The following is a 57,671-nucleotide window of genomic DNA, read 5'->3' as shown; positions in this document are numbered from 1 at the left end:
GGTGTTAGCATTTTTTTTGTTTTAAGTGGGTTTTTAATTGGTGGTATTTTGATTGAATTATTTAATAATAATGCTCTAACCTTTAAATTGATATATTCTTTTTGGATGAGAAGATGGTTTAGAACGATGCCAAACTATTTTTTTATTTTAACAATACTAATAGTGTTGAATTTATTGTTTAAAAAGAATTTTAAAATTATAGATGTTTTACAATATTATATTTTTTCTCAAAATTTATTTTACAAACATCCTGAATTTTTTCCTGAAGCTTGGAGTTTGAGTGTTGAAGAATGGTTTTATCTTTTGACTCCAATTATAATTTTTGGGTTTATTAAAGTTTTTAAGATTACAATAAAAAAATCTGTTTTTATTACATCAATATTACTAATTACAATTTCAACTTTAATAAGATATTATTTGTTTAAAAGTATTGGCAAAATACAGTTAGATGAAGAATATTGGGGTTGGAAATTTAGGGGTTTAGTTGTGACCCGATTAGATAGTTTGATGTATGGGATAATTGGAGCGTATATATCTTATTATTTTAATGATAAATGGATAAAGTATAAAATCCATTTTTTGATTATTGGTATTTTGTTTTTTATGATTATAAAGTTCAATTTATTTAACTTTTTACAATTTAATTTTTTTGATAGTGTATTTTCATTTACTTTCACTTCATTAGGGACACTTTTTTTATTACCATATTTGAGTACTTTTAAAGAAGGAAGTGGAAGGGTCTATCAAGTTATAACAATTGTAAGTCTGATTTCGTACTCTATGTATCTTGTTAATTTAAGTATTGTTCAATATTGGTTGTTGGATTGTATCAATTGGAATGTTGTTTTTTATTTTAATAGTTATTTCGCTCTTGTTTTTAAATATTTTTTGTACTGGTTTTTGACAGTCATGATTTCAATATTTATTTATAAATATTTTGAATTACCAATGATGAAATTGAGAGACAAGAAATATTTTAGCTAAATAACTCTACAGCTATGAATTAATTTAGTTGAATATGTTTCAATATAATTACTCGAATTACTAATTCTTTGATCCTAGAAATGAATCATTGTGAACATAAATTAAAATGAAAAATGAAAAAAACAGCCATTATCCCCTTACGAAAAGACTCCAAAGGAATTCCTGCCAAGAATAAGAAAAAAATGCTGGGTCGTCCATTGTTTTCCTGGGTCTTGGCAGAAGCTATTTTTTCAAATCTGGATAACATCTACGTTTTTACGGATGATTCCGAAATCATTGATTATATTGATAAAGAATACCATTGGACTCCAAAAGTAAAAGCATTATTGCGCTCGGATGAAAATGCTACCGATACCGCTTCCACCGAAAGTGCTATGATTGAGTTTGCCGAAAGCATTCAGTACGATTTTGATATCCTATGCCTGCTGCAAGCCACTTCGCCCATGACTACGGCTACTGATATCAATGCAGTTTTAGACAAAATAGAAACCGAAAAGTACGATTCGGCACTTACCGTAGTCAATACCCACCGTTTTACCTGGAATCCCGATGGAACTCCACAAAACTATGATGTGTTTCATCGTCCAAGACGTCAGGATTTTGAGGGTTTGTTGATTGAAAATGGAGCGGTGTATGCTACAACTAAATCCACTTTTATAACTTCAAAAAATCGCCTTAGTGGCAACATAGGATTAGTCCAAATGCCCGAAAACAGCCTAGTCGAAATAGATTCGGCAACCGACTGGAAAATTGTAGAAGAACTTCTGGCAAGCCGTTTGAAAAAAACCAAAAAACACCAACGCATCGATTATCTGGTTCTGGATGTAGATGGTGTTTTTACCAATGGGCAAGTCTTCTATTCTGCCGAAGGCGAATTGGCCAAAGCTTTTGATATGCGCGATGGCATGGGATTAGAAATCCTTCGTCAGCATCAGGTAGAAGTAGTAGTAATGACCTCAGAAAACTCTCCCTTGGTGGCCCAACGCATGAAAAAACTCCAAATAGAAAATACCTTTTTAGGAGTAAAAGACAAATATGCTTTTTTACAGCAGTTTGTAAAAGAAAGGAATACAAGTTTTAGTGCTTTAGCCTACATAGGCGATGATGTTAATGATTTGACAAATATCTGTAGTGTGGGTTGGTCTTTTGCACCAGCAAATGCAACCGAAATAGTAAAACAAAACGCCGATTATTTACTAACAAAACCATCCGCCGAAGGTGCCATCAGAGAAGCATGTGAGTGGATTATGAAATATAATGAGAGGTATTAAACTTTAATTAGTGATGAAGTTGTCATTTAGCCCCAAACGTATTTCCCTCTTCAGAGGGGTTAGGGGTGTGTAAGTTTAGTTTGTTTTTAGTGAAAATTTACATCCTGAACGATAAATTAATAATTTACACCAAACGAATTCCCCTCTTGAAATCGAAGATTCAACGACTCCATTAAGAAATATTAAAGAGAGTTAGAGGGGCTAGGGGTGTGTAAAAAAAACGTAAATTCTAATACCAATAATTCTCAAATAGCACTAAACGAGTTCCCCTCTGGAGAGGGGCTAGGGGTGTGTAAAATTAAAGAAAAGCATATATGAACAACTATAAAAAACCCTATGTCATTGCCGAAATAGGTTGCAATCACAAAGGAGAAATGGAAATCGCTAAAGAACTCATCAAAATTGCTAAAATCTTTTGCAATGCCGATGCCGTTAAATTCCAAAAAAGAAACAACAAAGAGCTATTAACCGAAGCACAATACAATGCACCCCATCCCAATAGTTCGAATGCCTATGGAGCCACCTATGGTGAACATCGCGAATATTTAGAATTCAACGTGAACCAGCACGCCGAATTAAAATCCTATTGCGAATCAATAGGAATTACTTATTCTACCTCGGTTTGGGATACTACTTCAGCAAAAGAAATTACTTCTTTGAATCCTGAGTTTATCAAAATTCCTTCGGCTTGTAATAATAATTATGCGATGCTGTCTTGGTTGTGTGACAATTATGAGGGCGAAATCCACATTTCAACAGGAATGACTACCAAAGACGAAACCGAAGATTTAGTGAATTTCTTTATTGAAAAAGGAAGAAACCAAGATTTGGTGTTGTACAACTGTACTTCGGGGTATCCTGTTCCTTTTGAAGATGTATGCTTATTAGATATTAATTTGCTGAAAGCCAAATACGGAGACAAAGTAAAACACATTGGTTTCTCAGGGCATCATTTGGGTATTGCAGTAGATGTAGCCGCTTACACCTTGGGAGCTAATATTATCGAAAGGCATTATACCTTAGACAGAACCTGGAAAGGCACAGATCATGCTGCATCCTTAGAACCCATGGGTTTGCGTAAATTGAGCCGTGATTTGAATGCGGTTTATTCCGCTTTAACATTCAAATCAACTGATATTTTACCCATCGAGCAAGTGCAAAGAGAGAAGCTGAAGAATAAGAAAGGATAATAAATGATTATAATGTGTCATTCCGACGAAGGAGGAATCACATAACGTGAGTAATTAGTGCGATTCCTCATTCTTCGGAATGACAAAACACTAGGTGTTTTTCCTTAACTTAATGCCATTGCTCGAGTGTTAGCGAACAGGCAAAGCAATCACATAAAGGGAGTACGAAAAGAATAAAAAACGATATATGTGATGTGATTCCGACGAAGGAGACTCGAGCGAAAGCGAACAGGCTAAGCAAATCACATAAAAGAGAGTCTACAAAGAATGTAATTTTATGTAATAATTAATGAGAAGAAAATTATGTATGAACTAAACGAGGGATATCATACTTATTATGTTTATATAATTACAAATAGTTATAGAAGTACTTTTTACATTGGAATGACTAATAATTTGAAGCAACGATTACAACAACATCATCAGAATATAGTGGACGGAAATAAAACCTTTGCAACCAAATACAATTTGGAGTTCTTAGTTTATTATGAAAAATTCACATGGGTACAGCAGGCTATTGTTCGAGAAAAAGAATTAAAAAACTGGAGAAGGGAGAAAAAATTAAATTTGATACGATCTTTTAATTCAGATTTTGAGTTTCTGAATTACAGATTTAATAAAGATAATGAGATTCCTTCTGCGTCGGAGTGACAGACTAGGTGGGTTTTGTCATCTCGACGAAGGAGAGATCACATTAAGAAATTCCATAAAGAGAGAGAATTATTTACAATTACGTTGTATTTGATATAATCATAGAAATGAAATACAGGATGTGATTCCTCTTTCGTCGGAATGACAAAAAAATAACATCAAGTGTGTCATTCCGACGAAGGAGACTCGAGCGAAAGCGAACAGGTTAAGCAAATCACATATAGATAGTAAATTAAGGAGTTTCATTTTTCTCAAAAATAATCTCTAATATAAACCACAATACCCTTATTTTTGCCTCAGTTTTTAAAAAATACTTTCACAGTAAATGACAAACAAAAAAATCCTTATTTTTTTTCCTGACGGTGTAGGATTACGCAATTTTGCCTTTACCCAATTTAAGGAAATCGGCGAACAAAGAGGCAATAAAATTATTTATTGGAACAATACGGCCTTTCCATTACAAGAAGAATTAGGATATGATGAGGTTAAAATTAAAACCCAAAAGATTCACCCATTAACCCCATTTTATTGCCGCATTAGAAAACACATCGAGCTGAATGTAGCAACCAAAAAGTTTGCCGATTCCGTTTACCAAACCTATAAGTTTCCGTTTAATTATAGCGGAATAAAAAACACTTTGATGACACTTTTTATCAGATTATTAATCGCTTTGAATTCTTCCGAAAAAGGAATTCTTCGCATCCGAAAACGAATCAATAGTCTGGAACGTTCAACCGAAAAATACAACTATTGCAAAGCCCAATTACAGGAAATCAAACCCGATTTGGTTTTTTGTACCACCCAACGCGCTAGCCAATCCATTGGCCCCTTACTGGCAGCACAGGATTTGGGGATTCCAACACTGACATTCGTGTATTCCTGGGATAATGTTCCTAAAGCCATGCAGCTGGTAGCAACCGATTATTATTGTGTGTGGAGCGATTTGATGAAAAAAGAAATGCAACAGTACTATTCTTTTGTTAAGGAAAACCAATTAATAGTCACAGGAACTCCTCAATTTGAGCCACATTACGATAAAAGTTTGTTGCAAACCAGAGCAGCATTTTTCGCCCAATACAATTTGGACACTGCAAAAAAATACATTTGTTTCTCTGGGGATGACGAAACCACTTCGCCCTTAGATCAATATTATTTGGAAGATTTAGCCCATGCCGTTCGGGCTTTGAATATTAAGGGATACCATCTTGGAATCATTTATAGAAAATGTCCTGTAGATACGACTAATAGATATGATGCTGTGATCGAAGCTAATAAAGATGTTATTGCAGTAATTGATCCTTTGTGGAAAGCAATAGGAAAGAATTGGAACGAAGTTTTCCCTACCAAAGCCGACTTACAATTACTGCACAATGTCTGTGCCCATTCCGAATTGGTAACCAATGTATGCTCTTCAACCGTATTTGATTTTGTAGCGCATGATAAACCTTGTGTCTATTATAATTATGAACAGCCTCAGTTAAAGAAAGGAATTCGGGATATTGGGCAAAATTACAAATACGTTCATTTTAGATCGATGCCAAGTCCGGAAGCTGCCATTTTTTGTACCGATAAAAACCAATTAGAAAGTCAAATTGAAGCCATACTAAAAGGCAATTTGTCCAACATTCCCGAAGGAAAAAAATGGTATGAAATTGTTGCAGGTAAGTCCCCAACCCAGGCTTCAGAGAAAATTTGGGATGCCATCGATACGATTGTTAATGAAATTAAAAATTAGAAATAGTGTCAGATGTATGTCTTGAAATATCTCTTGAATCTAGCCAGCCCTGAGCTATTATCCCGAGTTCAGCCTGCCCTGAGCCTGTCGAAGGGTCGAGGGATAACTGAACTCCTAACTCCTAACTTCCAGTTTCAAACATGTTCTTCAACTCTTTCTCCTTTGCAATTTTCCTCCCCATAGTATTTGTACTGTACTGGTTTGTGTTTAATAAAAACAAAACCACACAAAATACCCTATTGATAATTGCCAGTTATTATTTCTATTCCTGTTGGGATTGGCGTTTCTTGTTCTTGTTGGTTTTCTCTACATTTCTGGATTATTATACAGGTATCCGAATTGAAAAAAGTAAGAAAGAAAGCGGTAGAAAATTTTGGTTTTGGCTGAGTATCGGAATCAATTTGGGATTTCTGGGAATGTTTAAATATTATAACTTTTTTGCCAGTTCCTTTGCCGAATTGATGAATGGAATGGGTTTAAAAACATCACCGTTTTTGCTGGATGTAGTGCTGCCGGTGGGGATTTCGTTCTATACTTTCCACGGTCTGTCTTATGTTATTGATATTTATTACAAAAGAATCAAAGCCGAATACAATTTTGTCGATTATTCGCTGTTTGTGAGTTATTTTCCGCTTCTGGTGGCGGGGCCTATCGAAAGAGCCACCCATTTATTACCTCAAGTCAAGGTAAAACGCAGTTTTGATTTTGAAAAAGCCAAAGAAGGAATCTATCAAATGCTGTGGGGATTGTTCAAAAAAGTAGTGATTGCCGATACCTGCGCCACTTATGCCAATGCGATTTTTGATAATTACAGCACGATGAATTCCTTGTCGTTGATTTTAGGTGCAGTTTATTTTGCGTTCCAAATCTATGGCGATTTTTCAGGCTATTCAGATATGGCATTGGGAATGTCAAAACTCTTCGGAATCGATTTGCTAAAGAATTTCAATTACCCTTATTTTTCAAGAGATATCGCCGAATTTTGGCGTCGTTGGCATATTTCGTTATCTTCCTGGTTTCGCGATTATTTGTACATTCCGTTGGGAGGCAGCAAGGGCGGCTTATGGATGAAAATCAGGAATACCTTTATCATCTTCTTAGTTAGTGGTTTTTGGCATGGAGCCAATTGGACCTATGTGGCTTGGGGAGGTATCAATGCGCTTTATTTTTTACCCCTGCTTTTAAGAAAATCAAACAGAAACAATTTGGATACCGTTGCTTTAGATAGAAGTTGGGAATCGCTAAGAGTGATTGCAAGCATCTTGCTGACCTTCGCTTTGAGTTGTTTGGCATGGGTGTTTTTCAGAGCCAAAACTATTACCGATGCCATTTTGTACATCAAGAATATGTTCACAAACGGTCATTTTACATCTCAATATTTAATTAATGAGAGGTACAATTACGAGTTAATCATTATGGTACTATTATTTGTTGCGGTCGAGTGGAACAATCGCACCAAAGAAGAACCCATTTCAGGAAAATACCAAACCATAAAACTAGCTTTGTGTTTAGCCGCAATTATGGCATTAGGTACATATTCAGATTATAAGGAATTTATTTATTTTCAGTTTTAGATGTATTTGTCCATAAACCGAAGGCTGTTTTGAGCAATTGCCGAAATGGTACGATTAGTTGTTATTGAGTAGTTTGTCACCTCGAGCGGAGTCGAGAGGCGGGCGGAGTCGAGAGGCGAGCGGAGTCGAGAACCTTCATTGAATCTCGACTGCGCTCGATTTGACAAAAAAAATAGACTTCTCTATATTTTTAAATGGTATTATTTAAATAAATGATTTATGAAATTCTATTATGTTTATATTTTAAAGTGTAATGATAATTCACTGTATGTAGGAGTGACATCAGATGTTGAAAGAAGATTAATGGAACACAATGCAGGGAAATATCCAGAAGCTTATACACATAGTCGAAGACCAGTTGAGATTGTTTTTTATCAGGAATTTACAGAACCTAATCAAGCTATTGACTTTGAGAAAAAGATAAAAAAATGTAGTAGACAAAAGAAACAGTCATTGATAGATGGAAATTTTGATAATTTGCAAAATCTATCAGAATGTAGAAATGCAACACATCATAAGTATAATTTGGATAATGAAGAAGAGTTGGGATGATAAATACTAATCATTGGGTCTCGACTCCAGCCTGTCTTGAGCGACAGACTAAAGGCTCGACCTGACAGTAGGATTAGTGTTTGTACATTGTCACCTCGAGCGCAGTCGAGAGGGAGCTTAGTTGAGGTTGAGAAGCTATTAGGGTCAATCGGCGAATTAGCTTATCTAAAAGTTAGAAATTAATTATCAAAACTCAAATTAAAAAAATGAAACAATTTTTAATCTTCACTATAAAAACAATAACGATACTATTAATGGCAGCAGTAATACTAGATTATTGCTACACTTCTATATACCTAAAATCCAATAACCGTAATAAAATAGAATACGTTTACAATTCTAAAGCCAAAAATTACGATGTAGTACTTCTGGGCTCTTCAAGGGCAAATAATCATTTTGTGACCGAAATGTTCGAACAAAAAGGACTAAAAACCTTCAATTATGGCATGAGTGGGGGACATTTATTTGAAGCTTCTTTGTTATTGAAATTGATGTTAGAACGCAATTACAAAATAAAAACTCTAATTCTTGAAGCCGATTTGAATTTGTCCAATGATAAACCTTCTGAAACGGTGGGAGCTAAATTTTTACCTTATATTCACAATTCAACAATCATTAAAAATCATTTTTTGAATGAAGCTTATTTTAATGAATACTATTATATTCCTTTTTATCGTTATGTTAAATTTGATGCTCTGATTGGTTTTCGGGAATTTTATAAAAGCATATCAAAGCAGTCCACCAATACTTTAGACAAAGGAGGATATCATGCGTTGGGAAACAAAAAAGGGAATATGAAAAACGACATTAGAGCCTTGAAACCTCTAAAAAATAAATATTACGAAGAAATCAAGAGTATTTGTGTAGCCAATAATATTAAGTTTATAGCTGTAATGACACCCATGTGTGAAAACACCAAAGGAATTGACTATTTTGATAAAGTAAAGAAAAGTTATCCGGAGATTTACAATTATGAAAATGTAGTGGTGGAAGATAAATTTTTCTCCTCATGCGGTCACATGAATGATGCAGGAGCCAGAAAGTTTACGGCCAGAATTTTAAAAGATTTTTTTAAAAAATAAATGATGAAAAAACATCAAGCTTTAACTCCCTTCTCCTTTGGAGAAGGGTTGGGGGTGAGGAAAATAGCCTTTCTAACCCCCGAATACCCTCATGCTAAAATAGCTCATGCAGCCGGAATTGGCACGAGTATTAGGAACTTAGTGACAGCTTTAGTCAATGAGGGAGTTGAAGTGACAGTATTCGTTTATGGTCAGCAAACACAGGAAGTTATAATCGGGAAAGGGATTGAAATTCATTTAATTCAAAATAAAAAATGCAAATACTTTGGTTGGTTTTTTCATCGAAAATACATTCAGAATTATTGTAATGCAGTGATTAAAAAAGAAAATATAGATGTACTGGAAGTTCCTGATTGGACTGGGATTTCGGCATTTATGCGTTTTCATATTCCTGTCGTAATGCGTTTTCATGGTAGCGATACTTATTTTTGTCATTTAGAAAAAAGAAAACAAAAGTGGAAGAATTTCTTTTTTGAAAAGTTAGCTGTTTTGAATGCTGATGCTTTTATAGCCCCCACTACTTTTGCAGGAGAATTGTCAAAAAAACTATTTAAAATAAAAAACAAAACAATTCAAACCATACATCACGGATTAGATTTAACCCAATTTGAAAATAATAAACCAGAGCAATTTGAATCTGCCCTAATACTCTATGTAGGAACACTTATCAGGAAAAAAGGAGTTATGGAATTGCCAGCTATTTTTCATAAAGTTCGAAATCAATTTCCTGAAGCCCGATTACTTTTAATAGGTGCTGATGCTCCTGATGTTACGACCAATTCTAATTCGACCTGGCAATTAATGCAAAAGCAATTTAATCCATCTGATTTAAAAAATGTTGAATATTTGGGAAAAATGCCTTACGAGGAAGTACAACAATATATTAAAAAAGCAAATGTCTGTGTCTTTCCCACCTATGCCGAAACCTTGGGAATGGTAACTATAGAGGCAATGGCCATGCAAAAAGCTGTAGTGAATTCTAATATTGGCTGGGCGCAAGAACTGATTGTAGATGGTGCAAGCGGTTATTTGGTATATCCGACTGATCATGAATTGTATGCCAATAAAATTATAGAATTATTGCAAGATAAAAGTTTGTGTATTCAAATAGGCTCACAAGCAAGGGCAAGAGTAGAAGCAAAATTTGATATAAAAAATACGGTAAAAGAAAATATTGCATTTTATCAGGAGCTAATCAATGAGTGATGAATAGAAATAAGTAGTTTGTTAATTATAAACTTTTGCTCCGTCTGTCATTCCGACGAAGGAGGAATCTCATTAGTTGATTACGTTATGTGTTTTGCTTCGCCTGTTCGCTTTCGCTCGAGTCTCCTTCGTCGAAATGACACAAAATATGTTTAACCCAAATTCAGCATTAGAAAATGCTGAATCGATAAAGTAAATGTTTCAATGTTTTTTAAAACATTGAAACATTTACTTTATCGGGGTTTACCCTCATGGAATCATTAGTTCGCTTTTTTAAAGCTTCTAATGATTAATTCTGGTTTAACTTAATGATATTGCCTTTTAGGAACGGGGAAAAAGAAATTTTATTTTTTTTATATATTTAAACAGGCTCTTATATGCCCTTTAGCAAAAACATAAAAAGCCCAAGTGAAATAAAGTTACAACTTATATGACTCCTGCCTGTCGGCAGACAGGTATATCGTTTTTTAAAGCGACAACATTGTTTTAATAGAAAAATTAGCGAAAATTAGTGTAATTTGCGGTTAAAAAAATAAAGGATAAGCCCACTATGATTATAGTTTACCACAAAGCTAATAAAGTTCTAAAAGTCAGCAGAAACCAGGGAGACTTATCTTTTTTATCGGATACTATCGCAGCTGTTTTAGTAGATTTAGCTCAATCATATCCTAATGATTGGTTGATTTGGTGTACCATAGAATTAGAATCTTTTTTGAACCTAAACCAATTCAAAAACATTTTTCACCATCATAAAATCATGGCTTCTTTTACATCCACTACTCAAAATTATATTCCCAATGCAATTGGCTATGTCGAAGAATCCCCTTTTATAAAAATCAATAAAAAAGTCAAATACCCCAGCTGGTTAATGAGTAGTGAAGTAGGGGGGATTCACGCTTCGGTTCTAAATATTATGGGGAGCAAAATAAAACCGGAAGCTAATTTTGATTATTTTTTAAATTCAGTGGCCAAATTAGGAATGCTGGCCGGTCTTTTTTGTTATTCAGAACCAGAACTAGTGTCAAATAATACTCAGGAATTAAAAAAGAATTACCAGGCTAATAACTACTTTTTGTTCCGATTTGTAAAGCAACATTACAAAAAACGTTGGTTGCTGTTACTATTCTTCAATTTACTTCTTTTTGAAAAACGATTTCCGTTGTTGCCTTTGTGCTATTCCCTGTTTTTTAAAAGCAGAAAAAAAACACATTTCAATTTAGATACTATAAGCGTACAATCATCTTTAAAAACAATAGACAAAAAAACAATTGATGTCATTATTCCAACCATTGGTCGCAAAGAATATTTGTATGATGTTTTGCAAGATTTAGCAGGACAAACGCATTTGCCTGAAAAAGTAATCATTGTAGAACAAAATCCTATTGAAGATAGTGTTTCCGAATTAGATTATTTGCAAAATGAGAAATGGCCATTTTTCATTAAACATATTTTTACCCATCAGGCCGGAGCTTGTCATGCTCGTAATTTAGCAATGGAGCAAGTAGAAAATGAGTGGGTTTTTCTAAATGATGATGATAACAGATTTGATAGGAATTTAATAGAAAAGGTGTTTGCTAAAATAACTCGATATGGAGCAGAAGCAATTACAACATCATATCTCAAACCTGATGAAATACAACAGTATAAAACAATCCATCAATCCGGAATTTTTGGTTCGGGCAATAGTTTTGTAAAGTCAGAATGTCTAAAATCGGTTTCCTTTGATAAGGCTTTGGAGTTTGGTTACGGAGAAGATACTGATTTTGGGTTGCAATTACGTAATCAAGGTTTCGATATAGTTTATTTTCCGGATTTGAAAATTACCCATCTCAAAGCGCCTATGGGAGGATTTAGGATTCCAGTCAAAAAACAATGGGAAGCAGAGGTTGTTCAACCTAAACCATCGCCAACTATTTTGTATGTATTGCGAAAGCATTATACAATGCAACAATTAAAAAGTTATAAATTAGTACTGTTTTTAAAATTATTAAAACACGAATCATTTAAGGATTATTTAAAATTTTATAAAAGTTTTAGGCAAAAATGGGATAGAAGTGTTTATTGGGCAAATCAACTAGGATAATGAAACAAACTATACAAATAAGTTTTTTAATTACTCATTTCAATCGTCCTTTGGATTTAGCTTTGTGTATTGACGGAATTAAAAAAGTTCCAATTTCGAACTACGAAATTGTTGTGAGTGATGATGGCAGTTCCATTGAAAATATTGAAAAAATTCAATCTTATGGAGTTGATCAATTGGTTTTAGCACCAGTCAATCAAGGGTTGGCTGCTAATATCAATAAAGGACTGAAGATGTGTAAAGGCGAATATATTATATATTGTCAAGAAGATTTTATTATTAATCCTGAAATTGTAAATGTGCTGTCTGAATGTTTTGATTTATTGCAAAGTAAAAAGTTAGATATGATTCGTTTTACGTCTAATTTTTATTTCAAAAAGACAATTCCGGTAAATCCTGTTGTTAGTAGAATTCCAAAGTTTTCTATGTGTAATTTTTTATACAATTATTATCAGTATAGTGATCATCCGTTTATAACGAAGAAAAGTTTTTATGAACGATTTGGTTATTATCAAGAGCATACTTCAGGCAGGTATGGTGAAACGGAATATGCAATTCGGATTTTAAAATCGAATGCTAAAATTGGAATTACTAATAAATTTATGGCTTTCCCAATAGCGGGTAGTCAATCAGTATTAGCTAATGAATCAAATAAAAGGAAGAACGGTAAATCAATTAATAAATCGGTACTCAAAATAGCCAGAGCTTTTAGATTATATTTGGAATGTCTGTTATATGATAAATCTAAAAGAGGACTTAAAACCTATAGGAATTTTAGAAAAAAATAAATTCATGCTAAAACTATACACAGACCAAAACTATCTTACTCCTGAAAACAGAAAATATGTTTTTCCGTTATTGTTTGATTTATGGTATGTGTCGAATGCCAATTTGTTAGATAAGTACCAAATTGTTTCAGAAATCACTAATTGTGATATTGTGGTGGTTCCCATTGATATTGCCCGTTTTGATAGCAGTAAAAGTCAGCAAAAATTGAATGATTTTATAAATAAGGCATTAGATTTAGATAAAAAAGTATGGTTGTATTCAGCGGGAGATTATGGTAAAAGCCTAACAAATCGGGTTTATACTTTTAGATTAGGTGGTATTGCGTCACAATTGAATACACAAACGTTTATTATGCCTTCCTTTATCAATGACCCCTATATTTCTTTGTTAAAAGAATTTAGAACTTTAGATAAATTAGAACTGCCTCAAATAGGTTTTGTAGGTCATGCAACCAACTCTTTTGGGAAGAAAATAAAAGAGTATCTGCTTTTTTATAAATATAATTTCAAACGTTGGATTGGGAAAATTCAAACCGATTATCAGCCTTTTTATCCTTCAGCTACTAAGCGATACCGTTATTTAAAATTACTTGAAAAAAGTGATGGGATTGAAGCCAACTTTGTTTTTAGAAATAAATACAGAGCAGGTGTCAGAACAGTCGAAGAAAAGAAAAAAACAACCTTGGAGTTTCTGGAAAATATAGAATTGAATCCTTATACTTTTTGTATGAGGGGAGCTGGAAATTTCTCCGTTCGTTTTTATGAAACATTAGCTATGGGGCGTATTCCTTTGCTAGTGGATACCGATTTTAGATTGCCTCTAAGCGATAGTATTAATTGGGAAAAACATTGTATTATTGCCCAAGAACAACATATAGAAAAAACACTGATAGATTTTCACCAAAAAATAAGCCCGGGAGAATTTGAACAGATGCAGGCAAACAATCGAAAATTATGGCAAACCCATTTAGAGCGGGAAGCCTATTTTTTAAAAGTGTATTCTCTTTTTAAGACAGATAAAGAATGAAATTTACGTTAATTGTATGTACCTATATGCGTCCGGAGCCCTTGTTGCGTTTGTTGCAATCGGTTCAGGAACAAACAGTCTATCCCAATGAAATTCTAATTATTGATGGTTCTTTAAATCAGGAAACGGAAGTTATTTTAAAAAAGAATCCATTTCAAAATTTACACTATTTTTTGGTTGCTACTGAAAATCGAGGACTGACCAGACAACGCAATTTTGGAATTTCAAAAGTTGCCGAATCTTCAGAAGTAGTTTGTTTTTTGGATGATGATACGGTTTTGGAAACGGATTATTTTGAAAAGTTACTTGGAACTTATCAAATTTATCCTGAAGCCTTGGGAGTTGGCGGTTATATAAACAATGAAACCCAATGGCAATGGGAAGGAGAAGAATATATTCCTATAGCGAACGAATTTTTTTATGATGGATGGAAACGTAAAGACGGAAGCCGTTTTGTATTGCGTAAAAAATTAGGCTTAGACAGTGATTGTCCTCCAGGCTATTCTTCCCTATATTCTCATGGAAGAAGTGTGGGGTTTTTACCTCCAACTGGCAAAACCTATGAAGTTGAAATGTTCATGGGAGGTGTTTCTTCTTTTCGGAAAAAGATATTTGACAGCATACAATTTTCTAATTATTTTGAAGGTTATGGTTTGTATGAAGATGCTGATTTTACGTTAAGACTCTCCAAAAAAGGAAAGTTGTATCTGAATACTGCAGCACAATTGAATCATTATCACGAAGCTTCAGGAAGACCCAACCAATACCAATACGGAAAAATGATAGTGCGCAATGGTTGGTATGTTTGGCGGGTAAAAAATCCCAATCCTATATTGAATGACAAATTCAAATGGCATGCCATTACATTATTATTAGCCGCGATTCGGTTTTCAAATAGCTTTACAACAGCGAATAAAAAAGCCGCTTTAACTGAATCTATAGGGCGTTTTGTAGGCTGGTGGAGTTTAATTTTTAATAAGCCAAAATAAATTTTATGAATTTGTTTCAATTATTGTATTCTGATTATAAAAAATATAAAAAGTATGGTGGGAATTTTGTTTCGATACTTTTTTTTACTCAAGGGTTTTGGGCTATATTTCAATATCGAATAGCAAATTTTGTTTATCAATTAAAAATTCCGGTTTTAAAACAATTATTTCAAGTTGTATGTCTAGTATGGCAAAAAATAATAGAAATACTAACAGGGATTTCTATTCCTTCTTCTGCTAAAATTGGACATTCTTTTTATATTGGTCATTTTGGAGGTATCATTATTAATGCAAAAGCGGTTATTGGTAATAATTGTAATGTTTCACAAGGAGTTACAATTGGAGTTTCAGGATTAAATGAAAATAGAGGAGTGCCTAAAATAGGAAATAATGTTTATTTGGGAGCTAATAGTGTTGTTGCAGGAAATATTTGTATTGGTGATGATGTTTTAGTAAGTGCTTGCTCATTAGTGATAAAAGATGTTGAATCTAGTAGTATAGTATCAGGAGTTCCTGCAGTTAAGATTTCTTCAAAAGGATCTAAAGAATATATTTAACTTATGAGATTAATAGTGTTTTCATCAGCGCCAATTGTTCAGCTAAAAGGAAAATTATTCATGTATACTCCTTATGAAAAAGAAATGCAAATATGGGCTAAGCATACTGATGAAATTCAATTTTGCTGTCCAGTATGGGAAGAACATAAGAACTTATTAGTTTCTCAGATTAATTTTTCTACTTTAACAACTATAACTCTTGAAGAATTTAGTGTCAAAACAATAAGATCGGCTTTTTCTTCTATTAGGAAAGTATTGAAAAATAGATCCACTATTTTTAAAGCTATGCAACAGGCTGATCATATCCATCTTCGTTGTCCCGGGAATATAGGATTATTGGCTTGTATAGTGCAAATATTTTTTCCATCTAAAACAAAAACAGCCAAATATGCCGGAAATTGGGATCCTAAAAGCAAACAACCATGGAGTTATCGGTTACAGAAATGGATTTTGAATAATCCTTTTTTGACTCGGAATATGCAAGTCTTAGTCTATGGCAATTGGGAAAACCAGTCTAAAAACCTGAAACCTTTTTTTACAGCGACTTATTCAGAGCAAGAAGAAGCAGCGATTTCCAAAACAATAAATCAGCAAGAAAAAATAAGACTACTATTTGTAGGGACTTTGGTGGAAGGAAAAAATCCAATATATGCGATTCGATTAGTAGAACAAATACTTCAAACGAATCAAAATGTAGTTTTAGATATTTATGGAGAAGGGATACTTAAAACAGTTTTAGAGAAATATATTGAAGTTAATAATTTGAAAGAATATGTGTTTTTACACGGCAATCAAAATCAGCAAGTACTAAAAAAAGCCTATCAGGAAAGTCATTTTGTGATTTTGCCTTCTAAAAGTGAAGGTTGGCCAAAAGCAATTGCCGAAGGGATGTTTTGGGCTTGTGTACCAATAGCAACTGCGGTTTCCTGTGTTCCCTATATGCTAGACGAAGGTAATAGAGGGATTTTGTTACAAATGGATTTAGCCAAAGATGTAGCAAAAATTATAGCATTGATAAATCATCCGAAGGATTTTCAAGACAAAAGCAAAGTTGCACTCAATTGGTCCAGGAATTATACTTTAGAACGTTTTGAAAATGAAATTCAAAAATTAATACAAGGATGAGAATCTTACAACTCATAGATTCCCTGGAAGCCGGTGGTGCAGAACGCATGGCGGTGAATTATGCCAATGCACTTGCGGCTGAAATTGAATTTTCAGCTTTAGTAGCGACTCGTAAGGAAGGAAGTCTGAAAAAACAATTGCTTGAAAAAGCAGCTTATTTATTTTTAAATAAAAAAAGCACACTCGATTGTAAGGCAGTTTTTCAACTTAGAAATTACATTATTCAACATCAAATACAAATTATTCAGGCACATAGTTCGTCCTTTTTTTTAGCGGTATTAGTCAAATTGACTCTGCCAAAAATTAAAATTATTTGGCACGATCATTATGGAAACAGTGCTTTTTTAGAAAAGAGACCTCACTTTTTTTTACAAATAGGCAGATGGTTTTTTAGCGGAATAATAGCCGTAAATGAGAACCTTCAAAGCTGGTCAAAGACCCAATTGCATTTTAAGAATGTGATTTATTTGCCTAATTTCGCAATGGTCGAAAGTGTGGTTGAAAGGCAAACTTTTTTAAAAGGAGAATCAGGAAAACGTATTGTCTGTTTAGCTAATTTGCGGCAGCAAAAAAATCATTTTTTGTTATTGGATGTTGCTTCCAGCTTAAGAGAGTCACATCCCGATTGGAGTTTTCATTTATTGGGTAAAGATTTTAAGGACGACTATTCGAAAGCATTGAAAGAAGAACTGAAAAGAAAACAATTAGAAAATCACGTTTTTGTATATGATTCCGGTTCGGATGTTGCTGCAATTTTAGCACAAGTTCAAATAGGAGTTTTAACCTCTAATTCGGAAGGATTGCCGGTAGCACTTTTAGAATACGGATTGCATCAAAAAGCAGTTGTTGTCACTCAGGTAGGGCAGGTGGCAGCTGTTATTGCAGATACTAAAAATGGGTTTTTAGTACCACCAAATGATAGGGTGCTGTTTTATAATCGATTAGTTGAATTAATTGATGATAGAATACTTCGGGAGCGTTTTTCAGAAAACCTGCATCAGACTGTAGTGGAGCATTTTTCGGAAGCTTCAAGTATAAAAAAATACATCCATTGGATAAGAACAACCATAAATGAATAAATCGGAAATCAATTATATCAATCTGGCGCTGCTTCATGTTGGAATAGCGGTCATTATTTTTTTCATTCCTTTTTTGTCTAAAATCTACGCATTAGCAATTGCGGTTTTTGGCTTTTATTATGTTATTAAAAACAATAATAAAAACAACGAAGTCTTGTATGTTGCTGCTTATATAGTAGGTGCTGAGGTTTTTTTGCGAATGACAGGAGGGAATTTGAATAATGAATATGTCAAAGTGGTGGTTTCTTTTTTGATGTTGTTGGGTTTTGTTTTAAGTGGTTTTTCTAAAAGTAGTTTTGCATATTGGTTCTATTTTTTGTTTTTAATTCCTGCTGTTTTAATAACCATGAGCAATCAGGAGATTAATTTAGAAATAAGAAAAGCCATTACCTTTAATATTTCCGGACCAATATGTTTGGGATTGTGCGCCTTGTATTGTTATCAAAGGCGGTTGCTTTATGTTCAGTTACAAAATGTGGTAGTACTTTTTGGTTTACCTATCATAGCTACTTTAGTTTATTTGTTGTTGTACAATCCAAGTGTTCGCGATGTGGTAACGGGAACTCAGTCTAATTTTGCCACTTCCGGAGGTTTTGGTCCTAATCAGGTATCTACTATTCTGGGCTTAGGGATGTTTGTTTTTTTCTGCCAATTGGTTTTTATGTCTAAATCTGTAATTATTATGGGTTTAAATGCTTTTCTCTTTGTGTTTACGAGTTATCGGGCTATTGTTACTTTTTCAAGAGGGGGAGTAATTACAGGTTTTGCAATGATTGTTTTGGTACTTTTGGCGTCTTATTTATTCAGTAATTCATCCGGAAAAAGAAAGTTAAAGTGGATTATTGTACTCAGCGGAATTATGGCTTTGGGAATCTGGAGTTATAGTGTTGTTCAAACCAGTGGATTGATTAGTAAACGATATTCTAATCAGGATGCAGCAGGACGAGTAAAAGAAGACCGTTTGGGAGGTCGGGAACAGGTAATGAATACCGAATTGGAGCTTTTTAAAGAAAACCCAATTTTGGGAGTTGGTATAGGTTTAGGAAAATCGTATCGGGAACAAATGCTGGGACAAGAGGTGGCTTCCCATAATGAAATAACCCGATTGTTATCAGAACACGGTATGTTTGGGGTGTTTATCTTAATCATCCTTTTGATTACTCCCCTAATTCTTTTTTTAATTAATTATCAAAATGTTTATTTTTTCTCATTCTATATATTTTGGCTTCTAACCATTAATCATGCCGCCATGCGAACAGCGGCACCTGCTTTTCTTTACGCATTGGCTTTGTTGCATGTGCAGTTTAGCCCCATTCAAAAAGCAAAGGAATAATACCATTTAGAAATATAAATGTTCTTAATTGTCAGTTCGAGCGCAGTCGAGAACTACTATTGAATCTCGACTGCGCTCGATTTGACAAAAAACAATTAGACCGCTCTATATTTCTAAATGGTATAATTAGATTCATGGTTTTTAACTGAAATTATGGCTTTTTAAAGAGTATTATTTTTAAAGTTAAAAGAGTTTATGATCTTAGCTTTAATTAAGGGAATACGAATGAGTTTTATTTTTGCCACGAATTACACTAATTTGCTCAAATTTTATCTGCTCTGGGTAGATTCGAGGAATATTATAATATTCGAATTTGTGTAACCTGCTTGTCGGCAGACAGGTTTGTGGTTGGTTTTTTATTCCTGAAACTGATGTGTTCGTCCTGTGATTTAATTCCTTTATATTGCTTTTTTTAACGGAACAGAGTATCTTGCCAACATAAGTAAAAAGTATATGTCAAAAGACAGAATCCATTTTGAAATATCCGAAAGAAAAATGCTTTTGCATCTTGTAGATGTGTTTAGCGTGGTTGTGGCTTTATACACAGTAGGCCTTTTTTTTGAGTTAGAGTACTTAAAATCATCGGTTTTGAATTGGGTTAATCTGGTTGTTTTAATTACTTATCTTAAAATTATAGGTACCATTTTTGAACTCTATAATCTTCAGGTGGCAAGTAATGAGTTTTCAATTATAAAAAGTACGATTCTTACGGTTACTACAACGGTTTTGGCTTATTTTTTAACGCCGGTATATTCACCCGTTTTGCCTTCAAACCGACTTCAGATAGTCACTTTTCTCTTTGTTGTTTTCTTTTCTCTGATTTTGTGGAGAGTGTTTTATGTGCGTTTTTTAGCATCCAAACGTTTTCATCAAACAGCCTTATTAGTTTGTGATAAGGAGCAATTAAATGATCTTATTTCAGGTTTGGAAGATATTGATCCACATTATAAAATAATTGCTTATGTAAGCCATTGCGAGTCTAATGAATCAGCAGAAGATAAATTGTTGCCTGTAAAATGTATTAATCCCGGAGATTTAATTGACTTTGTAAAAGAAAATTACATTACCGAAATTGTAATTGGAACTCAAAAACCGGATAGTATTACTACTGAATTGTACCAGCAGTTGTTGAAATTGTTAGAGTCGGGAAAAGTAATCAGAGAATATTCGCAGGTGTATGAAGAAAAAACACAACGCATTCCGGTGCAGTATGTAGAGCGTGATTTTTATCGTTTTTTCCCTTTTAGCCGAAGTAATCAAAACCGTTTGTACTTGTTGATTGTTAGAATACTGGAGGTTTTAGTTTCCCTTGTAGGTTTGTTTGTTGCCGTGTTGTTGATTCCTTTTATCTTTTTAATGAATACAATAGCCAATAAGGGAAGTTTGTTTTACACTCAGGAGCGTGTAGGCAAAGATGGTGTTGTTTTTAATATTCTGAAATTTCGTACCATGATTGAAAATTCCGAATCAGCTAAGGCTGTTTTTGCTACAGTTAATGATACTAGAGTAACCGCTTTTGGAAGATTTATGCGAAAAACCAGAATGGACGAATTTCCTCAATTTTTAAATATTCTAAAAGGCGAAATGGCAGTGATAGGCCCACGCCCGGAAAGACCATTTTTTGTAAAAGAAATTGCTTCCATAATGCCTTTTTATGAAACCCGCCACATCATAAAACCGGGACTTACCGGTTGGGCGCAGGTAAATTATTCGTATGGAGAAACTATCGAAGACAGTTTGATAAAATTGCAGTACGACTTGTATTATATCAAACACAGGAGCTTTTATCTCGATTTTAATATTGCATTAAAAACAATTACAACAGTATTGTTTTATAGAGGACAATAATTTTTTATATGACTATCTGTTTCTCATACCAATTATTGAGAATGGCACACAGGTGAAACTGATTTTAACGGATTTTCGCAAATTGTAATTTATAAAAAGCTTAAAAAATCCGTTTTTATCTCTTCAATCCGTCCCGATAGCTATCGGGATTGTGGCCTATTTTTCATTTGGTCTGCTTAGCGGACAGTCATAATTTTTTAAACCCAGAATCCGCATTAGGATTTTTTGTTTTTTTGTCCCGCAGATTATGCAGATTACCGCAGATTTTATGCTTAAAAATAATTAAAGAATCCGTTTAATCTGTGTTCCAATACGTAATACAGGTTAAATAATGATTGGTATTGGTTTCTTGTTTTTTAGTGCCAATTGTATTAAAAAATAGGCAGAAGTTAGTAACAAAGGCAGAACAATTAGTAAATGGGCTTTGTTGATTAGAACAACTAAATAAATCAATGACAAACAAAGGTTGAATAAGCTTAATTTATAAGTCCATGCTCTGTTTTTTGTAGCGTAAAAAAAGCATAATATTAACAATGTTGGATTGAATAATAGAACATTGTAATTATTGGCTAATTCCAAATGATTGGAATAAAATCCCATAAACAGAAAGAACAAACCCAGCAGTCCCATTGTGGCAAAATAAACATAATGCACTCTTTTTTTGTTCCAAATAACTAATAGACCCAATGCAATTAGATACGAATAAATATTATTCCACCAGGAGCTTGGATGAGATTCCTCAAAGTGTAAAAGAGTTTGGTTCTTAGGAGCTAAAGCCTGGTTTTTATATTGAATCAGCTTTAAGCTTTTTTGCAATTCTAAAGGCAGGAATAATTTTGTCCCCATTGCATCTACTTTGCTGCCAAAAATAATGCTGGTTCCTAATTTTTCATAAAAATGATGGTCAAAATAAGGATACAAAATACTTCTGTAAGTCAGTTCGGTATCTGTTTTTTTAGTAATTACGGTTTCTCCTAAAGTTTTATTGATAATGTCCACTACCATCGAAGTACAGTTTTTATCAATAAATTTATAGGTATAATGACTACCTCCTGATGCCAATGAGTTATTTAGATTTTCAAAAAGTTGTTGTTTGAGTGTAAGTGGAATTTGGAGTTCCTGCTCATCAACCGAACGGTTTTCATAGCTGTATTGATTGATAAAATCACTGTAACGATTGACTACAGCAAAATATTGAAGGTCTCCTTTGGCAAATTTTGGAACAAAATTAGGCGTATTGAAGTCAAAGGCACCATAATTATAAACAGCATCTACAAAATTAACCGCATCTTTAATTCGAATAGCAGTATGTCCAAAAAGAGAATAAGATTCGTTTCCAACGCCACAAGTGATTACGCTTACCGAAGCTTCTTTGGATAATTGAATGCTTTTTGCACAAACAGCATTAAAAAAACTTAAAAGGAATACAAGAAATACTGTTTTTTTAGAAAGAAAAATATTCACCATACTGAGAGTCTTTTGCTAATTTTTTTCAAAAGTATCATTTTTTGATGAGCTGTTGTTATTTATCATTGTCCTTTATCCCAATTTTTATTCGACTAATTTGAATTTACAAATGCTATTGTATTAAATTTGTGAACTATTCTTAAAAACAAATCAAAAATGAATATTAAAAAGCATATTCCTAACGCCATTACGTTACTAAATCTTTTTTGTGGTTGTATTGCCATGGTTTTTGTGAGTAATCAGGATTTTGAAATGGCTTTTTTCTTTGTGTTTTTAGGGATTTTCTTTGACTTTTTTGATGGTTTTTTTGCCCGTTTATTTAAAGTTACGGGTGAATTAGGTCTGCAATTGGACTCCTTAGCCGATATGGTTACCAGCGGCGTAGTACCGGGTTATGTAATGTATTATTTGTTAGTAAACAGTCAGCACGAAATTTCGACTTGTCCTTATATTCCTTTCTTGGGATTTATCATTACGTTGGGATCTTGTTATCGTTTGGCGTTTTTTAATATTGATACCCGTCAAACCGATTCTTTTATTGGTTTACCTACACCGGCTAATTCTTTGTTTATGTTGAGTTTGCCTTTGGTAATCAAATATTCCGATTCTTTCGCGGCATTCGAAATGCTCACTAGTCAATGGGTTTTGCTATTGATTACTGCTTTTAGTGCTTATATTTTAAATGCCGAAATTCCTTTGTTTGCTTTAAAAATCAAGAAATTCACATTAAAAGATAATTTGCTTCAAATTGGTTTTCTGACATTGTCGGTTTTGTTGTTGGTATTTTTTCAGTATGCCGGAGTCCCATTGGTAATCATTGCTTATGTATTATTATCAATTTTGAACAATAGATTTTCATTGGATGGCAAAACAAAATAATCGACGCCGAACCACTTCCGGAAAATCAAAAAAGAAGACTTCAGTTTTTCGAAAAAAACTCATTAAGTTAGCTGTTGTTGCAGTGACTGTTTTGCTGTTTTTTGGAATTATTTATCATTATCGAAATGGTTTGGCTTATTATTTTAGTTTTAAAACCGATAAGGTTTTGGACAATGAAGCCCGTGAAAAACGACTTTCGGATGTGCGGAACTTTCAGGTTTTAGAAAAAAATGAATCGAAAGCCATAGGAATTGATGTTTCGGAATATCAGGATGAAATTGACTGGGATGCCGTGCGTACTTTGGATAATGATTATGAGTTGTCTTTTGTTTTTGTCCGCGCTACTGTTGGGAACAATCGGCTAGATAAAAGATTCAGGGAAAATTGGCAGGGAGCCAAAGAAAATAATATTATCCGAGGGGCTTATCATTATTATCGTCCTAATGAAAATTCATTGGAGCAAGCCGAACTTTTTATAAAAACCGTTCGCTTGCAAAAAGGCGATTTACCTCCTGTTTTGGATATAGAAAAACTACCGGAAAATCAATCGATGGAACGCTTGAAAATAGGTTTGAAGCGTTGGTTGAATGCTGTTGAGGAACATTACAAAGTAAAACCGATTATTTACACGGGAGAGCGTTATTATGATGATTTCCTAAAAGAAGAATTCTCCGATTACTTGTTTTGGATTGCCAACTATAATTTTTACCGGGAAAAATTAGACGAAGACTGGCTCTTTTGGCAGTTTACTGAAAAAGCTTCCGTTTCCGGTATAAACGGCAATGTAGATGTCAATATCTTTAATGGAGATATAGAGCAACTACGATTTATTACAAAAGAATGATTATTTTGTTTTTTGGATTAGTAATACCATTAAAGCAAAGAATAACATCATCCCAATTAAAGTAAGTACTGATTTAGGATTTGCAAAATTAGTTGTAAAGCCCATCCACTCAATTTTCTTGGGAGGAAAGATGCGTTTGTCTTTTGGATTGTAATAAAACATTCCCCAAATCCAATTGTTCGGATCTTTAGACCATTTTTCTAAGGTTTCTTTACTAGGTTTTTCGTCCTCTTTCATTTGCATTCGATTTCTAAGTTCTGCTTTCTGCCTTCTGAAATCTAGAATTCTAATTTCTTCTTTCTTAATTCGAAATTTTGTCCTAAATACACTCTACGTACCATTTCGTCTTCCACTAATTCTTCCGGTTTTCCGGCTTTTAGAATTCCTCCTTCAAACATCAGATAGGTTTTGTCGGTAATGGCTAAAGTTTCCTGAACGTTATGATCGGTAATTAAGATTCCGATATTTTTATTTTTTAATTGCGCTACAATTCTTTGGATATCCTCAACAGCTACGGGGTCAACTCCGGCAAAAGGTTCATCCAGTAAGATAAATTTAGGATCCGTAGCAAGGCAACGTGCAATTTCAGTTCTACGGCGTTCGCCTCCGGAGAGTAAATCACCACGGTTAGTACGAATGTGTTCCAGACTAAATTCGGCAATCAGGCTTTCCATTTTAGCAATTTGGGCTTCTTTTGAAAGCTTGGTCAGTTGTAAAACACTCAAAATATTATCTTCGATACTTAGTTTTCTAAAAACAGAAGCTTCCTGTGCCAGATAACCAATTCCCTGCTGTGCTCTTTTGTACATTGGGAAATGGGTGATATCGGTATCATCAAGATAGATGTTTCCGGCATTTGGTTTTACTAATCCAACAATCATGTAAAAAGAAGTGGTTTTTCCGGCTCCATTAGGCCCTAATAAACCCACGATTTCTCCTTGGTTTACTTCAACCGAAATGCCTTTTACCACACTTCTTCCTTTGTATGTTTTTACTAAATTATCGGCTCTTAAAATCATCTTTTGTTTCGTTTTTGGCTATCGGTATAATTGATTTATTTGCAAATAAACGAATTCACAAATGAATCACTTGCTATATTAACAATTAATTGTTTTTTTCTTTTTTGGCTACTAAGACCGAAAGAAATATACTTGCTTCGTATATTATCAGCATCGGGATGGCTACAATAGTCTGACTTACCACATCAGGAGGAGTAACAATGGCGGCTATAATTAGTACAAGTACAATGGCGTATTTACGGTATGTTCTTAAAAAATTAGGAGTTACCAGTCCTAGTTTGGTTAAGAAATATATAATTATTGGCAATTCAAAAAATAATCCACTGGCTATTACTGAGGTTTTTACCATTCCAATGTATGAATCTAAGGTGAACTGATTGAGTACAGTAGGACTGACGGTAAAGGTTGCCACAAAATTTACTGACATGGGGATTACTACAAAATAACCAAAAATAACTCCAAGAAAGAATAATAGCGAAGAGAAAAAGATAAACACTTTAGCGTTCTTCTTTTCGTTTTTATAAAGTGCCGGACTTATGAATTTCCAAACTTCCCATAATATGTATGGGAAACTTAAGATGAATCCAAAAAGGATACAAATCCATATAAATACATTTACCTGTCCTTCCATTTGAGTGTTCTGAATAATAAAAGGCATTTCGGTAATACAGATGCTGTCGGCAAAACCCAGACTGTGTGAGAGTTCACAAAAATAGACATAGGTGAAAAAAGTAGGTCTGGTAGGGCCAAAAATGATCGTGTCAAATAAATAATCACTAATGGTGTAGGTTACCATTGCCATAATAATTACAGCAATAGTGCTTCGAACTAATAACCATCTTAAATCTTCAAGATGATCAAGAAACGACATTTCGTTTACGTTTTTTTTTGCCATTATAGGATTCCTTCTTTTAGTATGTCATGTAGGTGTAAAACACCTTTGTATTCTTTATTGTCTATCACGATAAGTTGGGTGATGGAGTGGTTTTCCAGTATTTGCAAAGCATCAATTGCCATTGTCTCCGATTGAATCGACTTTGGGTTTTTGGTCATGATGTCTTTGGCAGTCAAATCGGTAAAAGTATCTCTGTCGTTCAGCATCCTGCGGATATCTCCATCGGTGATGATTCCTACTACTTCGTTGTTTTCTACAACGGCTGTAACCCCAAGTCTTTTTTCTGAAATTTCAAAAATAACTTTCTTTACAAGGGTATTCGGACTTACAATCGGTTTTTGATTGTGTTCAATCAAGTCTTTTACTTTTAATAATAGTTTTTTTCCTAAAGCACCTCCGGGATGGTATTTAGCAAAATCTTCAGCTTTAAAATCGCGCATTTCCATTAAGCTAATGGCTAATGCGTCTCCCATAACTAATTGTGCTGTTGTGCTGTTGGTAGGAGCTAAGTTGATAGGGCAGGCTTCAGAATCTACAGTGGTGTTTAAAACGCAATCGGAACCTTTTGCAAGAGCAGAACTGCTGTTTCCGCTAATTCCTATCAATGGATTTCCATCTCTTTTTAATAAAGGTATAAGGGCTTTTATTTCAGGGCTGTTTCCGCTTTTGGAAATACAAATAATCACATCTTCTTTTTGTATCATTCCTAAGTCGCCGTGGATTGCTTCGGCAGCGTGAAGAAACATAGATGGCGTGCCTGTTGAGTTAAAGGTAGCTACCATTTTTTGTCCAATGATGGCACTTTTTCCAATCCCGGTAACGACTAGCCGGCCTTTTGATTGAAAGATAATTTCTACAGCTTTTGAAAAGTTATCATCGAGGTAGTCAATGAGTTTTATAATTGCTTCACTTTCAGACAATATAGTCTTTTTGGCAATAGCCAATATATTTTCTTTGGATATCAAAACAGAATGTTTAAAATTTGTGTGTGTAAAAGAAATTTGTATCTTTATGTGATGCAAATTTATACAAAATACCAGATAATAAAGAATGAATTCAAACGAAATTGATATCCATAAAGAATTAAAGAAATATTTTGGCTTTAGTCAATTTAAGGGATTACAAGAACAAGTGATTACAAGCTTAATGAATAAGCAAAATACATTTGTGATAATGCCTACAGGTGGAGGGAAATCGTTGTGTTACCAACTACCTGCTTTAATACAGGAAGGAACTGCAGTAGTAGTTTCTCCATTAATTGCTTTAATGAAAAATCAGGTTGATGCTATACGAAGTTTGTCTTCAGAAAATGGTATCGCCCATGTTTTAAATTCTTCGCTTACTAAAACAGAAACCGCTCAGGTTAAAAAAGACATTACTTCAGGATTGACTAAATTGCTATATGTTGCTCCGGAATCATTAACCAAAGAAGAGAATGTCAGTTTCTTAAAAAGTGTACCCATTTCTTTTGTTGCTATTGATGAAGCACATTGTATCTCAGAATGGGGGCATGATTTTAGACCGGAATACAGAAATCTAAAAAACATTATAAAACAGTTGGGCGATGTACCTGTAATAGGACTTACTGCTACAGCAACTCCAAAGGTGCAGGAAGATATTTTGAAGAATTTAGAAATGTCTAATGCGGTTACTTTTAAAGCTTCGTTTAACAGACCTAATTTGTATTACGAAGTACGTACCAAAACAAAGAACGTAGAATCGGATATTATTCGATTTATCAAACAACATAAAGGAAAATCAGGTGTAATCTACTGTTTGAGCCGAAAAAAAGTTGAGGCCATTGCTGAGGTGTTAAAAGTGAATGGTATTAGTGCTGTTCCATATCACGCCGGATTGGATGCTAAAACCCGAGCCAAACATCAGGATATGTTTTTGATGGAAGATGTAGAGGTTGTGGTTGCAACCATTGCTTTTGGGATGGGAATTGATAAACCCGATGTACGCTTTGTAATTCACCATGATATTCCTAAATCTTTAGAAAGCTATTATCAGGAAACAGGTCGCGCGGGTCGTGATGGAGGCGAAGGACATTGTTTAGCCTATTATTCTTATAAAGATGTGGAGAAATTAGAAAAATTCATGTCAGGAAAACCGGTAGCTGAGCAGGAAATTGGCTTCGCTTTATTACAGGAAGTGGTAGCTTATGCCGAAACTTCTATGTCCAGAAGAAAATTTTTACTGCATTATTTTGGTGAGGAATTCGACAGTGAAACTGGAGAAGGAGCCGATATGGATGACAATGTCAGAAATCCAAAAACTAAGGTTGAGGCTAAGAACGAAGTTGTTAAATTGCTTGAAGTTGTTCGTGATACCAAACATTTATATAAATCTAAAGAAATTGTATTTACGTTGATAGGACGCGTAAATGCTGTTATTAAGGCACATCGTACCGATTCGCAATCTTTTTTTGGTTGTGGTGTGGCTCATGACGAAAAGTACTGGATGGCATTGTTGAGACAGGTTTTGGTAGAAGGCTTTTTATCAAAGGATATTGAAACTTACGGGATTGTAAAAATTACCCAAAAAGGATTGGATTTTATCGCAAATCCTACTTCGTTTATGATGTCTGAAGATCATGAATACAGTGATGCTGAAGATGAGGCAATTGTAACCGCTGCAAAATCTGCTGGTACGGCCGATGAGGCTTTGATGGAAATGTTACGTGATTTGCGTAAAAAAGTAGCCAAAAAATTAGGAGTGCCTCCGTTTGTGGTTTTTCAAGAACCTTCATTGGAAGATATGGCTTTGAAATATCCTATTTCTCAAGCGGAATTGATTAATATTCACGGGGTAGGAGAAGGTAAGGCTAAGAAATATGGCGCTGAATTTATTGCGTTAATCAATAGATATGTTGAGGATAACGATATTATCAGGCCTGATGATTTGGTAGTGAAATCTACAGGAACTAATTCAGCTAATAAATTATATATCATTCAAAACATCGATAGAAAATTGTCTTTAGATGATATTGCTAAGGCAAAAGGATTAACAATGGATGCTTTGATTAAAGAAATGGAGCAAATTGTATATGCTGGAACAAAACTGAATATAAAATATTGGATAGACGATATGCTTGATGAAGATCAGCAGGAAGAAATTCACGATTATTTTATGGAATCTAAAACCGATAAAATAGAAGAAGCCTTAAAGGAATTTGAAGGAGATTATGATATCGACGAATTGCGTTTAATGCGAATTAAATTTATAAGTGAAGTAGCGAACTAGATTTTAGAATGCAGACTTTAGAATTTAGATTTCAGATTAATGTTATAAACAATTAATCTGAAATCTTTTTTTTTTTTGCCTACTGCTTTCTGAAATCTTAATTCTGATAAATTTCCCCTCGATGTGGTTTTAAAGCATCACGTACCTGAATCATATTTTCATCGGTAACAACCATAAAGGCTATGGCTTGCATTTCGCCTTGTACTTCAAATCCGGTGATGTTTAACGGCAGTTTTTCAATGGCAATATATTCTTTTAGGTGAATTTCGTGATGTTCAGCTGTTTTTGCAGCAGCAGGTCCACGGAAATCCCAAATTAATTTTATTTTTCTAGACATTTTTATAGGTGCAAAGTTTCAAAGAAGCAAAGGTACAAAGTCTATTTTGAAAATGGATTTTATATTAACGAACTAATTTCGGTTCAAAGTGTTATTTTTGCAACTTCTTTTCATATGTAGATATCTATTGTTTTTATCGGACATATGTAATTCGCATAGCTGCTATTGGTGATTACAGCCAATTTAGGGTCGTGCTCATTTCATAAAAAGAGAAGCTAATAGCATAAATAAGATACCATGCCCAAAGAACTTTTACTTCAGGTAACACCGGAAATAGCTGCCAACGAATTGTTGCTTAAAGATTATTTGTCAAAGCAAATAAAAGTTGCTCCAAAGGAAATTCAGCATGTTAGTATTTTAAAACGTTCGATTGATGCGCGCCAAAAAGCGATAAAAATCAATTTAAAAGTGCTTATTTATTTAAAAGGAGAAGCTTTTCAGGAAAACGTATTGCAGCTTCCTGATTACCCTAATGTAGCAAATGCCCAAGAAGTTATTGTTGTAGGAGCCGGTCCGGCAGGACTTTTTGCAGCTTTGCAATTGATAGAATTGGGTTTAAAACCAATAGTTGTCGAGCGTGGAAAAGACGTTCGTGGTCGTCGTCGTGATTTGAAAGCTATCAATCGCGATCATATTGTAGATGAAGATTCTAATTATTGTTTTGGTGAAGGTGGAGCAGGAACTTATTCTGATGGAAAATTATATACCCGTTCTAAGAAAAGAGGTGATGTCAACCGAATTTTAGAATTGTTGGTTGCTTTTGGCGCTACTCCGGATATTTTAGTAGATGCACATCCGCATATTGGAACTAATAAACTGCCAAAGATTATCGAAGATATTCGAGAGAAAATAAAAGAATGCGGTGGTCAGGTTTTATTTGAAACCCGGGTAACTGATATCCTGATAAAAAATAATGAGGTAGAAGGAATCGTAACCCAAAATGGAGACAGAATTCTGGCTAATAAATTAATTCTGGCGACAGGACATTCAGCCAGAGATATTTTTGAATTGTTGGATAGAAAAAAAATATTTATAGAGGCAAAACCTTTTGCTTTAGGTGTTCGGGCTGAACATCCACAATCGTTAATAGACAGTATTCAGTATAGTTGTGATTACCGTGGTGAATTATTACCGCCGGCACCTTACAGTATTGTGAAACAGGTAGTAGGAAGAGGAATGTATTCTTTTTGTATGTGTCCGGGAGGTGTAATTGCTCCTTGCGCTACAAGTCCGGGCGAAGTGGTGACTAACGGTTGGTCTCCTTCTAAAAGAGATCAGGCTACCGCCAATTCAGGGATTGTGGTCGAATTAAAATTAGAAGATTTTAAGCCTTTTGCTAAGTTTGGTGCTTTGGCAGGAATGGAATTCCAAAAAAGTATTGAGCAAAAAGCCTGGCATTTGGCGGGCGGAACCCAAAAAGTACCTGCTCAAAAAATGATTGATTTTACGCAGTCGAAAGTTTCTGCAGCAATTCCTAAAACCTCTTATGTTCCGGGAACAACTTCTGTTGAATTAGGACAGGTTTTTCCGGGTTTTTTAACCCAAATTTTGCGTCAGGGATTTGCTGAATTTGGAAAATCCATGCGTGGTTATATGACTAACGAAGCCGTTCTGCACGCGCCGGAATCCAGAACATCATCGCCGGTGCGAATCCCGAGAGACGGAATCACATTAGAGCATTTGCAAATAAAAGGCTTGTATCCATGTGGAGAAGGGGCAGGTTATGCGGGCGGAATTATTTCTGCGGCAATTGATGGTGAAAAATGTGCTTTGATGATTGGCGAAGCTTTAAATAAAAAACCTCGAATTATAAGCTAATTCGAGGTTTATGTCTTATTTTTTCTTTTTCAATCGGTCTTTAAAAACCTTTTCAAATTTTTCCATTTTGGGTTGGATTACTAATCTACAGTAGGGTTTGTTTTTGTTGTACTCGTAATAATCCTGATGATTGTCTTCGGCTTCGTAAAAGTTTTTGAAGGGTTCTACTATCGTGACAATAGGATTATTGTAAGCTTTAGATTTGTTTAAATCATTAATGATTTCCTGAGCTGTTTTTCTTTGTTCTTCATTTTTGTAAAAAATTACAGAACGATATTGCGTTCCTACATCAGCACCCTGACGATTCAATGTTGTTGGATCGTGTACGGTAAAAAAGACTTTTAGGATTTCGTCTAAATTCGTAGCATTTTTATCAAAAGTAATTTGGACTACTTCGGCATGACCTGTTTTTCCTGTGCAAACTGCTTCATAGCTTGGATTGGCGATTTTTCCACCTGAAAAACCTGAAACGACTGTTTTTACTCCAACTAAATTTTCGAAAATAGCTTCAATACACCAATAGCAACCTCCGCCAAGTGTTATGGTCTCCAGGTTAAGATTGCTTTTTTGGGAATTATTTTGTCCTGTCATGCATAATGATAAGAAAAGAATTATTAGAAATGATTTTTTCATAATATCGTTTTTTGTCAGAGGTTAATATATTCCTATTTGCTGTCAGGGATAAAATCAAGAGCAATAGAATTCATGCAATATCTTTTTCCTGTAGGAGCTGGGCCGTCATCAAAAAGATGTCCTAAATGACCGTCGCATCTGCTGCAAAGTGCTTCGATACGCTCCATATTGTAGGAGAAGTCATTTTTAAATACAATACTTTTTTTGTTTTCTTGTTCAAAAAAGCTGGGCCAGCCGCAACTGCTTGAAAATTTAGCCGTAGAGCGAAATAACAGATTGCCGCAGGCAGCGCAATAATAAGTTCCTTTTTCTTCGGTATTCCAATATTTTCCTGTAAAAGCGATTTCGGTTTCGGCATGACGCATCACTTGGTAAACCTCGTCAGGAAGTATTTTTTTCCACTCGGCATCACTTAGTTTTAGTTTTGTGGTATCAGTGTTGGAATAATAAGGATTTCCGGGTTTGTTTATTTTGTTTGGTAGCTTTTGGTATTCCGAAGATGTTTTGGTTTGTCCACAAGCCGTAACAATGAATAAAGGCAATATAAATAGCAGGTTAATATATGGATTGGTTTTCATTGGTGATGATTTTTAGATATTGATGTATTGTTTTTACTAAAAAAATCTTTTACAAAGATAGAATTCAAATTGGCTATTTAAGATGAGTTAGTTTGCATTTTAACAGCTATTTGTGAGTTGTTTGATGTTGTTATTTACGGATAAATTTGTTGTTTGGTTTTTTATGATACATCTGTTTGTTTGGAATTGAGTTAGTGTTTTTTTTGGAGTTTGATGCCAATTTTGAGTTTTTGATATATAATTCGAAACAGAACGTTAAAGCAGGAGTCTTTCCTTATCTTTTTTGTATTTTTGTCTAGCTATAAAAAAATATGACAGAAGAAAACGTAATACTGGTTAATGAAAAAGATGAGCAAATAGGGCTTATGCCAAAATTAGAAGCTCATGAAAAAGCGGTATTGCACCGGGCTTTTTCGGTTTTTGTATTGAACGATAAGAATGAATTGATGTTGCAACAACGAGCACATCATAAATACCATTCTCCGCTTTTATGGACCAATACCTGTTGTAGTCATCAGCGTGAAGGTGAAACGAATCTCGAAGCAGGAAACAGAAGATTGATGGAGGAAATGGGGTTTCAGACAGATTTGAAAGAGTTGTTTCATTTTATTTACAAAGCACCTTTTGACAATGGGTTGACTGAGCATGAGTTAGATCATGTAATGATTGGTTATTATAATGAAAGTCCGTTGATTAATTCTGATGAAGTGGAGTCCTGGAAATGGATGGGGATTGATGCTGTAAAAGAGGATATTTTGATCAATCCGGATGATTACACAGTATGGTTTAAAATTATTTTTGACGAATTTTATCATTATTTAGAAGCGCATAAACTTTAAAAGTAAAGTGGCACTATGAGAGTAACAATAAGTAGAAAAGCACATTTTAATGCAGCGCATCGCTTGTATCGAAAAGATTGGACTTTTGAAAAAAATGATGCGGTTTTTGGTAAGTGTAATAATCCTAATTTTCACGGACATAATTATGAGTTAATTGTGAGTGTTACCGGTGCAATCGATCCTGAAACTGGTTTTGTAATGGATGCTAAGATTTTGGCAGCTATTATCAAAGAAGAGGTGGAAGATGCTTTTGATCATAAAAATTTGAATTTAGATGTAGCTGAATTTGAAAATCTAAATCCAACTGCCGAAAATATTGCAGTGGTAATTTGGAATAAAGTCAGAAAACGCATAGACTCTCAATTTGACTTAGAAGTGGTGCTTTATGAAACGCCTCGTAATTTTGTAACTTACAAAGGAGAATAATGGCGCTGAAAACAGGTGATACCGTTCCAAAATTTACAGCCAAAGAGGCTAGTGGTGCTATTTTTGAAAGTGATTCAGTAATTGGTAAAAAAACCGTTATTATTTATTTCTATCCTAAAGATGATACGCCGCAATGTACTGCTCAGGCTTGTGGTTTTCGGGATAATTATGCTGAATTTGTTGACTTGGGTGTTGAGATTATCGGGGTTTCTTCGGATGATGTTAATTCGCATCAGGAATTTATTCGAAAATACAACTTACCTTTTTTACTATTATCCGATTCAGATAAGGCTCTTCGAAAGCTTTTTGGGGTTCCATCAGCTTTTTTAGGCTTGCTTCCGGGAAGGGTTACTTATTTATTGGATAAAAACGGAGTGATACAAATGGTATTTGACAGTGTACTGGGAATGAAACATGTGAAGAAAATGATTGAAAAATTGACTGAATAATCTATAGAAATGACTAAATAGTACTTGTTGAAAGTGAGTTACGATAGTTATTTTTGTTTCGAAATAAAAAAAAACAAAAAATAAAATGATACAGAATCTATATCCATTACAATTTCAACCAATTTTAAAAGAACGAATTTGGGGTGGAGAAAAATTAAAAACAGTACTTAATAAAGCAATCGAATCGGCAACAACCGGTGAAAGTTGGGAATTGTCAACTGTTGAAGGCGACGTGAGTATTGTTGCAAATGGAGTGTTAAAAGGAAAATCATTGCTTGAAGTAATTGATGAGGCTCCAAATGAGATTTTAGGAACAGCGGTTTATCAAAAATTCGGGAAGCAATTTCCGTTACTTTTTAAATATCTGGATGCTCGTGAGGATTTATCCATTCAGGTGCATCCTAATGATGCCTTGGCTAAGGAACGTCATAATTCTTTTGGAAAAACAGAGATGTGGTACATCATGCAGGCTGATGATGATGCTCGTATTATTGTGGGTTTTAAAGAAAAATCGAATGCTAATGAATATTTAGAAAATCTTGAGAACAAAAGTTTGCTTTCTATATTGGATGATGTGAAAGTAAAATCGGGAGATGTGTTTTTTCTGGAAACAGGAACAGTTCATGCCATTGGAGCAGGCTTAGTGGTTGCCGAGATCCAGCAAACTTCTGATATTACGTATCGAATTTATGATTTTGACAGGGTAGATGCTCAGGGTAATGGAAGAGAATTGCATATTGATCAAGCTCTAGATGCTATTAATTATGACAAGGTTGATACTTATAAAGAATATACAAAAGAAGTAAATCAATCCAACGTTGTTGTTGACTGTCCTTATTTTACAACTAATTTTGTTCCTTTGGATGGAGAAGTATCTCTTGAGAAATCAGGGGATACTTTTACGGTTTATATGTGTGTGGAAGGAAGTTTTGAATTGGATTATAATGGTGTGAGGTACAGTTATAAAAAAGGAGATACAGTGTTGATTCCGGCTGCAATCAAAGAGTTTGTTTTGAGTGGAAAAGCTTCTATTTTAGAAATTTACATTTCATAGTGGCTAATAGAAAGTTTATGTGTACTTTTGCAAACGCAAATTAAAATTAAATAAAAATGGCAAACGTTAAGAATTTAAAGAAAGACATCAACTACGTTTTAGGAGATATTATTGAGGCGGTTTACTTGTTTGAAATTTCTACAACAGGAAAACCTACTGAAGAAACAAATAATTTAATTGACGAGGCTATTGCTGCTTTTGATAATTTAATCACAAAAGTGAATGCTAAGAATGTTGAAAATAAAAAAGCACACTTTAAGCAAATCAATGTAGAATTGGAACAAGTTGCAAATCAATTGATTGCTAAAATCAACCAATTGTAGTCAGTAAAAAGCGAAAAAAAGTGCAGATTTCCTTTGGAAAAAAGAAATTCAGCTGTATATTTGCACTCGTAATAATGACGCCGATGTAGCTCAGCTGGCTAGAGCAGCTGATTTGTAATCAGCAGGTCGTGGGTTCGAGTCCCTCTATCGGCTCTTAGTAAAACCACTTAAGGAATTAGGTGGTTTTTTATTGAAATTGACATTATTACAGGCCGATGTAGCTCAGCTGGCTAGAGCAGCTGATTTGTAATCAGCAGGTCGTGGGTTCGAGTCCCTCTATCGGCTCTTAAGTAAAACCATCTAAGAAATTAGGTGGTTTTTTTGTGAAAACAAATTCCAAATTTTTAAATTCCAATTGTTTTAAAATTTGGAATTTTAACATAAAAAAATGCCGTCTATTAGGTTAGACGGCATTTTTTTTATGTGATAAAGTTTTATATTTTGACAGGTTTCTCGGCTGTGAATATAAAATAGAAACCAATTAGGATAAACGGAATACTTAGCCATTGACCTGTTGAAAGTAATCCTAAAGCATTTTCAAATCCTCCCTGACTTTCTTTTACTGATTCGACTACCATACGAACTGAAAATAAGAGCACAAGGAAAAGGCCAAATAAGAATCCGGATTTTTTTCTGGCTTCGGTTTTCCAGTATAGAAAGAATAATATAGCAAGTACAAAAACATAACAGAAGGCTTCGTATAGCTGGGTTGGGTGTTTAATGGGAACCTGCGCCAGTAAATTGGCAAATTTTGGATTTGTTGCGATGGCATTAAAGGCTTCTTTGGGATTGGCTATTTGTGTTGCGTTAACCGCATCGGCTTTGCTGTAATAGTCCTGAATAAATTTTATTCCAAAAGGTGAGTTGGTTTCTTTTCCAACAATTTCTGAATTGAAAAAATTACCCAATCTAACAAAAATAGCACCACTTGCAACAGCAATAACTACGCGGTCCAAAATCCAAAGTATTGGTCGTTTTAAGATGTTTTTACTATAATAGTACATGGCAATTATTATCGAAATTGCAGCACCATGACTGGCTAATCCCTGAAATCCGGTGAATTCAAATTTAGGAGAAAACCTAAAAGGCAAAAAGATTTCGAGTAAATGATTTCTAAAATATTCCCAGTCGTAAAAAAACACGTGTCCCAGTCTGGCGCCGATTAATGTGGCAAGTACTGTCCAAACAAATAGCGAGTCCAGTTTGTCTATGGATTCATTTTCACGTTCGAAAATGTTTTTCATAATATACCAACCTAATCCAAAAGCAACTACAAACATTAGGCTGTAAAATCGAATTACAAAGAAACCTAAATCTATACCTTCGGATGGATTCCATACGATATTTAAACTGTGTATCATGTGTTTTGTTTTATAGTTGTAAAATTAAATATTTAAAGTAAAACCAGTACTAATTAAAGGTTAATGTTTGTGATTGCATTTCTTTTCGGGTACCGGATCATAACCGCTTTTTCCCCAGGGATGACAGCTTAGGATTCTTTTAATGCCTAAAAAACCTCCGTAAAACAATCCGTGCATTTTTAAAGCTTCAATCATATATGCTGAACAAGTAGGTGTAAATCTGCAAGCTGCCGGCATGAGCGGAGAGATAACCAGCTGATAGCAACGTACCAATAATACAAATGGAAATATGATAATTTTTGAAAACATTTTTATTGTTTTATCTAATGGTTTTGAGATTCATAAAAGAATGTTTTCAATAAAATCTCAAAACTAAATACTGAAACTTGTTCCTTCTTTACTGTCTTTTAGTTGGATTCCTAAAGCAAGCAATTGGTCTCTGATATGGTCAGACATAGCGAAATCTTTATCAGCACGCGCTTTGTTTCGCATACCAATTAACATATTGATTGTGCCTTCTAATTTGTCGTTACTGTTGTCAGTTGCTTTTTGATTTTCGAGTCCAAGGACATCAAAAACAAAAGAATGTATGGTTGTAGCAAGTGTTTCAAGATCAGCGGCACTAATACTTTCTTTGTTTTCTTTTAGTAAGTTGATAAAGCGAACACCTTCAAATAATTGCGCAATTAAAATAGGAGTGTTGAAATCGTCATTCATTGCGTCATAGCAAAGTTGTTTCCAGTCAGCAATGTCTAAGCTGCTGTTTGAGCTGGTTTTTATTTGCTTTAGCGAATCAATTGCTTCCATAAGTCTCTTGTATCCTTTTTCGGCAGCAACAATGGCTTCGTCCGAAAAGTCAAGAATGCTGCGGTAATGTGCTTGTAGCATAAAAAAACGTGCTACTGATGCCGGGAAAGCTTTGCTTAAAACGGTGTTTTCGCCGGTTAAAATTTCTCTTGGTAAAATGTTGTTTCCGGTTGATTTGGCCATTTTTTTACCGTTTAAGGTAAGCATGTTGGCGTGCATCCAGTAATTTACCGGAGTTTGTCCTGTGCAGGCTTCGTTTTGAGCTATTTCGCATTCGTGGTGAGGGAATTTTAAATCCATTCCGCCGCCGTGAATGTCAAAATGATTGCCAAGGTATTTGGTGCTCATGGCGGTGCATTCTAAATGCCAGCCAGGGAAACCATCGCTCCACGGTGAAGGCCAACGCATGATGTGTTGTGGTTCGGCTTTTTTCCATAAAGCAAAATCCTGAGGATTTCTCTTGTCAGATTGTCCGTCAAGATCCCGGGTGTTAGCAAGCATGTCTTCGATATTGCGCCCGCTTAATTTTCCGTAATTATTGGTTTTGTTAAATTTAACCACGTCAAAATAAACCGATCCGTTGGCTTCGTAACCAATTCCCGAATCAATTATTTTTTTGATAATTTCGATTTGCTCAATAATATGGCCTGTTGCGGTAGGTTCGATACTGGGAGGCAGGAAGTTGAATGCTTTTAGAATTTCGTGAAAATCGACTGTATAACGCTGTACGACTTCCATAGGTTCTAATTGCTCTAAGCGTGCTTTTTTGGCAATTTTATCTTCACCTTCATCTACATCATCGACGATGTGACCTACATCGGTGATGTTTCTAACATATCTTACTTTGTAGCCTAAATGTGTAAAATATCTGAAAATCACATCAAAAGACATGAAAGTTCTTAGGTTTCCAAGGTGTACATTACTATAAACTGTTGGTCCGCAAACATACATTCCAATACTGCCTTCGTTTATAGGTACAAAAGTTTCTTTCTCTCCAGAGAGTGAATTGTATATTTTTAGTGTTTGAGTATTGTAAATTGACATGTTTTATTTTTTATCGAAAATATAATTTAGGGCTTTTGATTCAAAAGAATATTGTGTTTTTAGAATCTGGTTTCTAATTTGATATAGTCTAAAAATTCTCTTTTGCATTGTACTTCTTTGAATTTTCCGCCAAATTCAGATGTAACGGTGCTGCTTTCAATATCACTGATTCCTCTTGAATTCACACAAAGATGTTTAGCGTCAATAACGCAGGCCACATCTTCGGTTCCTAAAGCTTTTTGTAATTCTTGTACAATTTGCATTGTAAGACGCTCTTGTACCTGAGGTCTTTTAGAGTAATATTCTACAATTCGGTTCATTTTTGATAAACCAATAACTCTTCCGTTTGAAATGTAAGCCACGTGAGCTCTACCTATAATTGGTAATAAGTGATGCTCGCAGGTAGAATAAACAATAATGTTTTTTTCGACTAACATCTCACCGTATTTGTAGTTGTTGTCAAAGGTAGAAGCTTTTGGTTTTTTGTTTGGATTTAGTCCGCCAAAAATTTCCTTTACAAACATTTTAGCTACACGGTTAGGTGTACCTTTTAAGCTGTCGTCGTTTAGATCCATCCCAAGTGTTAGAAGGATGTTTTCGACATCTTTTTTTATTTTGTCAATTTTTTCATCATCCGAAATTGCGAAAGCGTCCTCTCGCATTGGATTTTTTGCACTTGAACTAATGTGATTGTCTCCGATTTCGTCGTGCAGTTCTTCGTTTTGTATCATTAAATACTACTATTATAGTGGGTGTATATTTTTAAGGCTGTAAAGATAATTAATATAAATTAAAGAATTTCTATAGCTTTTGATAAAAAATCAGCTCTTTTTGGTCGCTAATTTAACAATGATTTTAAACAAACAAAGACAATAACTTTAAATGGGTTATTGTCTTTGTTAATAGGTTTTAAAAGAAATATAAGTCCTTATCTTGCGTTGTAAGTTGCAATTGCATCTTTTAAAATATGAACAGCTCTTGTCAGGTCTTCTTTGTTAAGTACATAAGCAATACGCACTTGTTTTAAACCCATTCCCGGAGTCGAATAAAATCCTGCCGCGGGAGCCACCATAACGGTTTCTTTGTTTAGGTTGTAACTTTCTAACAACCATTGTGCAAAGGTTTCGGTATTGTCAACCGGAAGTTCGGCTATACAATAAAAAGCGGCTTTAGGTGGAGTAACTTTTACACCTTCAATTTTGTGTAATTCGGTGATTAGTGTATCTCTTCTTTCTTTGTATTCTGTAATTACTTCGTCAAAATAACTTTGAGGGGTGTCAATAGCTGCCTCGCAGGCAATTTGTTCAATTGTAGGAGGACACAAACGAGCCTGCGCAAATTTCATTGCTGCTGCAATAACTTCCTTGTTTTTAGTGACCATACAGCCAATTCGAGCACCACACATACTGTAACGTTTTGAAACGGAATCAATCATGATTACATTTTGCTCTAAACCAATCAGATTCATTACTGAATAATGACGGTCTTTTTCGTCGTATATAAATTCGCGATACACTTCGTCAGCAATTAAAAACAAATCGTGTTTTTTTACTAACTCGCCTAATTGTTGAATTTCTGTTTCCGAATATAAGTTTCCTGTTGGGTTACTTGGATTACAAATTAATATTGCTTTGGTTTTAGGCGTAATCAGTTTTTCGAAAGCTTCAATTGAAGGCAGGGTAAAGCCGCTTTCGAAATCTGAGTTTACCGGAATTACAGTAGCACTTGATTCCTCAGAGAAAGCGTGGTAATTAGCGTAAAAAGGTTCCGGAATGATTACTTCGTCTCCCGGATCCATTATGCTGCCTAAAGCAAACAATAAGGCTTCCGAACCACCGGTGGTAATCATAATATCGGTATAATCGACCCTTACATTTTGATTGGTGTAAAATTGCGCTAATTTTTTACGGTAACTTTCATAACCGGCTGATGGACCATACTCAATGATGTCCATATTGATATTCTTAATGGCCTGGATGGCTATTTCGGGACTTTTTATATCGGGTTGACCTATGTTTAAATGGTACACTTTCAAGCCTTTTTTGTTAGCTATGTCAGCGTAAGGAGCCAATTTTCGAATTGGCGATTCAGGCATTCTTCGGCCTCTTATTGAAATCTCAGGCATGTTAATAAAAATTTGCTGCAAATTTGCGATTTTTTTTTTGAACTAGCCTATCTATCCCTTTACAATTTGAAAATATATGAATTTAAAAGCAGGATTTTTATTAACTTTATAGAAACTGCGATTCATGAAAAAAATAGTGCTCTTTTTTTTCTTATTTGGTTTTGTAATTCCTGTTCTTTCACAGGAGGGTTTTGAATTTGCTGAAAATAAAACTGATAAAGTCAGAGTTAAGGCTCAGGTGATTAATAATCTGGTTTTTATTCCTATTAATGTAAACGGAGAGCGGTTGTTATTTTTATTGGATTCAGGAGTTGAAGAAACCATTTTGTTTGGTTTTGAAGATCCTGAAAAGATTCATTTGCAACATGTAGAGAAAATAAAAATTAGAGGTTTAGGAGAAAATGAAGGAGTAGATGGGGTTAAATCTTCGGGGAATGTTTTGGCTATAGGTGAGATGAAATCTAAGGAGCATTTTTTATACTTAATTACCGATTTGTCTTTTGATTTGTCCAGTTTTGTAGGGATTACGGTCAATGGAATTATAGGGCATTCGGCTTTTAAAAATCATTTGGTTGCTATTGATTATCGTAATAGCGAAGTGGTTTTTTACAAGCCGAATTCTAAATTTCAGAAAAAGATGGAGAAAGAATATGCTAAAATTCCGCTACTTATTGAAAGAAGGAAGCCTTATGTAAATGCCTTAGTAAAGATGGATACTGAGGATGTTGTAGTAAAATTGCTGATTGATTCCGGAAATAGTGATGCGATTTGGCTTTTTGATAAGGTTTCGAATAAAATTAAAGTTCCTCAAAAACATTTTGATGACTATTTAGGACATGGTTTAGGAGGTGTTGTCGAGGGGAAGCGGGGACGTGTAACTCAATTTTCGATTGCCGATTTTAAATTTGATTTGCCTATTGTAGCTTTTCCGGATTCTGTTTCGATAAAAAATATTAGTTTAACTAATGACCGACTCGGCTCTTTAGGAGGGGAAATATTAAGGCGATTTTCGGTTGTTTTTGATTATGACCGTCAGTTACTGTTTTTAAAGAAAAACAAATCGTATAAAGCTTCATTTTATTATAACAAAAGCGGAATTGAATTGTGGCAATCAGGGGTACAATGGGTAAGACGCCTGATTGTAGTTGAGGATAATTCAATTGTAATAGATCGTGGGAATTTAGAAAAAAACACAGCAAACCTTAAGTATAAAATGGAGTTGAAGCCCGTTTATGAAATAGGTTATATCAGAGAAAATTCAAATGCGGCAAAAAGTGGTTTGCTGACAGGTGATGTTCTGGTTGCTGTTGATGGAAAAGAGGTGTATAATTATTCGTTGCAGGAAGTTAATTCGCTTTTGTGGTCAGAGAATGAAATTTGGATTGAGTTAAAAGTGGTTAGAGAGGGAAAACAGATGACTTTTAAGTTTCAATTACTTAATATTATATAAAAAATGCTTTTTAGACCAATATCTAAAAAGCATTTTTTGTATAAAAGCTACAATGAAGTAACTTCACCTTTGATTTTTAAAGGAATTCGACCATTATCATAATTAATGGCGTTTGATTCTACTGTGATTGTTTTTCTAATTGGTCCGGGAACTATGTTGTATTTAATGTCAATTTTACTTGATTTCCCCGGTAAAACAGTTTCATTTTGTTTGGATAAAACAGTACAACTGCTTGTTGATTGGACAGAGTAAATAATCAGCGGTGCGTCTCCGGTATTAGTATATTCAAAAGAACGAATTCCGTTATCACTTTGTTTGTTAATTGTTCCGTAATCGATAGTGTTGTTTTTAGCTTTGAATTCTATTTTAGCTCCTTTTTGAGCAAATCCAATATAGCTAAATAATAAGATTGCTGCGAACGTGGCTATTTTTTTCATGGTTGTTGGTATTAATAAAGTAAATATACTTTCTTTTAATTAGTGCACAAATTTTTATTTCCCTTTTTATAGTGTGCATTATTATTTACTTTTGTTCCCGATTTATAAATGACAAAAATTAGACCAAAAGGCTATTTTGGTTTTTAAAGCTTACTTTTTATGGCTATTCCTGCACAATTTGACGCTAAAACGATTGAGAATAAATGGTATGATTACTGGATGAAGAACAACTATTTCCATTCAGAACCCGACCACAGAACACCTTATACCATTGTAATTCCTCCACCTAATGTTACCGGAGTTTTGCACATGGGGCACATGTTGAATAATACCATTCAGGATGTTTTAATTCGTAGAGCACGTTTGAAAGGATTTAATGCTTGCTGGGTGCCGGGAACCGATCACGCTTCTATTGCTACCGAAGCTAAGGTTGTTGCTAAATTGAAAGCCGAAGGAATCAATAAAAACGATTTAACTCGTGAGGAATTTTTGAAGCATGCCTGGGAATGGACTGACAAGTATGGTGGAACAATTCTAGAACAGCTTAAAAAGTTAGGAGCTTCTTGTGATTGGGAACGTACTAAATTCACCATGGATCCTGATATGTCAGCATCTGTAATTAAATCGTTTGTTGATTTGTATAACAAAGGTTTGATTTACCGTGGATACCGAATGGTAAACTGGGATCCGGAAGCTAAGACAACCCTTTCTGATGAGGAGGTAATTTATGAAGAACGCAATGGAAAATTATTTTTCTTAAAATATAAAATAGAAGGCAGTGAAGACTTTTTGACAGTAGCTACCACACGTCCTGAAACTATTTTTGGAGATACTGCAATCTGTATCAATCCAAACGATGAGCGCTTTACCCATTTGAAAGGGAAAAAAGCAATTGTTCCTATTTGTGGTCGTGTAATTCCAATTATTGAAGATGAATATGTAGATGTTGAATTCGGTACAGGATGTTTGAAAGTGACTCCTGCGCATGATATGAATGATAAAACGCTTGGTGAAAAACACAATCTTGAAATCGTTGATATTTTTAATGAAGATGCTACGCTAAATAGTTTTGGATTGCATTATCAGGGAAAAGATCGTTTTGTGGTTCGTACTGAAATTGCAAAAGAATTAGAAGAAAATGGTGCTTTGGCGAAGACCGAAATCCATTTGAATAAAGTAGGAACTTCTGAAAGAACTAAAGCCGTAATCGAACCAAGATTATCTGATCAATGGTTTTTGAAAATGGAAGATTTGGTAAAACCGGCAATCAAATCGGTTTTAGTTGATGGCGATATTAAATTGCATCCAGCTCGTTTTAATAATACTTATGCGCATTGGTTAAACAATATCCGCGATTGGAATATTTCTCGTCAATTATGGTGGGGACAACAAATTCCAGCCTATTATTATGGAGACGGAAAAGAAGACTTTGTAGTTGCTGAAACTATCGAAGAAGCTTTGGCATTAGCCAAAGAAAAAACTGCTAACTCCCAACTTCAAACTTCCGATTTAAAACAAGATGTAGATGCCTTAGATACCTGGTTTTCTTCTTGGTTATGGCCAATGTCCGTTTTTGGAGGAATCATGGATCCGGAAAGTTCGGATTATAAATATTATTATCCAACAAACGACTTGGTAACAGGTCCGGATATTTTGTTTTTTTGGGTTGCCAGAATGATTATCGCTGGTTATGAATATGCTGGTGAAAAACCGTTTACGAATGTATATTTAACAGGTTTGGTTCGTGACAAACAACGTCGTAAGATGTCTAAATCTTTGGGTAATTCTCCTGATCCTTTAGATTTAATTGAGAAGTTTGGTGCTGATGGTGTTCGTGTTGGATTGTTGTTGAGTGCTTCGGCAGGAAATGATATTATGTTTGATGAAGAATTATGTAATCAAGGAAAAGGATTTTCGAATAAAATTTGGAATGCCTTCAAATTGATTAAAGGTTGGGAAGTTTCAGAAACTATTCCGCAGCCGGAATCATCAAAAGTAGCGATTGAATGGTATGAGGCTAAGTTGCAGCAAACCTTAGCTGAAATTGAAGACAATTTTGAAAAATACAGAATTTCAGATGCATTGATGGCCATTTACAAACTGGTTTGGGATGATTTCTGTTCCTGGTTCCTTGAGATGATTAAACCAGCTTACCAACAACCAATTGATAAACCTACGTTTGATAAAGCAATCGAAATGTTGGAGAATAACCTGAAATTGTTACATCCATTCATGCCGTTTTTGACAGAGGAAATTTGGCAGCATATTGCCGAAAGAACTCCGGAAGAAGCTTTGATTGTTTCAACCTGGCCAGAAATGAAAGCTTTTGATTCCAAATTAATTCAGAATTTTGATTTTGCAGCCGAAGTGATTTCCGGAATCAGAACAATTCGTAAAGACAAAAACATTCCTTTTAAAGATGTTATCGAATTAAAGGTGATGAATAATGATAAAGTGACAACTTATTTTGATGCAGTGATTACTAAGTTAGGAAATGTTAGTGATATAGAATATGTTTCTGAAAAAGTAGATTCAGCCTTGTCTTTCCGTGTGAAATCAAATGAATATTTTATCCCGATTACCGGAAATATCAATATCGAAGAAGAAATTGAAAAATTGAATGCCGAGTTGGTGTATATCAAAGGATTTTTGAAATCAGTACAGGCTAAATTATCTAATGAGAAATTTGTGGCTGGAGCTCCTGAGAAAGTAATTGCTAATGAGCGACAAAAAGAAGCTGATGCTTTAGCTAAGATTGAAACTCTTGAACAAAGTTTGTTGAGTTTGAAATAGTATTTCGTTTGAATGATATAAAAAAGCCAAAATAGATTTTGTTTTATTTTGGCTTTTTTTGTGTCTCATTCACAGTTGTTTAGCTGTGTTTTTTAATAGTTTTTTTATTATAGTTATTCGGTTTTTTTTATTTTTTAGTCTGGATTTTTGCATTTTGTCGATTAAAAAAAGCGGATAATCTATTTTAAGGTTTTGTTAACATTTAGGTCTTTTATTAAAAATTAACTTTGAAAGACAAAATAAAATTCAGACCATTTTATTTTGTTGTTTCTTTAGTTTTATTTCGAAAAAAAACTATTTTTTTAAGTTACCCCAAACTTATTTTTAACCTACTGGATGCGTTAATTTTTTAGAATAATTTTATTGGCATTGTTGGTTAATATCAAAAGATTGAATTGTCATTCTTTGAGTTATTCCGTTAATTGATTGATGGCTTTGCGTTTTTCTGCGAAGGTGTTTGTTACAAGTTTTCTACCCCCACATTCTGAAAACAACTGCTTTTTAGCCTTTTTGATTTTTGAATATTTTTTTAAAAATGGTTATTGGTTAATACTAAAAGATTGAATTTGTCATTCTTTCAGTTATTCCGTTAATTGATTGATGGCTTCGTGGTTTTCTGCGAAGGTGTTTATTACAAGTTTTCTACCCCCACATTCTGAAAACAGTTGCTTTTAACCTTTTTTTAATCACTGGAAACTATTTCTATGATAGTTATTGGTTAATAAGGGGATATTCACTTATCCTTTGTTTGATGATTTACTTCATGGCTTCTGGCTATGCGGGTGTTTTTGCAATTCTTTTTTTCGATACTTTTTCCCCAAATTTTAGTTTCCTACCTAAGTAATTTATGAAATAAAAATACTTTATGTCATGGAAAATAATACAATTTCGAAGTTTTTCGATGTCTTAACGCGCAAATTAGCGACTTGCCTTTTAACGAAAAACAGTATTCTTAAATTTTTTAATGTAGATTATTTGTCAAGATTTTGGCAGGCTATGTGGCATCAGTCAGTAGTGCGGTCAATGCTCTTGTTTGTAATTTTAATGATGGCTTATACGGTCAATGCACAAAATATCAAGGGAATCGTGCCGGTACAGTATCCTATTAGTGGTTCAGGTGTTGACGGAGATGCCTGGGCACATGAACCTATTAATACTATTTATCAAAACGTAGGGGATTTGTTTGACAGGCAATTTGGTAATCCTGATTACCCACTGGATATGACGAACAATGGTGTTCTTGACTTTTCTAATGGTTCTCTTCTTTATCCTGGGTTTACTTTTTTTCTACAAGATCGCTATGTAGATGACCTTACTATATTTACTGCATCCAATAAGATAAATGACAATCCTAATACTTATACCTGGGGAGCCGGTTCTTCTCCTAATAAAAATGAGATTCAAAATGCTGGAGCTCATTTTTCTTATGGTAGCGCTTCTGTAGAAGGAGGAGAAAGTATTGATGGATTAACATTTGTTAACGGAACGAACAGATTCGGAAATCCAACTGATTTATGGTGTCTTTTTGCAGGTGATCGTCAGGTTACTAACGGAAGTAGCTATATTGATTTTGAGTTTTTACAAAAACCTTTAACTATAACTGGTGCAACATTTGGACCTGTAGATCCTAATACTGGTATAGCGCCTATTACCGGAGGTAGTGGTGCGTTTTCTACTTTGGGTACCCAAGGAGGTCGTACAGTAGGAGATGTGTTGATTACCATAGAGTTTACTCAGGGTGGTGGTGACGCTACTGTTGTAATTAGAGTTTGGAAAGCTGTAGGAAGCGGATTTGAATATGTTGTAGTTCCTAATACTACTTTTCCCGGAAATGTTTTTTGTACCAATAACAGTGTGACCACTACAGTTCCTTTTGATGCTTATGGTGTTACTCCGGGTACTTATGCTCCTAATCAATGGGCAGAAGGAGCTATCAATTTAACAGAAGTATTTAAAAATACCAGTCCTAATGATCCGTGTTTTAATATTAGTACACTATTTATTAGAACCCGATCTTCAGGGAATTCTGCTCAGTCAGAGTTAAAAGATTTTCCCGGGGCTCCAATTCAGTTGAATTTGAATTTAATTCCAATAGCTAATGCTGGAGCAGACTTTGCGATGACTTGTATTACTAATCCAAATGGTAAAGAAATTGGAGAAGCTCCAGAAGCAGGATTTACCTATTCTTGGTCACCAACTACAGGTTTAAGTGATCCTAATATTGCTAATCCTATTGCCAATCCATTGGTTAGTACTACTTATACTGTGACAAAAACTAAGACAGGTACGGTTTGTAGTGCTACTGATAGTGTGGATGTGACAGTAAATAAACCAACAGTTGTAGCAGTTGCGGGAGATGACTTTACTAAAACCTGTACCACAAATGCAAATGGCGGTACCATTGGAGAAGCTTCAGCTGCGGGTTATACTTATTCCTGGTCTTCTATGCCAGCCGGCTTTAGTTCTTCTTTATCTAATCCATCTGTAAATCCATCTGTAACTACTACTTATACAGTAACTAAAACACATACTGCTTCAGGTTGTAGTGATACTGATGAAGTAACTGTTACTGTAGATAAACCAGATGTGTTAGCCAATGCCGGAACTGATTTTACCATAAGTTGTATTGCTAATACAAGTGGTGGATCAATTGGAGAAGCTTCAGCTGCGGGTTATACTTATTCCTGGACTTCTATTCCAGCCGGCTTTAGTTCTTCTTTAGCTAATCCATCTGTAAATCCATCTGTAACTACTACTTATACAGTAACTAAAACACACACCGCTTCAGGTTGTAGTGATACTGATGAGGTAACTGTTACAGTAAATAAACCAACAGTTGTAGCAGTTGCGGGAGATGACTTTACTAAAACCTGTACCGCAAATGCAAATGGCGGTACCATTGGAGAAGCTTCAGCTGCGGGTTATACTTATTCCTGGACTTCTATGCCAGCCGGCTTTAGTTCTTCTTTATCTAATCCATCTGTCAATCCATCTGTAACTACTACTTACACAGTAACTAAAACACATACTGCTTCAGGTTGTAGTGATACTGATGAAGTAACTGTTACTGTAAATAAACCAGATGTGTTAGCTAATGCCGGAACTGATTTTACCATAAGTTGTATTGCTTATACAAGTGGTGGATCAATTGGAGAAGCTTCAGCCGCGGGTTATACTTATTCCTGGACTTCTATTCCAGCCGGCTTTAGTTCCTCTTTAGCTAACCCATCTGTAAATCCATCTGTAACTACTACTTATACAGTAACTAAAACACATACTGCTTCAGGTTGTAGTGATACTGATGAGGTGACTGTTACAGTAAATAAACCAACAGTTGTAGCAGTTGCGGGAGATGACTTTACTAAAACCTGTACCACAAATGCAAATGGCGGTACCATTGGAGAAGCTTCAGCCGCGGGTTATACTTATTCCTGGTCTTCTATGCCAGCCGGTTTTAGTTCTTCTTTATCTAATCCATCTGTCAATCCATCTGTAACTACTACTTATACAGTAACTAAAACACATACTGCTTCAGGTTGTAGTGATACTGATGAAGTAACTGTTACTGTAAATAAACCAGATGTGTTAGCCAATGCCGGAACTGATTTTACCATAAGTTGTATTGCTAATACAAGTGGTGGATCAATTGGAGAAGCTTCAGCCGCGGGTTATACTTATTCCTGGACTTCTATTCCAGCCGGCTTTAGTTCTTCTTTAGCTAATCCATCTGTAAATCCATCTGTAACTACTACTTATACAGTAACTAAAACACACACCGCTTCAGGTTGTAGTGATACTGATGAGGTGACTGTTACAGTAAATAAACCAACAGTTGTAGCAGTTGCGGGAGATGACTTTACTAAAACCTGTACCGCAAATGCAAATGGCGGTACCATTGGAGAAGCTTCAGCTGCGGGTTATACTTATTCCTGGACTTCTATGCCAGCCGGCTTTAGTTCTTCTTTATCTAATCCATCTGTCAATCCATCTGTAACTACTACTTACACAGTAACTAAAACACATACTGCTTCAGGTTGTAGTGATACTGATGAAGTAACTGTTACTGTAAACAAACCAGATGTGTTAGCCAATGCCGGAACTGATTTTACCATAAGTTGTATTGCTAATACAAGTGGTGGATCAATTGGAGAAGCTTCAGCCGCGGGTTATACTTATTCCTGGACTTCTATTCCAGCCGGCTTTAGTTCTTCTTTATCTAATCCATCTGTAAATCCATCTGTAACTACTACTTATACAGTAACTAAAACACACACCGCTTCAGGTTGTAGTGATACTGATGAGGTGACTGTTACAGTAAATAAACCAACAGTTGTAGCAGTTGCGGGAGATGACTTTACTAAAACCTGTACCACAAATGCAAATGGCGGTACCATTGGAGAAGCTTCAGCCGCGGGTTATACTTATTCCTGGACTTCTATGCCAGCCGGTTTTAGTTCTTCTTTATCTAATCCATCTGTCAATCCATCTGTAACTACTACTTATACAGTAACTAAAACACATACTGCTTCAGGTTGTAGTGATACTGATGAAGTAACTGTTACTGTAAATAAACCAGATGTGTTAGCCAATGCCGGAACTGATTTTACCATAAGTTGTATTGCTAATACAAGTGGTGGGTCAATTGGAGAAGCTTCAGCCGCGGGTTATACTTATTCCTGGACTTCTATTCCAGCCGGCTTTAGTTCTTCTTTAGCTAACCCATCTGTAAATCCATCTGTAACTACTACTTATACAGTAACTAAAACACACACCGCTTCAGGTTGTAGTGATACTGATGAAGTAACCGTTACTGTGAATAAAGAGTTGCCAAATGCTAATGCTGGTTCAGACGGTTTGATATTATGTGGTACTTCTTCTGTAATGCTTTTAGGGTCTTCTACAACTCAAGGGGCAACATTTGCCTGGGTTGCCAGCAACGGTGGAAACATAGTTTCAGGTGTTGATACAGCTACTCCAACAGTAAATGCCGCCGGTACTTATACTTTAACTGTTACTAATCCGGCTAATGGATGTACTTCAACAGATGCAGCAATGGTATCAGTACAAATTTGTTCAGATGCATTATGTACTTATACCCAAGGATACTATGGAAACATTGGAGGTATGTCTTGTGCTCCTGATGGACTAGGTGGATTTGCAAGTTATACAACCAAAGCACTTATTGAAAAAGCCTTGGCTTCTTATGGAGGTGCTATGTATGTTGGTATAAAAGATGTGCGTCATGTTTCAATCATGAATAATATGACTGATATTGATGCTATCATAGCGGTGTTGCCAGGCGGAGGTATGAGTAAAGCACTTCCTACCGGTCCTAATAATGGATTGCATTCAATAAGTAATTTGCCTCAAAGTTTATTGAAAGATGGAAATATCAATAATACTTTATTAGCTCAAACTATTGTTTTAGGTTTGAACTTAGGTATAAATGGACAACTTGGTGATTTTGAATTACAAGCTGGAACTTTTGCAACAGCAGCTTCAGAAGGAGGTTGTGGATCTGATACTCCAAAAATACGTTCTTGTAATCCTGATGGGACAACAAATAATGAGTATGAGTTCTACAGTATTCCAGCTAATATTGTAACTGCTTTAGGAGGTAATGCTACTGTTCAGGGATTGTATGCTTTGGCAAATCAAGCTCTGGGTGGAGGAGATACCAATGGTGTTTCACTAAGTGCTATTGCAGATGTGGTTGATAAAATCAATAACGCTTTTGACGAATGTAGAATACCTGTTGGTTATGGTATTGAGCCATTAGATTGTCCGGTTATTGAAACAATAACTACAATGTCATTAATGCAGGCTGATTTGGCAGGTTTTGTAGCTTATCCGGTTCCGGTTGATGGTCAGTTGTCTATTCAATGTACTTTTGATTATACTTCTGATGCGACCATTGAGGTGTTCGATAGTAAAAACCAAATGGTTTATACTAAATCACAAGCACAATGTTCTAATGGTACAGTAATTACATTAGATTATAATTTTAATAGCGAACAACAACAGGTTTTCTATATAAGATTAACAACTAGTCAGGGTTCTACGACTCATGATGTGATATCTGCAGCTAAATAAAAAAATAAATAAATCTTAATTTTAATTAAAGCACCCGTTTGATAGCGGGTGCTTTTTTGTTGGTAGTACTGTTGTGAATTGCATGGATTGTGTCTTTCGGCAGGCAGGAAAAGAAAAATTTCATCGAAAAATAAATTTTGGCACAATTAATGAATACTAGATTACAAACCTTAACCATTTAAAAATTTATAGTCATGAAAAAAATAATAACACTTTTTGCCTTTGTTAGCTTTTTAGCTGTTTCCAGTTGTACTACTTCGGATGATAACTTTCAGCCAGACAATGATACTATTAGTGAAGTCTTTCAATTAACCAATGTGAATTTTGGTTTTAATTCTGAAGATGGGTATAATATTTATGAAGAATTAAATCCTGTACTCTTTAATGAGGATGTTATTTTAATTTATAGAAAAGTTGGATCGATAAGTGGTACAAATTCACCTATTTGGGAACAAATACCAAGAACAATTTATAACTCTAATGGAGAAGTCGATTATGATTTTGATTTTAGTGTTGGACATTTTATAATTTATGCGCGAGCAACCTATAATTTAGCACTGACTCCGGAATATTTAAATAATCAAACTTTTAGAATTGTTATTGTGCCAGGTTCTCCTTCTGGAACAGCGAAATTTGCTAATAATGTTAAAGAAGATTATTCTGATTATAATGCTGTTATCAAGAAATATAATATTGATGATAGTAATGTTAAAGAGCTGAATTAATATTTTATGAAAAAATAAAAAAAGGAAATCTCTCGATTTCCTTTTTTTTATGCTTTTTTGTTTCGTTTGTCTTTTTGTATTGAGACAATGATTCCTGAGAGTAGCGCCACTGCGATAAAAGCTAAAGAAGCCCATTCCGGCAGATTGACAAATTTGTGGAAAATCATTTTGAATCCTACAAAACTTAAAATGGCAATCAAACTGTATTCCAGATAGCTGAATTTTTCCAGCATATTGGCTAAAAAGAAATACATGGAACGCAGTCCTAAAATGGCAAAAATATTCGAACTAAATACCAGAAACGGATCGGAGGTAATGGCTAAAATAGCCGGTACGCTATCTAAGGCAAAGATAATGTCCATAACCTCAATAAGAATCAAGGCTACAAATAATGGGGTTGCGGTATTGGTATTGTTGATTTTTATAAAAAAATGTTCGCCGTCTATTTTTGTAGTAATAGGGGTTAGTTTTTTTAAGTATTTGTATATTACAGAATTGTGAGGGTCGTATTCGTGGTCTTCTTTTGTAATTAGCATTTTGATGGCTGTGTAAATCAAAAAGGCTCCAAATAAATAAGTTGTCCAGGCGAATTTATTGATAATCATTACTCCAAAATAAATCATGAGTCCTCTAAATGCAATGGCTCCAATGATTCCCCAAAATAAAACACGGTGTTGGTATTTTTTTGGAATTCTAAAAGAAGAAAAGATAATAGCAATTACAAAAATATTATCAATACTTAATGAAAGTTCGATAAGATAACCTGTGATATACTTTATTGTAGCAGCCATAGGTTTTAGCTGATCAGGGTTTGCTACGTAGTTGTTACTATACAACCAGTAAACTACAGTTGAAAAAAGGAAAGACAATGAAACCCAAATTCCGGTCCATTTTCCGGCTTCTTTTGAGCTGATTTCGTGAGGCGTTTTGTTGAAAATTCCCAAATCTAAAGCCAGGAATAATAAAATAGCACTTATGAAGCAAATCCAAACTATCATGATAATTGTTTTTGTGTTTTTGCAAAGATAGTTGTTTGTGTCTTACTTTTAATATAAAAAAAAAGTGCTTCCATTTCTGAAAGCACTTTTGAATTGTATATAAAAATTACAAAGCAGATTTAACTGTTTTGATAATTCTTGCAGCAATTTTGTATGGATCACCGTTAGAAGCTGGTCTTCTGTCTTCTAGCCATCCTTTCCATCCTTTTTGAACAGTCATCAAAGGAATACGGATAGAACATCCTCTGTCAGATACTCCGTAAGAGAAGTCGTTGATAGAAGCAGTTTCGTGTTTACCAGTTAAACGTTGCTCATTGTAAGCTCCGTAAACAGCAATATGCTCTTTAGTTACAGGACGGAAAGCCTCACAAATTCTCTCGTAAGTTTCTTGAGAACCACATGTTCTTAATACTTCGTTAGAGAAGTTAGCGTGCATACCAGAACCATTCCAGTCAGTATCTCCTAGTGGTTTTGGATGGTATTCAATATAGTAACCATATTTCTCAGTCAAACGATCTAATAAGTAACGAGCAACCCAGATTTCATCACCTGCTTTTTTAGCTCCTTTAGCGAATAATTGGAATTCCCATTGTCCACAAGCAACCTCTTGGTTGATTCCTTCAAAGTTGATTCCAGCATCAATACATAAGTTAGCGTGCTCTTCAACTAATTTTCTTCCGTGAGTGTTTTTTCCACCTACTGAACAGTAGTACATTCCTTGTGGAGCAGGGTATCCACCTACAGGGAAACCTAATGGTAATAAAGTTTTAGTATCCATGATGAAGTACTCTTGTTCGAAACCAAACCAGAAATCATCATTGTCATCATCAATAGTAGCTCTTCCGTTAGAAGGATGTGGAGTTCCATCAGCATTCATAACCTCACACATTACTAACCATCCGTTAATACGCTCTGGATCTGGATAGATAGCAACTGGTACTAATAGACAATCAGATGAACCACCTTCAGCTTGTTTTGTAGAAGAACCGTCAAAAGACCAGTTTCCTATTTCTTCTAAAGTTCCTTGAAAGTTTTCGTGTTCTTCAACTTTTGTTTTACTTCTAAGATTTTGAGTTGGTTCGTAACCATCTAACCAAAGGTACTCTAACTTTATTTTTGCCATAATAATATAAATTAATTTTCTTGATTTTAACTGAGGTGCAAATATAGAATATTTTTTTTAGTGCTGAAAACCTTGGGGTGTCTTTTGTTTAAATGGATGTTATTTTTTGGATTACTATATTTTGACGGGGGGTATATTTAAAAAATAGCAATTTTGAAGCTAAATAAAAAGCAATTTGATAATGGGTTAGCGGGCTGATTTTAGTGTTAGATTCTTTATCTTTGTGTTTTTTAATTATAAAATTGATTATTAACAGTTTAATAAATACTTTAAAAATGTCAACAATACGTTTTCAAGCATTAAGAGAGGCTTCTAATAGAAAAGCGGTTCATTTTGAAGAAACCAATAGAAAATCAAGCATTTTTGGAACAAATGTTTTTAACGAAAAGGCAATGAAGCAATATTTGACTTCAGATGCTTTTAAAGCTGTACAAGGAGCTATTGAACATGGAACAAAAATAGACAGAAAATTGGCTGATTATATCGCGATGGGTATGAAAGAGTGGGCTTTGGCTAAAGGAGTTACTCATTATACACACTGGTTTCAGCCTCTAACAGGAACAACAGCTGAGAAACATGACGCTTTTTTTGAAACTTCTTTTGATGGAAGTGATCCGGTAGAGAAATTTGGGGGAGCACAATTGGTTCAACAAGAACCGGATGCTTCCAGTTTTCCAAACGGAGGAATCAGGAATACTTTTGAAGCCCGAGGATACACGGCTTGGGATCCAACTTCTCCAGCATTTATATATGGTACTACCTTATGTATTCCTACCGTTTTTATTTCTTATACAGGAGAAGCATTAGATAACAAAATTCCTTTATTAAGAGCTTTGGCTGTTATGGATGAAGCGGCTACTGAAGTTTGTCGTTATTTTGATAAGAATGTCAAAAAAGTTACAGCAACCTTAGGTTGGGAACAAGAATATTTCCTGGTAGATAAGGCTTTGGCGCATTCTCGTCCTGATTTGATGATGACAGGAAGAACTTTGTTAGGGCATACATCGGCAAAAGGTCAACAATTAGATGATCATTATTTTGGGTCAATTCCTACTCGCGCTTTGACTTATATGCGTGATTTGGAACAAGAATGTATGTTGCTTGGAATTCCGGTTAAAACGCGTCATAATGAAGTTGCGCCAAATCAATTTGAGTTAGCACCAATTTTCGAAGAAACAAATCTGGCTGTGGATCATAACTGTCTTTTGATGGATATTATGCAAAAAGTAGCCGAACGTCATGATTTTAAAGTGTTGTTGCATGAAAAACCTTTTAAAGGTGTAAATGGTTCCGGGAAACACAACAACTGGTCATTGGCAACTGACACTGGAGTGAATCTATTGAGTCCTAGTAAAACTCCAATGAGTAATTTGCAGTTCTTGACTTTCTTTATTAATACCATCAAAGCGGTAAATGATTATGAAGAATTGTTGCGTGCTTCGATTGCAACGGCTAGCAATGACCATCGTTTAGGAGCTAATGAAGCGCCGCCTGCAATCATTTCGGTATTTATTGGAGAACAACTGACTAAAGTTTTGGCTGAATTAGAAAGTGTAACCACAGGAAAATTATCTCCAGAAGAAAAAACCGATTTAAAATTAAACGTAGTAGGGAAAATTCCAGAGGTAATTTTAGATAATACCGATAGAAACAGAACATCACCTTTTGCTTTTACAGGAAATAAATTTGAGTTTAGAGCGGTAGGTTCTTCAGCAAATTGTTCGAATGCAATGACTACTTTAAATACCATTGTTGCTAAGCAATTGAGAGATTTTAAAGTGGAAGTTGATGCTTTGATTGATTCAAAAGCAATGAAAAAAGATGATGCTATTTTTAATGTTTTGAGAGAGTATATCAAGGTTTCAAAAGATATTCTTTTTGAAGGTGACGGTTATAGCGAGGCCTGGGAAAAAGAAGCTAAGAAAAGAGGATTGAGTAATTTTAAAACAACACCTGAAGCCCTAAAAGCTAGAGCATCAAAACAAGCACTTGATTTGTTTTCTGAATTAGGAATTATGAATCATGTGGAAGTGGAAGCACGCTACGAAATTGAATTAGAAGAATACACTAAGAAAATCCAAATTGAAAGTAGGGTTTTAGGAGATATTTCGAAAAATCATGTTATCCCAACAGCTATTCGTTATCAAAATACTTTGATTGAAAATGTAAAAGGCTTGAAAGATATTTTTGGAAAAGAATTTGAATCAATTGCTAAAGAGCAAATTGGTTTGATAAAAGAGATTTCTACTCATATCGAAGGTATCAATGCTAAAGTTGAGGAGATGCGTAATGAAAGAAAAAATGCGAATGCTTTGAATAATGCTCAAAAAACAGCTGAAGCTTATTGTAATAAAGTAAAACCGTATTTTGAAATCATTAGAAACCACTGTGATAAATTAGAGTTGTTAGTTGATAATGAATTATGGACACTAACTAAATACAGAGAGTTATTGTTTACTAAATAATTAAGATATTGTTTGTTGTAGAAAATGCCTATTCGTTTTGGATAGGCATTTTTTAGTTTTCTAAGTTGTTGTTAAAATTTGTTTTTTTGACGAAACTAATTTCATTGGTGATGTGATTCATTCAGAAGTCGTTGGGTCAATAATTGTGGATACTTTGCTTACTGAATTTACTGGAAATCCGCCTAGTTTGGCATGCTCGCGAATCATTTCTTCATTCTGAGCAATATAAACACAATAGATTTTGTCTGTTGTTACAAAACTGTTTACCCATTGAATATCAGGTCCCATTTTGTTTAATACCTCGCAGGAAGTTTTTGAAATACCTTTTAGCTGTTCTGCGTTAAGTTTGCCTGCATCTGGTAAGTCTCT

Annotated in this window: 49 protein-coding genes and 2 tRNA genes (2 of these 51 cut by a window edge); 34 read left to right on the top strand and 17 right to left on the bottom strand. The window is 34.7% G+C overall.

Annotated features, from left to right (window positions below):
* From BIW12_RS03125 to BIW12_RS03040, 18 genes are all read left to right on the top strand, one after another.
* Positions 1 to 984 carry the 3' portion of an acyltransferase family protein gene (locus BIW12_RS03125; RefSeq protein WP_071183771.1) on the top strand. 153 nt of this gene lie to the left of the window's left edge, so only the last 984 of its 1,137 coding nucleotides appear in the window; its start codon lies off the left edge, out of view; its stop codon occupies positions 982 to 984.
* 113 nt (positions 985 to 1,097) lie between these two features.
* Positions 1,098 to 2,255 carry an acylneuraminate cytidylyltransferase gene (locus BIW12_RS03120; protein ID WP_071183770.1) on the top strand — a complete coding sequence of 386 codons (1,158 nt, stop codon included), beginning with the start codon at positions 1,098 to 1,100 and terminating at the stop codon, positions 2,253 to 2,255.
* Positions 2,256 to 2,569: 314 nt separating this feature from the next.
* Positions 2,570 to 3,445 carry an N-acetylneuraminate synthase family protein gene (locus tag BIW12_RS03115; protein ID WP_071183769.1) on the top strand — a complete coding sequence of 292 codons (876 nt, stop codon included), beginning with the start codon at positions 2,570 to 2,572 and terminating at the stop codon, positions 3,443 to 3,445.
* A 303-nt stretch (positions 3,446 to 3,748) separates the two neighbouring features.
* Positions 3,749 to 4,096, top strand: coding sequence for a GIY-YIG nuclease family protein (locus BIW12_RS03110; RefSeq protein ID WP_071183768.1), 348 nt, complete (start codon positions 3,749 to 3,751; stop codon positions 4,094 to 4,096).
* A gap of 325 nt (positions 4,097 to 4,421) precedes the next feature.
* Complete coding sequence (locus BIW12_RS03105; protein ID WP_071183767.1) at positions 4,422 to 5,831, top strand: glycosyltransferase family protein; 1,410 nt, start codon at positions 4,422 to 4,424, stop codon at positions 5,829 to 5,831.
* Between the two features lie 140 nt (positions 5,832 to 5,971).
* Entirely contained in the window at positions 5,972 to 7,405 is a 1,434-nt protein-coding gene (locus BIW12_RS03100; RefSeq protein ID WP_071183766.1) for an MBOAT family O-acyltransferase, read from the top strand.
* Positions 7,406 to 7,624: 219 nt separating this feature from the next.
* The gene (locus tag BIW12_RS03095) at positions 7,625 to 7,957 is read left to right on the top strand and encodes a GIY-YIG nuclease family protein (RefSeq protein ID WP_071183765.1); all 333 of its coding nucleotides are present in this window, start codon (positions 7,625 to 7,627) and stop codon (positions 7,955 to 7,957) included.
* Between the two features lie 206 nt (positions 7,958 to 8,163).
* The gene (locus tag BIW12_RS03090; protein ID WP_071183764.1) at positions 8,164 to 9,039 is read left to right on the top strand and encodes a hypothetical protein; all 876 of its coding nucleotides are present in this window, start codon (positions 8,164 to 8,166) and stop codon (positions 9,037 to 9,039) included.
* Positions 9,040 to 10,245 (top strand): glycosyltransferase family 4 protein, encoded by a 1,206-nt coding sequence (locus BIW12_RS03085; protein ID WP_317040848.1) that lies wholly within the window; start codon positions 9,040 to 9,042, stop codon positions 10,243 to 10,245.
* 550 nt (positions 10,246 to 10,795) lie between these two features.
* Positions 10,796 to 12,328: a glycosyltransferase family 2 protein gene (locus BIW12_RS03080; protein ID WP_071183763.1), complete on the top strand. Its 1,533-nt coding sequence runs from the start codon at positions 10,796 to 10,798 to the stop codon at positions 12,326 to 12,328.
* Positions 12,328 to 13,116: a glycosyltransferase family 2 protein gene (locus tag BIW12_RS03075; protein WP_071183762.1), complete on the top strand. Its 789-nt coding sequence runs from the start codon at positions 12,328 to 12,330 to the stop codon at positions 13,114 to 13,116. Before BIW12_RS03080 ends, BIW12_RS03075 begins: the two co-directional genes overlap by 1 nt.
* 4 nt (positions 13,117 to 13,120) lie before the next feature.
* Complete coding sequence (locus BIW12_RS03070; RefSeq protein ID WP_198033446.1) at positions 13,121 to 14,143, top strand: hypothetical protein; 1,023 nt, start codon at positions 13,121 to 13,123, stop codon at positions 14,141 to 14,143.
* Positions 14,140 to 15,132, top strand: a complete 993-nt coding sequence (locus BIW12_RS03065; protein WP_071183760.1) for a glycosyltransferase family 2 protein — start codon at positions 14,140 to 14,142, stop codon at positions 15,130 to 15,132. The genes BIW12_RS03070 and BIW12_RS03065 overlap by 4 nt, the downstream gene beginning before the upstream one ends.
* A gap of 5 nt (positions 15,133 to 15,137) precedes the next feature.
* Entirely contained in the window at positions 15,138 to 15,689 is a 552-nt protein-coding gene (locus BIW12_RS03060) for a serine O-acetyltransferase (protein WP_071183759.1), read from the top strand.
* Between the two features lie 3 nt (positions 15,690 to 15,692).
* Complete coding sequence (locus BIW12_RS03055) at positions 15,693 to 16,814, top strand: glycosyltransferase family 4 protein (RefSeq protein WP_071183758.1); 1,122 nt, start codon at positions 15,693 to 15,695, stop codon at positions 16,812 to 16,814.
* Positions 16,811 to 17,893, top strand: coding sequence for a glycosyltransferase family 4 protein (locus BIW12_RS03050; protein WP_071183757.1), 1,083 nt, complete (start codon positions 16,811 to 16,813; stop codon positions 17,891 to 17,893). The genes BIW12_RS03055 and BIW12_RS03050 overlap by 4 nt, the downstream gene beginning before the upstream one ends.
* The gene (locus BIW12_RS03045) at positions 17,886 to 19,226 is read left to right on the top strand and encodes an O-antigen ligase family protein (RefSeq protein ID WP_071183756.1); all 1,341 of its coding nucleotides are present in this window, start codon (positions 17,886 to 17,888) and stop codon (positions 19,224 to 19,226) included. Before BIW12_RS03050 ends, BIW12_RS03045 begins: the two co-directional genes overlap by 8 nt.
* 453 nt (positions 19,227 to 19,679) lie before the next feature.
* On the top strand, positions 19,680 to 21,074 hold the full coding sequence (locus BIW12_RS03040; protein ID WP_232227133.1) for an exopolysaccharide biosynthesis polyprenyl glycosylphosphotransferase: 1,395 nt from the start codon (positions 19,680 to 19,682) through the stop codon (positions 21,072 to 21,074).
* Positions 21,075 to 21,398: 324 nt separating this feature from the next.
* On the opposite strand, the gene BIW12_RS03035 is transcribed toward BIW12_RS03040, so the two are convergent.
* Complete coding sequence (locus BIW12_RS03035; RefSeq protein ID WP_071183755.1) at positions 21,399 to 22,541, bottom strand: lipoprotein N-acyltransferase Lnb domain-containing protein; 1,143 nt, start codon at positions 22,539 to 22,541, stop codon at positions 21,399 to 21,401.
* A 156-nt stretch (positions 22,542 to 22,697) separates the two neighbouring features.
* Here BIW12_RS03035 and BIW12_RS03030 point away from each other — a divergent pair, with 156 nt between their 5' ends.
* Both BIW12_RS03030 and BIW12_RS03025 read left to right on the top strand, forming a co-directional pair.
* Positions 22,698 to 23,420, top strand: a complete 723-nt coding sequence (locus BIW12_RS03030) for a CDP-alcohol phosphatidyltransferase family protein (RefSeq protein ID WP_071183754.1) — start codon at positions 22,698 to 22,700, stop codon at positions 23,418 to 23,420.
* Positions 23,404 to 24,264 carry a glycoside hydrolase family 25 protein gene (locus tag BIW12_RS03025; protein ID WP_071183753.1) on the top strand — a complete coding sequence of 287 codons (861 nt, stop codon included), beginning with the start codon at positions 23,404 to 23,406 and terminating at the stop codon, positions 24,262 to 24,264. The genes BIW12_RS03030 and BIW12_RS03025 overlap by 17 nt, the downstream gene beginning before the upstream one ends.
* Here the strand turns inward: BIW12_RS03025 and BIW12_RS03020 are convergent, their stop codons facing one another.
* The 4 genes from BIW12_RS03020 to BIW12_RS03005 all read right to left on the bottom strand — a co-directional run bounded on the left by BIW12_RS03020 (position 24,265) and on the right by BIW12_RS03005 (position 27,143).
* Positions 24,265 to 24,501: a DUF5808 domain-containing protein gene (locus BIW12_RS03020; RefSeq protein WP_071186101.1), complete on the bottom strand. Its 237-nt coding sequence runs from the start codon at positions 24,499 to 24,501 to the stop codon at positions 24,265 to 24,267.
* Positions 24,502 to 24,542: 41 nt separating this feature from the next.
* Positions 24,543 to 25,283 (bottom strand): LPS export ABC transporter ATP-binding protein, encoded by a 741-nt coding sequence (gene lptB, locus BIW12_RS03015; RefSeq protein WP_071183752.1) that lies wholly within the window; start codon positions 25,281 to 25,283, stop codon positions 24,543 to 24,545.
* Positions 25,284 to 25,368: 85 nt separating this feature from the next.
* The gene (gene tatC / locus BIW12_RS03010) at positions 25,369 to 26,178 is read right to left on the bottom strand and encodes a twin-arginine translocase subunit TatC (protein ID WP_071183751.1); all 810 of its coding nucleotides are present in this window, start codon (positions 26,176 to 26,178) and stop codon (positions 25,369 to 25,371) included.
* The gene (locus tag BIW12_RS03005; RefSeq protein ID WP_071186099.1) at positions 26,178 to 27,143 is read right to left on the bottom strand and encodes a KpsF/GutQ family sugar-phosphate isomerase; all 966 of its coding nucleotides are present in this window, start codon (positions 27,141 to 27,143) and stop codon (positions 26,178 to 26,180) included. Before BIW12_RS03005 ends, tatC begins: the two co-directional genes overlap by 1 nt.
* A gap of 85 nt (positions 27,144 to 27,228) precedes the next feature.
* On the opposite strand from BIW12_RS03005, the gene BIW12_RS03000 reads away from it, so the two are divergent.
* Entirely contained in the window at positions 27,229 to 29,424 is a 2,196-nt protein-coding gene (locus BIW12_RS03000; RefSeq protein WP_071183750.1) for an ATP-dependent DNA helicase RecQ, read from the top strand.
* A gap of 97 nt (positions 29,425 to 29,521) precedes the next feature.
* On the opposite strand, the gene BIW12_RS02995 is transcribed toward BIW12_RS03000, so the two are convergent.
* Positions 29,522 to 29,761, bottom strand: a complete 240-nt coding sequence (locus BIW12_RS02995; protein ID WP_071183749.1) for a hypothetical protein — start codon at positions 29,759 to 29,761, stop codon at positions 29,522 to 29,524.
* A 237-nt stretch (positions 29,762 to 29,998) separates the two neighbouring features.
* On the opposite strand from BIW12_RS02995, the gene BIW12_RS02990 reads away from it, so the two are divergent.
* Positions 29,999 to 31,579: an NAD(P)/FAD-dependent oxidoreductase gene (locus tag BIW12_RS02990; protein WP_071183748.1), complete on the top strand. Its 1,581-nt coding sequence runs from the start codon at positions 29,999 to 30,001 to the stop codon at positions 31,577 to 31,579.
* Positions 31,580 to 31,594: 15 nt separating this feature from the next.
* Here BIW12_RS02990 and msrA read toward each other — a convergent pair whose 3' ends face one another.
* Positions 31,595 to 32,212, bottom strand: coding sequence for a peptide-methionine (S)-S-oxide reductase MsrA (msrA, locus tag BIW12_RS02985; protein ID WP_071183747.1), 618 nt, complete (start codon positions 32,210 to 32,212; stop codon positions 31,595 to 31,597).
* Positions 32,213 to 32,244: 32 nt separating this feature from the next.
* A complete protein-coding gene (gene msrB, locus BIW12_RS02980; protein ID WP_071183746.1) occupies positions 32,245 to 32,790 on the bottom strand; it encodes a peptide-methionine (R)-S-oxide reductase MsrB in 546 nt (181 codons plus the stop codon).
* A gap of 311 nt (positions 32,791 to 33,101) precedes the next feature.
* Here msrB and idi point away from each other — a divergent pair, with 311 nt between their 5' ends.
* From idi to BIW12_RS02945, 7 genes are all read left to right on the top strand, one after another.
* Positions 33,102 to 33,629 (top strand): isopentenyl-diphosphate Delta-isomerase, encoded by a 528-nt coding sequence (gene idi, locus BIW12_RS02975; protein ID WP_071183745.1) that lies wholly within the window; start codon positions 33,102 to 33,104, stop codon positions 33,627 to 33,629.
* A 15-nt stretch (positions 33,630 to 33,644) separates the two neighbouring features.
* A complete protein-coding gene (locus tag BIW12_RS02970; protein WP_071183744.1) occupies positions 33,645 to 34,055 on the top strand; it encodes a 6-pyruvoyl trahydropterin synthase family protein in 411 nt (136 codons plus the stop codon).
* Positions 34,055 to 34,504: a peroxiredoxin gene (locus BIW12_RS02965; RefSeq protein ID WP_071183743.1), complete on the top strand. Its 450-nt coding sequence runs from the start codon at positions 34,055 to 34,057 to the stop codon at positions 34,502 to 34,504. The genes BIW12_RS02970 and BIW12_RS02965 overlap by 1 nt, the downstream gene beginning before the upstream one ends.
* 85 nt (positions 34,505 to 34,589) lie before the next feature.
* Complete coding sequence (locus BIW12_RS02960) at positions 34,590 to 35,558, top strand: type I phosphomannose isomerase catalytic subunit (RefSeq protein ID WP_071183742.1); 969 nt, start codon at positions 34,590 to 34,592, stop codon at positions 35,556 to 35,558.
* Between the two features lie 56 nt (positions 35,559 to 35,614).
* On the top strand, positions 35,615 to 35,881 hold the full coding sequence (locus BIW12_RS02955) for a hypothetical protein (protein WP_071183741.1): 267 nt from the start codon (positions 35,615 to 35,617) through the stop codon (positions 35,879 to 35,881).
* 79 nt (positions 35,882 to 35,960) lie between these two features.
* Positions 35,961 to 36,034: transfer RNA gene (locus tag BIW12_RS02950), tRNA-Thr, on the top strand.
* A gap of 58 nt (positions 36,035 to 36,092) precedes the next feature.
* Positions 36,093 to 36,166, top strand: a tRNA-Thr gene (locus BIW12_RS02945).
* A gap of 149 nt (positions 36,167 to 36,315) precedes the next feature.
* Here the strand turns inward: BIW12_RS02945 and lgt are convergent.
* From lgt to BIW12_RS02920, 5 genes are all read right to left on the bottom strand, one after another.
* A complete protein-coding gene (gene lgt / locus BIW12_RS02940) occupies positions 36,316 to 37,242 on the bottom strand; it encodes a prolipoprotein diacylglyceryl transferase (RefSeq protein ID WP_071183740.1) in 927 nt (308 codons plus the stop codon).
* 60 nt (positions 37,243 to 37,302) lie between these two features.
* Complete coding sequence (yidD, locus tag BIW12_RS02935) at positions 37,303 to 37,551, bottom strand: membrane protein insertion efficiency factor YidD (RefSeq protein ID WP_071183739.1); 249 nt, start codon at positions 37,549 to 37,551, stop codon at positions 37,303 to 37,305.
* Positions 37,552 to 37,614: 63 nt separating this feature from the next.
* Positions 37,615 to 39,093 (bottom strand): cysteine--tRNA ligase, encoded by a 1,479-nt coding sequence (gene cysS, locus BIW12_RS02930; RefSeq protein WP_071183738.1) that lies wholly within the window; start codon positions 39,091 to 39,093, stop codon positions 37,615 to 37,617.
* A 59-nt stretch (positions 39,094 to 39,152) separates the two neighbouring features.
* The gene (gene folE, locus BIW12_RS02925; RefSeq protein WP_071183737.1) at positions 39,153 to 39,824 is read right to left on the bottom strand and encodes a GTP cyclohydrolase I FolE; all 672 of its coding nucleotides are present in this window, start codon (positions 39,822 to 39,824) and stop codon (positions 39,153 to 39,155) included.
* Positions 39,825 to 40,021: 197 nt separating this feature from the next.
* On the bottom strand, positions 40,022 to 41,218 hold the full coding sequence (locus BIW12_RS02920) for a pyridoxal phosphate-dependent aminotransferase (RefSeq protein WP_071183736.1): 1,197 nt from the start codon (positions 41,216 to 41,218) through the stop codon (positions 40,022 to 40,024).
* A gap of 124 nt (positions 41,219 to 41,342) precedes the next feature.
* Between BIW12_RS02920 and BIW12_RS02915 the strand changes: the two genes are divergently transcribed.
* Positions 41,343 to 42,668: a PDZ domain-containing protein gene (locus BIW12_RS02915; RefSeq protein WP_071183735.1), complete on the top strand. Its 1,326-nt coding sequence runs from the start codon at positions 41,343 to 41,345 to the stop codon at positions 42,666 to 42,668.
* A 47-nt stretch (positions 42,669 to 42,715) separates the two neighbouring features.
* Here BIW12_RS02915 and BIW12_RS02910 read toward each other — a convergent pair whose 3' ends face one another.
* Complete coding sequence (locus tag BIW12_RS02910; protein WP_071183734.1) at positions 42,716 to 43,105, bottom strand: DUF1573 domain-containing protein; 390 nt, start codon at positions 43,103 to 43,105, stop codon at positions 42,716 to 42,718.
* A gap of 159 nt (positions 43,106 to 43,264) precedes the next feature.
* Between BIW12_RS02910 and BIW12_RS02905 the strand changes: the two genes are divergently transcribed.
* From BIW12_RS02905 to BIW12_RS02895, 3 genes are all read left to right on the top strand, one after another.
* The gene (locus BIW12_RS02905; protein WP_071183733.1) at positions 43,265 to 45,898 is read left to right on the top strand and encodes a valine--tRNA ligase; all 2,634 of its coding nucleotides are present in this window, start codon (positions 43,265 to 43,267) and stop codon (positions 45,896 to 45,898) included.
* Positions 45,899 to 46,768: 870 nt separating this feature from the next.
* A complete protein-coding gene (locus BIW12_RS02900; RefSeq protein ID WP_157499465.1) occupies positions 46,769 to 51,991 on the top strand; it encodes a hypothetical protein in 5,223 nt (1,740 codons plus the stop codon).
* Positions 51,992 to 52,185: 194 nt separating this feature from the next.
* A complete protein-coding gene (locus tag BIW12_RS02895) occupies positions 52,186 to 52,716 on the top strand; it encodes a hypothetical protein (RefSeq protein ID WP_071183731.1) in 531 nt (176 codons plus the stop codon).
* 47 nt (positions 52,717 to 52,763) lie between these two features.
* Here the strand turns inward: BIW12_RS02895 and BIW12_RS02890 are convergent, their stop codons facing one another.
* The gene (locus BIW12_RS02890) at positions 52,764 to 53,714 is read right to left on the bottom strand and encodes a TerC family protein (protein WP_071183730.1); all 951 of its coding nucleotides are present in this window, start codon (positions 53,712 to 53,714) and stop codon (positions 52,764 to 52,766) included.
* A 106-nt stretch (positions 53,715 to 53,820) separates the two neighbouring features.
* Positions 53,821 to 54,837, bottom strand: a complete 1,017-nt coding sequence (locus tag BIW12_RS02885; protein ID WP_071183729.1) for a glutamine synthetase beta-grasp domain-containing protein — start codon at positions 54,835 to 54,837, stop codon at positions 53,821 to 53,823.
* 275 nt (positions 54,838 to 55,112) lie between these two features.
* On the opposite strand from BIW12_RS02885, the gene BIW12_RS02880 reads away from it, so the two are divergent.
* A complete protein-coding gene (locus BIW12_RS02880) occupies positions 55,113 to 57,302 on the top strand; it encodes a glutamine synthetase III family protein (RefSeq protein WP_071186097.1) in 2,190 nt (729 codons plus the stop codon).
* 117 nt (positions 57,303 to 57,419) lie between these two features.
* On the opposite strand, the gene BIW12_RS02875 is transcribed toward BIW12_RS02880, so the two are convergent.
* Positions 57,420 to 57,671 carry the 3' portion of a DUF4242 domain-containing protein gene (locus BIW12_RS02875; protein ID WP_071183728.1) on the bottom strand. Its footprint extends 21 nt past the window's final position, so the window shows 252 of its 273 coding nt (coding positions 22-273); the start codon falls outside the window, past its right edge — the gene reads right to left on this strand; its stop codon occupies positions 57,420 to 57,422.

This window comes from Flavobacterium commune (assembly GCF_001857965.1).
Lineage (GTDB): Bacteria > Bacteroidota > Bacteroidia > Flavobacteriales > Flavobacteriaceae > Flavobacterium > Flavobacterium commune.
This window is presented reverse-complemented; position numbering and strand designations above follow the sequence as displayed.

Bases quoted from the DNA above. Each gene is read 5' to 3' on its own strand.
- BIW12_RS02885 (WP_071183729.1), bottom strand. From the start codon at position 54,837: ATGGCAAAAATAAAGTTAGAGTACCTTTGGTTAGATGGTTACGAACCA.
- BIW12_RS03095 (WP_071183765.1), top strand. From the start codon at position 7,625: ATGAAATTCTATTATGTTTATATTTTAAAGTGTAATGATAATTCACTG.
- BIW12_RS03110 (WP_071183768.1), top strand. From the start codon at position 3,749: ATGTATGAACTAAACGAGGGATATCATACTTATTATGTTTATATAATT.
- BIW12_RS02990 (WP_071183748.1), top strand. From the start codon at position 29,999: ATGCCCAAAGAACTTTTACTTCAGGTAACACCGGAAATAGCTGCCAAC.
- BIW12_RS02920 (WP_071183736.1), bottom strand. From the start codon at position 41,218: ATGCCTGAGATTTCAATAAGAGGCCGAAGAATGCCTGAATCGCCAATT.
- msrA (WP_071183747.1), bottom strand. From the start codon at position 32,212: ATGAAAAAATCATTTCTAATAATTCTTTTCTTATCATTATGCATGACA.
- BIW12_RS03035 (WP_071183755.1), bottom strand. From the start codon at position 22,541: ATGGTGAATATTTTTCTTTCTAAAAAAACAGTATTTCTTGTATTCCTT.
- BIW12_RS02995 (WP_071183749.1), bottom strand. From the start codon at position 29,761: ATGTCTAGAAAAATAAAATTAATTTGGGATTTCCGTGGACCTGCTGCT.
- BIW12_RS03120 (WP_071183770.1), top strand. From the start codon at position 1,098: ATGAAAAAAACAGCCATTATCCCCTTACGAAAAGACTCCAAAGGAATT.
- BIW12_RS03080 (WP_071183763.1), top strand. From the start codon at position 10,796: ATGATTATAGTTTACCACAAAGCTAATAAAGTTCTAAAAGTCAGCAGA.
- BIW12_RS03100 (WP_071183766.1), top strand. From the start codon at position 5,972: ATGTTCTTCAACTCTTTCTCCTTTGCAATTTTCCTCCCCATAGTATTT.
- BIW12_RS03025 (WP_071183753.1), top strand. From the start codon at position 23,404: ATGGCAAAACAAAATAATCGACGCCGAACCACTTCCGGAAAATCAAAA.
- BIW12_RS03055 (WP_071183758.1), top strand. From the start codon at position 15,693: ATGAGATTAATAGTGTTTTCATCAGCGCCAATTGTTCAGCTAAAAGGA.
- BIW12_RS02890 (WP_071183730.1), bottom strand. From the start codon at position 53,714: ATGATAGTTTGGATTTGCTTCATAAGTGCTATTTTATTATTCCTGGCT.
- BIW12_RS02965 (WP_071183743.1), top strand. From the start codon at position 34,055: ATGGCGCTGAAAACAGGTGATACCGTTCCAAAATTTACAGCCAAAGAG.
- BIW12_RS03105 (WP_071183767.1), top strand. From the start codon at position 4,422: ATGACAAACAAAAAAATCCTTATTTTTTTTCCTGACGGTGTAGGATTA.
- BIW12_RS02880 (WP_071186097.1), top strand. From the start codon at position 55,113: ATGTCAACAATACGTTTTCAAGCATTAAGAGAGGCTTCTAATAGAAAA.
- BIW12_RS02895 (WP_071183731.1), top strand. From the start codon at position 52,186: ATGAAAAAAATAATAACACTTTTTGCCTTTGTTAGCTTTTTAGCTGTT.
- BIW12_RS02960 (WP_071183742.1), top strand. From the start codon at position 34,590: ATGATACAGAATCTATATCCATTACAATTTCAACCAATTTTAAAAGAA.
- BIW12_RS03070 (WP_198033446.1), top strand. From the start codon at position 13,121: ATGCTAAAACTATACACAGACCAAAACTATCTTACTCCTGAAAACAGA.
- BIW12_RS03115 (WP_071183769.1), top strand. From the start codon at position 2,570: ATGAACAACTATAAAAAACCCTATGTCATTGCCGAAATAGGTTGCAAT.
- BIW12_RS03040 (WP_232227133.1), top strand. From the start codon at position 19,680: ATGTCAAAAGACAGAATCCATTTTGAAATATCCGAAAGAAAAATGCTT.
- BIW12_RS03045 (WP_071183756.1), top strand. From the start codon at position 17,886: ATGAATAAATCGGAAATCAATTATATCAATCTGGCGCTGCTTCATGTT.
- BIW12_RS03065 (WP_071183760.1), top strand. From the start codon at position 14,140: ATGAAATTTACGTTAATTGTATGTACCTATATGCGTCCGGAGCCCTTG.
- BIW12_RS02900 (WP_157499465.1), top strand. From the start codon at position 46,769: ATGGAAAATAATACAATTTCGAAGTTTTTCGATGTCTTAACGCGCAAA.
- folE (WP_071183737.1), bottom strand. From the start codon at position 39,824: ATGATACAAAACGAAGAACTGCACGACGAAATCGGAGACAATCACATT.
- cysS (WP_071183738.1), bottom strand. From the start codon at position 39,093: ATGTCAATTTACAATACTCAAACACTAAAAATATACAATTCACTCTCT.
- BIW12_RS03075 (WP_071183762.1), top strand. From the start codon at position 12,328: ATGAAACAAACTATACAAATAAGTTTTTTAATTACTCATTTCAATCGT.
- BIW12_RS03030 (WP_071183754.1), top strand. From the start codon at position 22,698: ATGAATATTAAAAAGCATATTCCTAACGCCATTACGTTACTAAATCTT.
- msrB (WP_071183746.1), bottom strand. From the start codon at position 32,790: ATGAAAACCAATCCATATATTAACCTGCTATTTATATTGCCTTTATTC.
- tatC (WP_071183751.1), bottom strand. From the start codon at position 26,178: ATGGCAAAAAAAAACGTAAACGAAATGTCGTTTCTTGATCATCTTGAA.
- BIW12_RS03085 (WP_317040848.1), top strand. From the start codon at position 9,040: ATGATGAAAAAACATCAAGCTTTAACTCCCTTCTCCTTTGGAGAAGGG.
- BIW12_RS02905 (WP_071183733.1), top strand. From the start codon at position 43,265: ATGGCTATTCCTGCACAATTTGACGCTAAAACGATTGAGAATAAATGG.
- idi (WP_071183745.1), top strand. From the start codon at position 33,102: ATGACAGAAGAAAACGTAATACTGGTTAATGAAAAAGATGAGCAAATA.
- BIW12_RS03000 (WP_071183750.1), top strand. From the start codon at position 27,229: ATGAATTCAAACGAAATTGATATCCATAAAGAATTAAAGAAATATTTT.
- yidD (WP_071183739.1), bottom strand. From the start codon at position 37,551: ATGTTTTCAAAAATTATCATATTTCCATTTGTATTATTGGTACGTTGC.
- BIW12_RS03090 (WP_071183764.1), top strand. From the start codon at position 8,164: ATGAAACAATTTTTAATCTTCACTATAAAAACAATAACGATACTATTA.
- lgt (WP_071183740.1), bottom strand. From the start codon at position 37,242: ATGATACACAGTTTAAATATCGTATGGAATCCATCCGAAGGTATAGAT.
- lptB (WP_071183752.1), bottom strand. From the start codon at position 25,283: ATGATTTTAAGAGCCGATAATTTAGTAAAAACATACAAAGGAAGAAGT.
- BIW12_RS03050 (WP_071183757.1), top strand. From the start codon at position 16,811: ATGAGAATCTTACAACTCATAGATTCCCTGGAAGCCGGTGGTGCAGAA.
- BIW12_RS02910 (WP_071183734.1), bottom strand. From the start codon at position 43,105: ATGAAAAAAATAGCCACGTTCGCAGCAATCTTATTATTTAGCTATATT.
- BIW12_RS03060 (WP_071183759.1), top strand. From the start codon at position 15,138: ATGAATTTGTTTCAATTATTGTATTCTGATTATAAAAAATATAAAAAG.
- BIW12_RS02955 (WP_071183741.1), top strand. From the start codon at position 35,615: ATGGCAAACGTTAAGAATTTAAAGAAAGACATCAACTACGTTTTAGGA.
- BIW12_RS03020 (WP_071186101.1), bottom strand. From the start codon at position 24,501: ATGAAAGAGGACGAAAAACCTAGTAAAGAAACCTTAGAAAAATGGTCT.
- BIW12_RS02970 (WP_071183744.1), top strand. From the start codon at position 33,645: ATGAGAGTAACAATAAGTAGAAAAGCACATTTTAATGCAGCGCATCGC.
- BIW12_RS02915 (WP_071183735.1), top strand. From the start codon at position 41,343: ATGAAAAAAATAGTGCTCTTTTTTTTCTTATTTGGTTTTGTAATTCCT.